This is a genomic window from Fodinibius sp. GM108 (assembly GCF_058386985.1).
In genome coordinates, this window is the sequence record NZ_JBYEIR010000004.1 from 230,687 (window position 1) to 288,357 (window position 57,671).

At 43.2% G+C, this 57,671-nt stretch carries 55 protein-coding genes (2 of these 55 running past the window's edge); 28 read left to right on the forward strand and 27 right to left on the reverse strand.

Annotated elements, in window-relative coordinates:
• Positions 1-538, reverse strand: the 5' portion of a protein-coding gene (locus ACT3ID_RS09020) for a class I SAM-dependent methyltransferase (protein WP_491541689.1). Its footprint begins 110 nt before the window's first position; the window shows 538 of its 648 coding nt (coding positions 1-538); its start codon is at positions 536-538; its stop codon lies off the left edge, out of view.
• Between the two features lie 159 nt (positions 539-697).
• A complete protein-coding gene (locus ACT3ID_RS09025; protein WP_491541690.1) occupies positions 698-1,993 on the reverse strand; it encodes a M20/M25/M40 family metallo-hydrolase in 1,296 nt (431 codons plus the stop codon).
• 524 nt (positions 1,994-2,517) lie between these two features.
• Here ACT3ID_RS09025 and ACT3ID_RS09030 point away from each other — a divergent pair.
• The 3 genes from ACT3ID_RS09030 (at position 2,518) to ACT3ID_RS09040 (ending at position 6,254) form a co-directional block, all read left to right on the forward strand.
• Entirely contained in the window at positions 2,518-3,942 is a 1,425-nt protein-coding gene (locus tag ACT3ID_RS09030) for an amidohydrolase family protein (protein ID WP_491541691.1), read from the forward strand.
• A 63-nt stretch (positions 3,943-4,005) separates the two neighbouring features.
• A complete protein-coding gene (locus tag ACT3ID_RS09035; protein ID WP_491541692.1) occupies positions 4,006-4,173 on the forward strand; it encodes a hypothetical protein in 168 nt (55 codons plus the stop codon).
• A gap of 608 nt (positions 4,174-4,781) precedes the next feature.
• Complete coding sequence (locus tag ACT3ID_RS09040) at positions 4,782-6,254, forward strand: tetratricopeptide repeat protein (protein WP_491541693.1); 1,473 nt, start codon at positions 4,782-4,784, stop codon at positions 6,252-6,254.
• 66 nt (positions 6,255-6,320) lie between these two features.
• Here the strand turns inward: ACT3ID_RS09040 and ACT3ID_RS09045 are convergent, their stop codons facing one another.
• Together ACT3ID_RS09045 and ACT3ID_RS09050 are read right to left on the reverse strand one after the other, a co-directional pair.
• A complete protein-coding gene (locus tag ACT3ID_RS09045; protein ID WP_491541694.1) occupies positions 6,321-6,581 on the reverse strand; it encodes a hypothetical protein in 261 nt (86 codons plus the stop codon).
• An 89-nt stretch (positions 6,582-6,670) separates the two neighbouring features.
• Positions 6,671-6,898, reverse strand: coding sequence for a hypothetical protein (locus ACT3ID_RS09050; protein ID WP_491541695.1), 228 nt, complete (start codon positions 6,896-6,898; stop codon positions 6,671-6,673).
• Positions 6,899-6,996: 98 nt separating this feature from the next.
• On the opposite strand from ACT3ID_RS09050, the gene hutH reads away from it, so the two are divergent.
• Entirely contained in the window at positions 6,997-8,496 is a 1,500-nt protein-coding gene (hutH, locus tag ACT3ID_RS09055) for a histidine ammonia-lyase (protein WP_491541696.1), read from the forward strand.
• Positions 8,497-8,503: 7 nt separating this feature from the next.
• On the opposite strand, the gene ACT3ID_RS09060 is transcribed toward hutH, so the two are convergent.
• Entirely contained in the window at positions 8,504-9,769 is a 1,266-nt protein-coding gene (locus tag ACT3ID_RS09060; RefSeq protein WP_491541697.1) for an outer membrane beta-barrel protein, read from the reverse strand.
• A 331-nt stretch (positions 9,770-10,100) separates the two neighbouring features.
• Positions 10,101-10,493, reverse strand: a complete 393-nt coding sequence (locus ACT3ID_RS09065) for a hypothetical protein (protein WP_491541698.1) — start codon at positions 10,491-10,493, stop codon at positions 10,101-10,103.
• 176 nt (positions 10,494-10,669) lie between these two features.
• Here ACT3ID_RS09065 and hutI point away from each other — a divergent pair, with 176 nt between their 5' ends.
• Positions 10,670-11,890 (forward strand): imidazolonepropionase, encoded by a 1,221-nt coding sequence (hutI, locus tag ACT3ID_RS09070; protein WP_491541699.1) that lies wholly within the window; start codon positions 10,670-10,672, stop codon positions 11,888-11,890.
• A 344-nt stretch (positions 11,891-12,234) separates the two neighbouring features.
• A complete protein-coding gene (locus ACT3ID_RS09075) occupies positions 12,235-12,630 on the forward strand; it encodes a VOC family protein (protein WP_491541700.1) in 396 nt (131 codons plus the stop codon).
• 61 nt (positions 12,631-12,691) lie between these two features.
• Here ACT3ID_RS09075 and ACT3ID_RS09080 read toward each other — a convergent pair whose 3' ends face one another.
• From ACT3ID_RS09080 to ACT3ID_RS09095, 4 genes are all read right to left on the reverse strand, one after another.
• Entirely contained in the window at positions 12,692-13,228 is a 537-nt protein-coding gene (locus ACT3ID_RS09080; RefSeq protein WP_491541701.1) for a flavin reductase family protein, read from the reverse strand.
• Between the two features lie 20 nt (positions 13,229-13,248).
• Positions 13,249-13,839 (reverse strand): NADPH-dependent FMN reductase, encoded by a 591-nt coding sequence (locus ACT3ID_RS09085; RefSeq protein WP_491541702.1) that lies wholly within the window; start codon positions 13,837-13,839, stop codon positions 13,249-13,251.
• 25 nt (positions 13,840-13,864) lie between these two features.
• The gene (gene sfnG, locus ACT3ID_RS09090) at positions 13,865-14,941 is read right to left on the reverse strand and encodes a dimethylsulfone monooxygenase SfnG (protein WP_491541703.1); all 1,077 of its coding nucleotides are present in this window, start codon (positions 14,939-14,941) and stop codon (positions 13,865-13,867) included.
• Between the two features lie 361 nt (positions 14,942-15,302).
• Positions 15,303-16,400, reverse strand: a complete 1,098-nt coding sequence (locus tag ACT3ID_RS09095; protein WP_491541704.1) for an AI-2E family transporter — start codon at positions 16,398-16,400, stop codon at positions 15,303-15,305.
• A 221-nt stretch (positions 16,401-16,621) separates the two neighbouring features.
• Here ACT3ID_RS09095 and ACT3ID_RS09100 point away from each other — a divergent pair, with 221 nt between their 5' ends.
• The gene (locus ACT3ID_RS09100; RefSeq protein WP_491541705.1) at positions 16,622-17,554 is read left to right on the forward strand and encodes a formimidoylglutamase; all 933 of its coding nucleotides are present in this window, start codon (positions 16,622-16,624) and stop codon (positions 17,552-17,554) included.
• A 170-nt stretch (positions 17,555-17,724) separates the two neighbouring features.
• Positions 17,725-18,165, forward strand: a complete 441-nt coding sequence (locus ACT3ID_RS09105) for a DUF2267 domain-containing protein (protein WP_491541706.1) — start codon at positions 17,725-17,727, stop codon at positions 18,163-18,165.
• Positions 18,166-18,259: 94 nt separating this feature from the next.
• Here the strand turns inward: ACT3ID_RS09105 and ACT3ID_RS09110 are convergent, their stop codons facing one another.
• Positions 18,260-19,417: an Mrp/NBP35 family ATP-binding protein gene (locus ACT3ID_RS09110; RefSeq protein WP_491541707.1), complete on the reverse strand. Its 1,158-nt coding sequence runs from the start codon at positions 19,415-19,417 to the stop codon at positions 18,260-18,262.
• A gap of 299 nt (positions 19,418-19,716) precedes the next feature.
• Between ACT3ID_RS09110 and gcvT the strand changes: the two genes are divergently transcribed.
• The 11 genes from gcvT (at position 19,717) to ACT3ID_RS09165 (ending at position 31,348) form a co-directional block, all read left to right on the forward strand.
• The gene (gcvT, locus tag ACT3ID_RS09115) at positions 19,717-20,817 is read left to right on the forward strand and encodes a glycine cleavage system aminomethyltransferase GcvT (protein ID WP_491541708.1); all 1,101 of its coding nucleotides are present in this window, start codon (positions 19,717-19,719) and stop codon (positions 20,815-20,817) included.
• A 226-nt stretch (positions 20,818-21,043) separates the two neighbouring features.
• The gene (locus ACT3ID_RS09120; protein ID WP_491541709.1) at positions 21,044-21,790 is read left to right on the forward strand and encodes a 2-phosphosulfolactate phosphatase; all 747 of its coding nucleotides are present in this window, start codon (positions 21,044-21,046) and stop codon (positions 21,788-21,790) included.
• On the forward strand, positions 21,768-24,308 hold the full coding sequence (locus ACT3ID_RS09125; RefSeq protein WP_491541710.1) for a DNA translocase FtsK: 2,541 nt from the start codon (positions 21,768-21,770) through the stop codon (positions 24,306-24,308). The genes ACT3ID_RS09120 and ACT3ID_RS09125 overlap by 23 nt, the downstream gene beginning before the upstream one ends.
• Positions 24,283-24,918, forward strand: coding sequence for a LolA family protein (locus tag ACT3ID_RS09130; protein WP_491541711.1), 636 nt, complete (start codon positions 24,283-24,285; stop codon positions 24,916-24,918). Before ACT3ID_RS09125 ends, ACT3ID_RS09130 begins: the two co-directional genes overlap by 26 nt.
• Before the next feature lie 23 nt (positions 24,919-24,941).
• Complete coding sequence (locus ACT3ID_RS09135; RefSeq protein ID WP_491541712.1) at positions 24,942-25,973, forward strand: lysylphosphatidylglycerol synthase transmembrane domain-containing protein; 1,032 nt, start codon at positions 24,942-24,944, stop codon at positions 25,971-25,973.
• A gap of 270 nt (positions 25,974-26,243) precedes the next feature.
• Positions 26,244-27,947 (forward strand): TonB-dependent receptor, encoded by a 1,704-nt coding sequence (locus ACT3ID_RS09140; protein WP_491541713.1) that lies wholly within the window; start codon positions 26,244-26,246, stop codon positions 27,945-27,947.
• Between the two features lie 5 nt (positions 27,948-27,952).
• Complete coding sequence (locus ACT3ID_RS09145) at positions 27,953-28,144, forward strand: HU family DNA-binding protein (protein ID WP_491541714.1); 192 nt, start codon at positions 27,953-27,955, stop codon at positions 28,142-28,144.
• 7 nt (positions 28,145-28,151) lie between these two features.
• Complete coding sequence (locus ACT3ID_RS09150; protein WP_491541715.1) at positions 28,152-29,336, forward strand: SPOR domain-containing protein; 1,185 nt, start codon at positions 28,152-28,154, stop codon at positions 29,334-29,336.
• Between the two features lie 18 nt (positions 29,337-29,354).
• A complete protein-coding gene (locus ACT3ID_RS09155; protein WP_491541716.1) occupies positions 29,355-30,089 on the forward strand; it encodes a MotA/TolQ/ExbB proton channel family protein in 735 nt (244 codons plus the stop codon).
• 4 nt (positions 30,090-30,093) lie between these two features.
• The gene (locus tag ACT3ID_RS09160; protein WP_491541717.1) at positions 30,094-30,504 is read left to right on the forward strand and encodes an ExbD/TolR family protein; all 411 of its coding nucleotides are present in this window, start codon (positions 30,094-30,096) and stop codon (positions 30,502-30,504) included.
• A gap of 22 nt (positions 30,505-30,526) precedes the next feature.
• Entirely contained in the window at positions 30,527-31,348 is an 822-nt protein-coding gene (locus tag ACT3ID_RS09165) for an energy transducer TonB family protein (RefSeq protein ID WP_491541718.1), read from the forward strand.
• Between the two features lie 22 nt (positions 31,349-31,370).
• Here ACT3ID_RS09165 and ACT3ID_RS09170 read toward each other — a convergent pair whose 3' ends face one another.
• From ACT3ID_RS09170 to ACT3ID_RS09180, 3 genes are read right to left on the reverse strand one after another with little or no spacing between them, the layout of a single operon-like run.
• Positions 31,371-32,552: a hypothetical protein gene (locus tag ACT3ID_RS09170; RefSeq protein ID WP_491541719.1), complete on the reverse strand. Its 1,182-nt coding sequence runs from the start codon at positions 32,550-32,552 to the stop codon at positions 31,371-31,373.
• Positions 32,549-34,336 (reverse strand): adenylate/guanylate cyclase domain-containing protein, encoded by a 1,788-nt coding sequence (locus ACT3ID_RS09175; RefSeq protein ID WP_491541720.1) that lies wholly within the window; start codon positions 34,334-34,336, stop codon positions 32,549-32,551. Before ACT3ID_RS09175 ends, ACT3ID_RS09170 begins: the two co-directional genes overlap by 4 nt.
• Before the next feature lie 4 nt (positions 34,337-34,340).
• Complete coding sequence (locus tag ACT3ID_RS09180) at positions 34,341-35,039, reverse strand: hypothetical protein (RefSeq protein WP_491541721.1); 699 nt, start codon at positions 35,037-35,039, stop codon at positions 34,341-34,343.
• 175 nt (positions 35,040-35,214) lie between these two features.
• On the opposite strand from ACT3ID_RS09180, the gene ACT3ID_RS09185 reads away from it, so the two are divergent.
• Positions 35,215-37,248: a S9 family peptidase gene (locus ACT3ID_RS09185; RefSeq protein ID WP_491541722.1), complete on the forward strand. Its 2,034-nt coding sequence runs from the start codon at positions 35,215-35,217 to the stop codon at positions 37,246-37,248.
• Between the two features lie 249 nt (positions 37,249-37,497).
• Here ACT3ID_RS09185 and ACT3ID_RS09190 read toward each other — a convergent pair whose 3' ends face one another.
• Positions 37,498-37,686 carry a helix-turn-helix domain-containing protein gene (locus tag ACT3ID_RS09190; RefSeq protein ID WP_491541723.1) on the reverse strand — a complete coding sequence of 63 codons (189 nt, stop codon included), beginning with the start codon at positions 37,684-37,686 and terminating at the stop codon, positions 37,498-37,500.
• Between the two features lie 83 nt (positions 37,687-37,769).
• Between ACT3ID_RS09190 and ACT3ID_RS09195 the strand changes: the two genes are divergently transcribed.
• The 3 genes from ACT3ID_RS09195 (at position 37,770) to ACT3ID_RS09205 (ending at position 40,525) form a co-directional block, all read left to right on the forward strand.
• On the forward strand, positions 37,770-38,390 hold the full coding sequence (locus ACT3ID_RS09195) for a LexA family transcriptional regulator (protein WP_491541724.1): 621 nt from the start codon (positions 37,770-37,772) through the stop codon (positions 38,388-38,390).
• 140 nt (positions 38,391-38,530) lie between these two features.
• Positions 38,531-39,838 (forward strand): choice-of-anchor B family protein, encoded by a 1,308-nt coding sequence (locus tag ACT3ID_RS09200; RefSeq protein WP_491541725.1) that lies wholly within the window; start codon positions 38,531-38,533, stop codon positions 39,836-39,838.
• A 66-nt stretch (positions 39,839-39,904) separates the two neighbouring features.
• Positions 39,905-40,525, forward strand: coding sequence for a hypothetical protein (locus ACT3ID_RS09205; protein WP_491541726.1), 621 nt, complete (start codon positions 39,905-39,907; stop codon positions 40,523-40,525).
• A gap of 63 nt (positions 40,526-40,588) precedes the next feature.
• Here the strand turns inward: ACT3ID_RS09205 and ACT3ID_RS09210 are convergent, their stop codons facing one another.
• Together ACT3ID_RS09210 and ACT3ID_RS09215 are read right to left on the reverse strand one after the other, a co-directional pair.
• The gene (locus ACT3ID_RS09210; protein ID WP_491541727.1) at positions 40,589-41,164 is read right to left on the reverse strand and encodes a plastocyanin/azurin family copper-binding protein; all 576 of its coding nucleotides are present in this window, start codon (positions 41,162-41,164) and stop codon (positions 40,589-40,591) included.
• Positions 41,165-41,406: 242 nt separating this feature from the next.
• A complete protein-coding gene (locus tag ACT3ID_RS09215) occupies positions 41,407-42,372 on the reverse strand; it encodes a DUF4097 family beta strand repeat-containing protein (protein ID WP_491541728.1) in 966 nt (321 codons plus the stop codon).
• Positions 42,373-42,546: 174 nt separating this feature from the next.
• On the opposite strand from ACT3ID_RS09215, the gene ACT3ID_RS09220 reads away from it, so the two are divergent.
• From ACT3ID_RS09220 to ACT3ID_RS09235, 4 genes are all read left to right on the forward strand, one after another.
• Positions 42,547-43,398, forward strand: a complete 852-nt coding sequence (locus ACT3ID_RS09220; RefSeq protein ID WP_491541729.1) for a proline dehydrogenase family protein — start codon at positions 42,547-42,549, stop codon at positions 43,396-43,398.
• 249 nt (positions 43,399-43,647) lie between these two features.
• Positions 43,648-45,801 carry a hypothetical protein gene (locus tag ACT3ID_RS09225; protein ID WP_491541730.1) on the forward strand — a complete coding sequence of 718 codons (2,154 nt, stop codon included), beginning with the start codon at positions 43,648-43,650 and terminating at the stop codon, positions 45,799-45,801.
• Between the two features lie 61 nt (positions 45,802-45,862).
• Positions 45,863-46,291: a YciI family protein gene (locus tag ACT3ID_RS09230; protein WP_491541731.1), complete on the forward strand. Its 429-nt coding sequence runs from the start codon at positions 45,863-45,865 to the stop codon at positions 46,289-46,291.
• Positions 46,292-46,328: 37 nt separating this feature from the next.
• Complete coding sequence (locus ACT3ID_RS09235; protein ID WP_491541732.1) at positions 46,329-46,880, forward strand: DUF3267 domain-containing protein; 552 nt, start codon at positions 46,329-46,331, stop codon at positions 46,878-46,880.
• On the opposite strand, the gene ACT3ID_RS09240 is transcribed toward ACT3ID_RS09235, so the two are convergent.
• The 10 genes from ACT3ID_RS09240 to ACT3ID_RS09285 form a co-directional block, all read right to left on the reverse strand.
• Positions 46,881-47,765, reverse strand: a complete 885-nt coding sequence (locus ACT3ID_RS09240) for a hypothetical protein (RefSeq protein WP_491541733.1) — start codon at positions 47,763-47,765, stop codon at positions 46,881-46,883. It abuts the gene before it with no gap.
• 32 nt (positions 47,766-47,797) lie between these two features.
• A complete protein-coding gene (locus tag ACT3ID_RS09245; RefSeq protein ID WP_491541734.1) occupies positions 47,798-50,125 on the reverse strand; it encodes a TonB-dependent receptor in 2,328 nt (775 codons plus the stop codon).
• Between the two features lie 373 nt (positions 50,126-50,498).
• Entirely contained in the window at positions 50,499-51,164 is a 666-nt protein-coding gene (locus ACT3ID_RS09250; protein WP_491541735.1) for a carboxypeptidase-like regulatory domain-containing protein, read from the reverse strand.
• 17 nt (positions 51,165-51,181) lie between these two features.
• Complete coding sequence (locus tag ACT3ID_RS09255; protein WP_491541736.1) at positions 51,182-51,736, reverse strand: hypothetical protein; 555 nt, start codon at positions 51,734-51,736, stop codon at positions 51,182-51,184.
• Between the two features lie 83 nt (positions 51,737-51,819).
• Complete coding sequence (locus ACT3ID_RS09260) at positions 51,820-52,983, reverse strand: hypothetical protein (RefSeq protein WP_491541737.1); 1,164 nt, start codon at positions 52,981-52,983, stop codon at positions 51,820-51,822.
• A gap of 63 nt (positions 52,984-53,046) precedes the next feature.
• Positions 53,047-54,207, reverse strand: coding sequence for a hypothetical protein (locus ACT3ID_RS09265; RefSeq protein WP_491541738.1), 1,161 nt, complete (start codon positions 54,205-54,207; stop codon positions 53,047-53,049).
• Between the two features lie 105 nt (positions 54,208-54,312).
• The gene (locus ACT3ID_RS09270; protein WP_491541739.1) at positions 54,313-54,450 is read right to left on the reverse strand and encodes a hypothetical protein; all 138 of its coding nucleotides are present in this window, start codon (positions 54,448-54,450) and stop codon (positions 54,313-54,315) included.
• A 5-nt stretch (positions 54,451-54,455) separates the two neighbouring features.
• A complete protein-coding gene (locus ACT3ID_RS09275; protein ID WP_491541740.1) occupies positions 54,456-55,841 on the reverse strand; it encodes a CsgG/HfaB family protein in 1,386 nt (461 codons plus the stop codon).
• Positions 55,834-56,274, reverse strand: a complete 441-nt coding sequence (locus ACT3ID_RS09280) for a curli production assembly/transport component CsgF (protein ID WP_491541741.1) — start codon at positions 56,272-56,274, stop codon at positions 55,834-55,836. Before ACT3ID_RS09280 ends, ACT3ID_RS09275 begins: the two co-directional genes overlap by 8 nt.
• A gap of 1 nt (position 56,275) precedes the next feature.
• Positions 56,276-57,061 carry a CsgE family curli-type amyloid fiber assembly protein gene (locus ACT3ID_RS09285; protein WP_491541742.1) on the reverse strand — a complete coding sequence of 262 codons (786 nt, stop codon included), beginning with the start codon at positions 57,059-57,061 and terminating at the stop codon, positions 56,276-56,278.
• A 331-nt stretch (positions 57,062-57,392) separates the two neighbouring features.
• Between ACT3ID_RS09285 and ACT3ID_RS09290 the strand changes: the two genes are divergently transcribed.
• Positions 57,393-57,671 carry the beginning of a nitroreductase family protein gene (locus ACT3ID_RS09290; protein ID WP_491541743.1) on the forward strand. The gene runs 390 nt beyond the window's last position, so the window shows 279 of its 669 coding nt (coding positions 1-279); the start codon lies at positions 57,393-57,395; the stop codon falls past the right edge of the window.

Consider the following 57,671-nt stretch of genomic DNA (forward strand, 5'->3'; position numbering starts at 1 on the left):
TTATATCTTTTTTGTAGTGCCAGTCGGCAAAAAATTCTTTATCGGCTTGGGCCATTTTGGTCATAATTCCCAGATAGCCGCCGGGCTTCAGGATTTCCCACAACCGGTCGATCTCTTTCCGTGGCTGATGTAAGTGTTCAAACGTTTCGGTGGAGGTGATAAAATCATACTCCTCTTCAAAAACGCCGGGATCAAAAGCGTAAAAAGAATCGTACAGGTTTACAGTATGTCCTTTTTCCTCAAACATTACGCTTAAGGTCGGACCCGGTCCTGAACCGAAATCGAGTCCCTTGCTGTTGGGTTCCAGCAGGGATTCCAGCGGATCAAAAAGCTGACTCAAAAAGGCCCGGTAATCGGGATCGTCCGGATCATTTTCGTGTTCGTCGTAACGCTTCTTCTCCTCCTCGGGAGAAGGCAAATCAGTCGGATCGGAGGAGATAAGTCTACATATCCTGCATAGATAATGTGTGCCATATTCATCGTTATGGAATAGCGAAATGTCTGTACTATTGCACAGCGGACAAATGATACGGCTCATAAAACACTAGAAATTTTTGGTCAAAAACTATTCTCATACCTCTAAATAAAAGTTCCCCTCCCGGGAGGGACAGGGCTGGGTTTAACAGCGGTAACAAAGCGAAAATTTTGAGTTTCCCATTACCTTTCTCCTAAGCTTTATTAACTCAGTTATTTTACCTTATTGCCTCTGCGTCAGCCTGTAGATTAACAAGGCAGCACGTTTTGTAAGATCCTTATAGGTGTCCAGGTTAATCGTTTCTTCGGGACCATGAGCCCCTCGTCCCATAGCACCCAAACCATCAAGTCCGTCCACGTAGTCGGCAACGAAGGAGATATCAGCGGCTCCGCGTTTTGCCGGGTCATAAGCCTTGACTTCTCCCAACTCCATATCCTGACTTACCTGATTTAAGACTTCAAGAATTTCCATATTTCCCTCCGTTGGTTCCATTGGGGGATATCCATCCTCGGAGAAGGAGATTTCCGCTGAAGTTTGAGGAAGATTTTCTTCTGCTATATCTCTCATCTTTTGGAATACTCGGTCGCCTTGCTCCTGTGTCAGGAATCGGATCCCTCCGTGAGCAATCGTTTTCTTGGGAACAATATTCGTTTTTCCGCTAACCGAACCCTGGATATTTTCCTCATCATATTCGACTTCGTTACCACTTAAGATCACTCCTACGTTGTAGGTTACATTTTCTTCTCGCAATTCTTCATAAAAGCTATTCAGGATGCGTGAGGTTTCATAAGCAGAACCTGCTCCGGTACTTTCGCTGAATATGCCCGATGAGTGAGCTTGCTTTCCCGTGACTTCAAGTTTCCATGAATAGGAAGCGCGGCGGGCTACTGTAGCGTAATCAAAACCGGAAGCTGTTTCGAAGCCAAGTGCTATGTCACTTCGTTTTGCAGCTTCAACGAGATCTTTCCGGCTTTTTGAAATCGGGCTCCCTGCCTTTTCTTCATCACCGGTCAGAGCTACAATGATTTGCGCATCGGGAATAGCACCGGCCTCTTTTAATGCTTTCAGAGCGTAAAGAATCATCACGTTGCCAGCTTTCATATCGTTAACCCCGGGCCCGGTGGCAACAGAGTCATTCAGCACCTCGTATTCCTGAAAAGGACTGTTCGTTTCAAATACCGTATCCAAATGTCCTATAAGCATTAAGCTTTTTCCTGTTGATCCTATTTGCTCGGCAAAGAAATGTCCGGCGCGGTTTACTTCATCCTGAGGTATCCAGCTTGTTTCAAAGCCCAGATTGTCATAGGCTTCCCTGTATCTTTCTCCCACTTTACGGACTCCCTCGAAATTCATGGTCCCACTGTTAATATTTACGTTGGTTTCCAGGAACTGCAGCGCTTCTTCGTGATTGGCCTCCACGTTGTTAAGAATTTCTTTTTCCGTATCCGAAAGTTCCTGTGCAAGTCCGGCGGCAGTCCAAAGCAATAATAAGAGGAAAGTAATTGAGTATTTCTTCATGTCTACATCAAATAAATGTTCAAATTTATCTTGCTGCAGTTAAGGTAGGAAATCAGATGCCCAATTGCTTATGCCCCCGGTATCTGAAGGTCTGATTGAATTAGGGGTCGGGATTTTGTATTTCTAGGTATAAACTAGAAATCTTTGCTAAACAACATGTCATGCTGAACCCGTTTCAGGATCTGTTGCAATGAAAAGTTAGATGCTACTAAAGATATTTTCTGCAACAGACCCGATCCGCCAGCCAGCGGACAAGGTGACACGAGTTTTGTTATGATTTCAACAAATAAAAAGTATTTGCCGATTAACCATACACAACAACAAGTACTCAGTCATCCCGCACCCCGACCGCGTCCGACTCCCGGCGGATGCGGGATTTCGTATTGCAGAGAACGTTGATTAAGGGTCTCGTACTACTTATCAAAGTTACCTGCTGTACGAGATCCTGAATCAAGTACAGGATGACTACGAGGCTTTTATTAGTGTTTAACAACTGGTAAAGACGTTAATTAAATTGAACTATTATGACTTTTTGGAATTCTATTTGTGCCACAACAACCTCTCTTTTTATTGCGGGCTTATTACTTTTTACAACTGCCTGTTCACACACCGATTCTGCTGAATCAGTCAAGGTAGTAAGTGGTGCCACTCTTTTTGATGGAACCGGTTCGGAGCCGATACAAAACAGCATAATTGTTATTAAAGATAAAGTGATTGAGTGCGTGGGAGCCGAAGAAGATTGCGACATCCCGGCGGAGGCCGAAACAGTTGATGCAAGTGGAAAATACATCACACCGGGATTGATCGATGCGCATGTTCATTTCTTCCAGACCGGCTTTTTCGATAGCCGTCCCGATGCATTGGATTTGCGAGATACCTATCCCTTTTCGAAAGTAGCTGCTTACCAGAAACAAAATCCCCAGCGCTATTATGATTCGTACTTGTGCTCGGGGATAACGGGTGTTTATGATGTGGGCGGATTCACGTGGTCGATCGATTTTCAGGAAGAGGCAGAAGAGAATCCCCAAGCCCCGCATGTAGCTGCCGCGGGACCATTAATTACCCCCGCTCCCGGAGCTCCCTTTGACTTGCCGTCGGATCGTGCGCTGGTAAATCTGGATTCTGAAGAGACAGGAATCCGGACCGTACAATATTTGTCTGCATTAGGCAGTACTGGAATTAAGCTGTGGCAGATTCGCGCGGATGACGAAGAATATATGCAGCGCGTAGAAGCAGTAGCCCGGGAAACTCGAGAAGAGGAAAATCAGCTTATTGCCCACGCCACCACTCTGAAGCAGGCCAAAGCAGCATTGCGAAATGGCACTAAACTGCTGGTTCACAGCGTAAGCGATCAGGAGGTGGATGAAGAATTTATCGAGCTGGCGAAAGAAAATGAGACTATTTACAATCCCACGCTGATTGTCAGCAGCGGATATATGAAAGCGTACCGCGCGGCGGCCGATGTTGCTCCTTTTGAGATCAATGATCCCAATGGTTGTGTGGATGACAAAACCCGAGAACTATTGGGATCGGCAGATCAATTCGAAGATCATGAGCGATTTTCAGAATCATTTATAGATCGCCTGGAGTCTTTTGATCCCAAAGTCGACCGGACCAGCGAAACGGATATGCAAAATCTCAAAACGTTGTATGAGGCCGGCATTCCCATTGCTGTTGGAACGGATGCCGGGAATCCGGGGACGCTGCACGGGCCCTCGATTTATGAGGAGATGGAAGCGATGCAGCAGGCGGGAATTGCTCCGGAAGATCTTATCGTGATGGCTACTCAAAATGGTGCGAAAGCGATGCAGCGTTTTGATGATTTTGGCACTTTGGAAGCTGGCAAATTTGCTAATTTGATACTGCTTGATGAAAATCCGGCCGATGATATTGCTAATATACGCTCTATCGACCAAACAATGATTAAAGGGAATTTAATCAATAATTAGCTCGGGCTACCTTTCCAAAGTTATTAAGGAGTAGATATGAAAATTTAGCTCGTAATATTACCAATGACAGAACTGAGCCGAACAGATATTATCACATCGATAAAAGGGGAGATAACAGAGAAAAATTATTCTATACTAAAAACTAAAGACAACTATGAATACTTCCTGGCAAAATTTCGGCAACACTGCCTGCATGTTTTTGAAACCTATGCCTTTTTGCCTGATGAGTAATCATTTTCACATGGTGGTAAGTGTCAGGTCTGTTGAAGAGCAGAAAAGACAGTATAAATCTCGAAACTTGAACTCAAAGATATTACGTTCTTCTTCAAAAATCGTGCTCATTTTTTAGCTCATATTCCCAATCTATTAATAAGCAGGAGAACAGAGTTGGCAGTTTATTCCAGAAAAATTTTAAACGAAAGGAAATAGATTCGGAAGAGTATTTTCGAAAAATGGTAATTTATATTCATCTTAATCCTCTGAAACATGGGTTTGCTACTAAAGCTCAGGATTATCCTTATTTCTCATATGCTATATATAAAGATTTTGAAGATCCATTTTTGAATCGGACCAAAACTTTAGACGTTTTTGTAGGACTTGAAAATTTTATGGTTGCCCATGAGGAAGAATCAAATAGATATTAGCTAGTAATAACCTTTCCAAGGTTATTAGGAACAGGTAATATTGAGACCTAGTTTATAGTACCTTTGGAAAGGTTGACCAACTGAAAAATCCACCACAAAAAAGTTAGCAATAAATCTTTCCAAAACTACTAAGGAACTGGTGTGAAAATTTAACTCCGATACCTTTGGAAAGGTTTAAGACTAAAAAACATTGTTATGAAAACTCATACCAAATATCTGGCTGTTTTTATTGCATTTCTAATTCTCCCACAGTTGGGCAGTGCTCAAGATCAGCTGCTGGGAGAGATTAGTTTTCCCAATTCCGGAGCTGAAGAAGCCCAGGGTGATTTTATAGAGGGCGTCCTTTTTCTCCACAATTTTGAGTACGAAGATGCCGCTCGAGCTTTCCGAAGGGCTCAGGAGAAAGATCCCGATTTTGCCATGGCCTACTGGGGCGAAGCAATGACACATAATCATCCCATCTGGATGCAGCAGGACCGCGATGCGGCGATGGAGGTTTTAAATCGTCTGGGTGAAACCGTAGAAGAGCGACAGGCAAAAGCCCCCACGCAGCGCGAAAAAGATTACCTGATGGCGCTGGAAGTGCTGTATGGTAATACGCCGGAATCAGAGGGGAAGTCGAAGGAGGAGCGGGATGATCTGTATATGGAGAAGATGGAAGAGCTGCATGAGAAGTATCCCGATGATAATGAAATTACCGTTTTCTACGGACTGTCGATTTTGGGTACGGCGCATGAGGGAAGGGATTACGGCATCTACATGAAGGCGGCAGCCGAACTGTTTGATGTCTGGAATGAGAACAAAAAGCATCCCGGTGCAGCGCATTATCTCATCCACTCATTCGACGATCCCGACCACGCCCCGCTGGGACTGCCGATGGCAAAAGTCTATGCTGAAATTGCACCGGCCGCGGCTCACGCCCAGCATATGACATCCCACATTTTTTTGGCGCTGGGGATGTGGGAGGATGTAATCGACGCTAATATCGTGGCCCGCGACGTGCAGACATCCCGACAAAAAGAACTGGGCGAACGTCCAACAGTTTGCGGACACTATACTTGGTGGCTGCAGTATGGATATCTGCAGAATGGAGAGCCCCAACAGGCCGCCGATGTGCTGAACAGATGCAGTAATCGCGTAGAAGCCGGGACGAATGCCAGCGAGCGATGGCACTTTGCCATCATGCGTGCGCACCAGGTTGTGGATACCGAAAACTGGCAGCAGGCTCAAAAATGGACGGCCGATTTCGATACAGGTGAACGAGGCAGCTTTCACTATTTTTATGCTTCTGCATTAGCAGCTATAAAGTCCGGTCAAATTGAAAAAGCACGGACGCTTCTAGATCGAATGAAGAAAATCGAGGAGAATCCTGATCGGGATATTCAGATTAAGCAGATTCAAAGCCTGCTGTTTATAGAAGAAGGTAAAACCAACGAAGGTCGTACGCTGCTCGAAGAAGCCGTGGCGGAAGAAGCTGAACTTCCCGTTGATTTTGGTCCGCCGACCATTGTGAAACCTTCCCGCGAGCTGCTGGGAGATCTGCTTTTGGAGCTTGGAAATTATGATGAGGCGCTTGAAGCTTACGAAGAACAGCTGGAGCGTACGCCCGAGCGACGAAGATCACTGCTTGGAAAAGAACAGGCGCAAGAGATGATTGCTTCTAATTAACCTTTCCAAAGTTACTACGTGGCAATCTCCCAGGTCGAATCTATTTTAACTTTGGAAAGGTTGGCATTACGATTCTCTGGCCCGCACTCGTCGATTGTCGTTTGAAATGGTGTCAATCAATTTGTAGTAGGGATCAATTCCCGCAGGGGTTGTTTTTTCATCGACAGTAATAGTGATTTCATTTAGAATATCGGTGAATTTTCGCTTTTCAAGATATAATACTTTTTCATTTCCATCTTCATCTATTCCGAAAACGCCAACCTCAATCCAATCGTTAAGCGGGAGAGATTCCACCGGACGCCTGCGTCCTTCTATTTCTACGGCCAAACTATCTCCGGCCTCATTTTTATAAATTCGTTGCCGGTATCACTGGTTTGGTAAACTTAGAAGCTTGCAAGGTCAGATTCACCTCATATTTACCGTTCTCCAATTTTTTTGTAGCTTGCTTCTTCCACGCGGGTTGTCGTACAGCGTGATTGTTTCAAACATATCTTTGATAAGATATTGCAGTGAGTCAGGTGTAGCAGTTTCAGGTGTTCCAGCAGTTCAAGCGAGGTAATATAAGGCGGTTCCTGAAACGCTACCTCATCGATATAGTTATTCAGAGCTGTATTCAGATTTTCTTCGCCGAAAGGACTGGGCAAAATTTCCGTTGGTCCGGGGAAATTGTATAAGCAATTGGGTAGAAACAACAATTCTACTATTTTCAGAAAAACAAAACATCCATAAAATTATCAGCTCATTGCATATTTCAGTTTCAAACTTATACAGTGATTTAAAAGAGAGTATTAGCACGCTTAAATCAGATAGATCTTCTATCCGAAATTCCAGGTCTGTGGTCGAAAATGCGCTTGATCTCGACGAGCCGATGTATGGCATCAATACCGGTTTTGGAGCTCTGGCTAACAAACGTGTGAGCGATGAAAAACTGAAGCAGTTGCAGCGGAACCTTATCTTATCACACTCCGTGGGAGTCGGCGATTTAATTCCCAAAGATATTTCACGGCTGATGCTACAGCTTAAAATTCATGCTTTGGGACTGGGTAACTCCGGAATATCGGAAGAGACCTTTGGCCGGCTGATCTATTTTTTAGACAATGATTTAATTCCTGCCATGCCTGAAAAAGGAAGCGTTGGGGCATCCGGTGACTTGGCACCGCTTGCTCACATGTCACTTCCGCTCCTGGGTTATGGCTTATTTTGGAATACCGATGGCACCGATACTATTTCTGCAGAAAAGGTGTTGGAAAAACACGACCTGGAACCTATAGAACTGCAGCCCAAAGATGGACTTTCGCTGATTAATGGGACTCAGCAGATGGGAGCTTATGGAGCGTACGTACTGGAAAAGTCAATCAGCCTGATGAAAACGGCCGATCTGATTGCGGCCATGAGTTTGGAAGCATTGCAGGGCAGTATCAAACCTTTTGATGAGCGCATTCATGAAATTCGCCCGCACAAAGGACAAAAGGAAGTGAGCCGCAACGTCCGTGAATTATTGGTGGACAGCGAAATTTTGGAGTCGCATCGGCATTGCGGAAAGGTACAGGATCCCTATTGCCTTCGGTGCGTGCCGCAGGTCCATGGTGCAAGCCGTGATGGATTGCGATATAGCCGACAAGTTATTGAAACAGAGATGAATTCGGTCACGGATAATCCGCTGGTTTTCAAAAATGGAGATATTATTAGTGGAGGCAATTTTCATGGCCAGCCGTTAGCGCTGGCACTGGATCATGCAAAAATTGCACTGGCCGAGTTTGCCAGTATTTCGGAGCGACGGACCTACCTGTTATTGGAGGGGCATGACGGGCTTCCCGAACTACTGATGGAGGAGACCGGGATCAATTCAGGCTTTATGATTCCCCAATACACAGCAGCATCGCTGGTTTCTGAAAACAAGGTACTTTGCCATCCTTCGTCAGTCGACTCTATCCCTACGAGTCTGGGACAGGAAGATCATGTGAGCATGGGTAGTATCAGTGCGATGAAGTTACTCGAAGTGTATCAAAATGTGGAGCAGGTATTGGCGATTGAATTATTCACCGCGGCCCAGGCGCTGGATTTTCGAAAGCCGCTAAAACCGGGCACGGGCGTAGAAATTGCTCATGAATTCGTGCGCGATGCCATTCCCCATGCTACTACTGATCATTATTTTAAGGATGATATTAACAAGGCAGTGGAACTGGTACAGAACCGCAGTATGGTACATGAAGTGGAGGGGAATCTGGTCTCCCTTTCTTAGTCCAGGATTATTTAAGAATATTTACCAGAGGCCTGTCCTCCAGAACTTCAAGGTCTTCAAAATCAGGTTGTAAATTAATCGGACGTGGAAAAGTGATTACATAGGCATCGCTATGAATTTGTGTCATTATTTCCCGGATATTTTGAGCCGATGTATAATCACTGAACACCCCAATCAACACCTCATAGAACTGCTTTCTTTCTATGACAAAAATATTCTCTTCCGAATCCGCAAACGTTGACTTCAAGCTCTGAAAGGCTTGTTTTCTAACGGTATGGGCGTTATCGGGGTTATAGCTGGCAAAAATTTGAACGTAGTGACCGCTTGGCAGCACTTCAGCAAATCCCGTTTCGTTATTCATATCAACTCCGGTTACTTTTTCGCGATAATCGGCGAAAGATTTCTTGAGTTCTTCAGTTCGCTTATCCATCTCTTTCAGCTGATTTCGTAAAGAATCTATTTCAGCTGATTTTTCTGTGAGTGTCTGCTCAAGCTCTTCTTGCTCTTTCTGTTGTTGGGTAATCGCATTAATGCGCTGTTCCATAGTATCAATCTGCTTGGTCTGGGCCATGAATCGGTTATATTCAGATGGACTTATCTCTACCGGTGCAGCTCGCCAGGAGAGATGTTTGGCTTTCTTTTTTCCAAAGTTAATTCTAATGCCTCCTGTCAAGGAATTTATGAGATCTGATCCATACCCTTCTGTAATATTATCCGTAGCATTTGAAGCTAAATGATATTCGTAGTGTGTAAACAGATCTATAGCATTTGACAACTTATAAGTAATACCAAAGCCAGCGTTATAGCTGGAATTATGATCATAGAAGTCATCATCGGGTCCGTCGTAATTGTACATATCATAGCCGAATCCAGCAGTAACATATGGATTGAAGCGATCGGATATCTGATTGATAGAAAAAATCTGATTCAGGTTGAATATATTTTTGAGCGTAATCAGATTAAGCGAAGTTTCAAAAGGTATTGATCTGCCTCTTATATGTGAATACTGATATCCCCCCTCTAACGACCAGGCAGGAGTCAGGGCATACTGGACCCCGGCACCCAGCGTAAAGGTATTTTCGATATCAACGCTGAAGTTGCTCGACATGAAGTAATCATTTTGATTCATATCACCCAGACTGGCCCCGCCGTAAACAGAAAGGCTGACTTTCCTGAAATCTTCATTTTGATAACTTTGGGATAATACTGTTGAGGAAGCAAGCAGCATCAAAGTAAAACCGAGTACCCATATTGTACTAATTGATCTGAACATATTGTCCCCTCTCTTCTCTTTCTTAACTATTCTCTCTTTATTAAATAATTCCTTGTAAAAATAAGGTACTAAAAACTTACAGGGAATTGTAATAACAACACATTTGAATCTTCTAATAGTTAGTTAAGAAAAGCGAGAGCAGGAGAAATAATTAAGTATTAGACAGAGAACAGATCCTCTGAATAGGTATTTTAAAGAGTATACATTAATTCCAATGGAGGGCGGATAGAGTCAGATGAGCTTACAGTAGGGACATGCTCAGATCCAAGCTGAGATGACTTATATATATCCTAGCCTTTGATAGATCAAAAACAAATAATACATCAACAAGTTAATTCTGCTTATTGATGACTAATACTCCATTTCTGCCCTCTTCACCATATCGGGTTGTTGCACGTGAGGAAGATAAAAATTCAACTGATACTCTTTGATTTTGATCAAGCACTTGTAATATTTGACCGAAATCTCTTCCCATTTGAATGCCATCTATAACAAACAGAGGGCTCGTAGAGGTTTGAATTGAGCTTACAGAAGTATTCGTAACAGTATAGCCTTGAACATTTAATCTCGGAAGAGAGTTGATGTAATTAGCAAGTTGATCTACTTTCACATACGAATTTTCATCATCACCACCAGTGGTACTTGTACCGGATTTTGATGCAGAGCAACTAATTAAAGTGAGGGCAATGATGAATACAAGAGGAAGTGAAATTAAACGAGTCATGATTAATAGTAATTTTGATTAATAGATAACAGTCTCTCTCTTACACGAATATAAAATGATAAAGTTATAAAATCTTAAATAATTAATACTATAAATATTAGCAGGAATCAAATTGTGCTTTATTTTATCAGTTTTATAAATATATCTGAAAAGAATTTACTAACTAAGGTAAGATTATGCCCATATTAGCTAATATTGGTTATTTGGCAACATGTAAAGACGAAGGGAAACAGAGTGAGATCTATCCTATTAAAAATGCGGCAATTGCCTGGAAAGATGATACCATAGAATGGGTCGGGGCAGTACCTGATCTTCCCAAAGAATATGAAGAGGAAGAGAGAATAGATGCTGATGGTAAGATGGTTATTCCCGGTTTAATCGATTGCCATACCCATTTGGCCTTTGGCGGATGGCGGCCGGATGAGTTTGCCATGCGTGTGCAAGGTAAAAGCTACCTTGAGATTGCAGAAACAGGCGGAGGAATTTTATCCACAGTACAGGCTACCCGAAAAGCAACGGAAGATGAGCTTTTCAATAAGGCTTCTGGATTCCTAAAAGAAATGACCAGGCTGGGCATAACTACTGTTGAGTGTAAAAGCGGATATGGGCTATCGCTTAAGGATGAACTGAAAACGTTGCGGGTATATAGTAAACTGGCAGATGAGCAGCCATCACATATAGTCTCAACTTTTCTTGGGGCTCATACTATTCCGCCGGAATTTAAGGAGGACCGGGAGGGATATATAGATCTGATCATTGATGAGATGATACCGGTAGTAGCCGCTAAAGAATTAGCTGAATTTTGTGATATCTTTACTGAAGAATCGGCTTTTTCGATAGAGGAGTCGCGGCGGATATTGCTTGCGGCGAAAGAGGCGGGACTCACACCAAAGATACATGCCGACCAGCTTACTTCATGCGGAGGGGCAGAGTTGGCAGCTGAGGTTAACGCTGCCAGCGCCGATCATCTTGAAAAGATTTCTGAGGCGGGTATTGAGGCAATGGCGGAGGCTGGAGTGGTGGGGGTTACGCTGCCGCTGGCTTCGCTGTACACGCAGGAGGAGCCGCTCGATTGTCGTAAGCTAACAGAGCGTGGGGTGGATGTGGCAGTGGCTACGGATTTCAATCCCGGTTCGGCACCGAGTTATGATCTTCTCCTGGCAATGATGCTGGCATGCAACCAGGGCCGGATGAGCCCGTCTGCGGTTTTAAAAGGGGCAACCATCTACGCCGCCAAAGCAATAGGACGTAATCATAAACTTGGGTCTGTTGAAGAGGGAAAATCAGCTGATTTTGCGATTATTGATGCTCCTGATCCTGATTTTTGGATGTATCACTATCGCGGTGCACAGTGCATAAAGTCGTTTGTGAAGGGAGAAGAAGTTTATTCTGAATAGTCAGTTTATTGTTTTTACCTATTGGAGATTTTAGCGCCTTGCCCGCAGGGAGAGGCAGGAGAGGATCAAAACAAAAGACGGGAAAGTTTAAAAGTAAGTGCAACAAGCAACCCAAAAATATAGTAGCACTACGTCGTTTCTGTGAATATTAGAGGTATAGCTAAAAAAGTTGCAGTTTAAATCGATTAGGAAGAACTCCCTCTCTCTGTTTTATTCTGTCATAATGTTAAAAATCTCGCAGGTTATATTTTTGATTTATATTAACTTAGTTATGGCAGTTTTAGTCAGAAAAAAAGAGATTAAAGCTGCTGTATTTCCACCCTAAAATAAAGAGGAGAGTTATTATGTCACCAAAGACAATGAAAAAAATGAAAAATGCTATTTCCTGGTTCGAAATTCCGGCAAAAAAACTGGATCGCGCAAAGAAGTTTTATGAGTCTATCCTGGAAGTCGAAATGGATGATTTAGCGATGGATCAATTCAAGATGTCAATGTTTCCTGTAGAAGAAGGTGGTATCGGTGGAGCACTTTGCGAGGACAAGGAGTACTACCAACCCAGCCGCGAAGGTACATTGATTTATATTACTGCGAACCCAGATCTGCAAGCCGTGTTGGACAGAATTGAAAGTAATGGGGGAAAAATCATACAGGAGAAAACCAAGATCACCGATGAATATGGATATATGGCGCTATTCGAAGATACTGAAGGTAATCGTATAGGCCTGCATTCAGATAAGTGAGTTCATTGATAGTTTCCTGACAGGGATAAAATTCTGTCAGGATTAAATTAACAGAAGTTCTTTAACCAGCTCGTTTTATTTCTGATTTTTTATCAGGTACGATTTCTCCCACTGATCTATAGGATCGATTATAGTACAGGAGGCTCGCATTCGTATTTTGTTGGTCGACTTCTAGTACCTCACCAATAAAAATTGAGTGGTCACCGGCCTTAATTTGATCATAAGAACGGCACTGAATAACCGTTGGAATATCCTTTAAAACAGGACTGCCATATCTATTGCGATGATGGTCAACGGCGCGAAACTGTTCTTTACCGGTTTGTCCGGAAGTAGCAAAATGATTACAGAGAGTACGCTGATCGGGTTGCGGAAGATGAATGGCAAAATGCGTGGCCCGCGAAAGTAGGGGATGCATTTGTGCCTCACGTTCTATATTGAACGAGATAAGCGGTGGGTTGAGTGAAAGACTGGTAAAAGATCCGATGGTGATGCCACGCTTCTCTTTGCCGATGGCAGCAGTTGCAATAGCAACCGGAAAAGGAAGGTGGCGCATGGCTTCTTTTAAAGCCGCGGCATGCTCTTCTTTAGATGTCGTCATATTAGTGGAGTGTCTGTTAATTAAAATTGAGGTCCGAGCTGTGACAGGTAGCTACCTTCATCGATAGCAAAGGATAATTCTGCGGTAGCTTTACCGAGAGTTTCCAGACGATGGACGACTCCCTCGTCTGGGATCTGATCTCCTTCAAATTGCGAGCTGTTAACGTATACGCCACCTCCCACTTGATAAGCTCCAAAAAAAGAAACGATTGGACCTAATTCCTGAGCAACTGTCAAAAAATGATGATCAGTTGCGCCGGTGGCGATCAATCCTATAGGACGATTCTCCAGCGGTGCTTTATCTGACTGCCATTTACCGCGGGGAATAAGGTCGAGCAGATTTTTGAGAAGGCCGGAATAGCTTCCCCGATAGACAGGTGTGCCTATCAGGAAAGCATCGCTATTGATAATCAAATCCAGCGCCTTGGCCGTATCACCTGAATATTCATCCAGCTTACGTCCGTCTGCGGTGGCGATATCGTATTCGCCCAGATGAAGGGTTTTGGCTTTTACATCAAATTCGTTCTCGGCTGCCTGTAGAGCTGTTTCAACAGCTGTTCTGGTTTTTGAGGGATTTGAGATGCTGCCTGAAATTCCTAAAAGCTGACTCATAATGTTTTGTAATTAAATGTGGATTTTAAGCAACTTCGGATTTTTCCAGGAGTTTAGCCTGCTTAACAGCGGGAATAATTTCCTTGCCGAATTTTGGTAACTCATCAGTAAAATGCAGAAATCCTGTGAGAACAAGATCTACTCCGATAGCATCGAGTTGACGTATGCGCTCAATGATCTGCTCATTGGTACCAATTAATCCGGTTTTAAAACCGTCGTTATATTGTACCAAGTCATTGAAATCGGAATCAGCCCACATGCCTTCACTCTCGGGAGCAGATTGACCGGCTTCTTTAACCTGTTCCTTAAAGCCTTCTACGGCTTCATTCGTTGCATTCTCAATGATATTTTCGAGTTCTTGCTTAGCTTCGGCCTCGGTATCGCGGGCAATTACAAATGAGTTGACACCAATCTTCGGAGGTTCGGTCCCGAACTCCTCGGCATACTTTCTAACTTGTAGAATCTGGCCTTGGATCTTTTCCAGACTGCCGCCATTCAAAAAGAGCCAGTCCGAGACCCGTGCGGCCATCTTAAGAGCTCGTGGTGAATTTCCGCCCTGGAATATAGCGGGAGGTGTGACGGGTTTGGGTTCCAGGGGCGCTTCGTCGATCTGATAAAAGCGACCGTCAAAGGAAAAGGTTTCTTCGCTCCATAGCCCTTTTAACACCTGAATAAATTCTTCACTTCGCTCGTAACGTTCATCGTGTGCCAGCCACGGTTCACCGAAGCGAGTAAATTCATCCTTAAACCAGCCGCTCACTACATTCAAGTGAAAGCGACCGTTGCTGATCCGATCAGCTGTAGCTACAAAGTTGGCAATGGGACCGGGTTTCCACTGTCCGGGATGTACGGCGCCAATGAGTCGCAACTTTTCGGTATTGGCAGCCAGAGCATTGGCAATGCTGAGAGCTTCGAGCTGCTTTTCTGCGTTATAGCTGCCGAAAAAGCGGGCTTGGGCAAGCGCATAATCAAAACCAACCTTCTCTGCAGTTTGTGCTAATTCTTTGTTGTATTCGTAACTCCAGTCGGTATTCATGGGCCAGTCGGTGATTACAAGACCACCGCTAACATTAGGGACCCAATATGCAAATTGTGTATCCATTGTGGTTTTCGTTTTTTATTTGTGTTGTAGTTAGTGGCACATTCGGTTATCTGGATGATGCAGAATGTGCCAAATAAAAAAGCCCACTCACCTGCTTGGTGAGTGGGCTTTGATTTTCCGCCAGGAAAAATTATGTAGTGCTAAAAAATCATGTGGCCTCTGCTCCCGTACAGGTGTACGCTTGTTGTTCGGACATCATTCGGTCCGCCATACAACAACACATACATAGGAAGCAGAAAAAGTTCATAAAGTATTTTGGCAAAAATTTTCTTTTAATTGAATTGCAAAGTTAAAGCACCACTGGCAGAATCCAAAAATTAATTTTCTTTTGTTTCAAAAACAGTTTTTGTCTGCATCATCTTTATTCTCCGGTAAAAAGGTTTTTTATTTTTTCTGAAGTTTTGCTGCCATTCTTCTTATCTCGTGTGTCACCGATAAGGTACGCGTAAGGCTCCAGCGAATCGATATGACTGAAAATAATTTTGACGATTCCCAACATTGGGATGGCCAGGATCATACCTGCCACACCCCATATTTGTTCACCCACAATAATAATGACGACAGTAAAAAAGGGATGAATATCTACCTCTGCGCCCACAACAAGAGGTTCCAAGATATAGCTTTCAATGAATTGTACTATTGCAAAAACAATAAACACACTCATATACATCCAGGTATCACCACCCTGTGCCAGTGCCATAAGCATTAATATAGCAAAGCCGATAATATTACCGACATAAGGAATTATGCTCAGAAGAGCTACGATTACAGATAAAAATATAGCATTATCTAAACCGATGATGGTTAATCCAATAGAATATAATGTTGCAAGAATGAGGATGAGAATTCCGCGTCCGACAAGATATTGCTGGGCAACCTGGCTGGATTCGTCGATGATTTGTTGCGTTTGTTCTTTTTCATCTTCTTGGACCACTTTGAGTACAAATTTGGGAAATCGTGATCGGTAGTATAACAATAAGAACATGTAAACAAGTACCAGCAGTGAACTGGCCATTATTCCTGTGAAAGAATTTAGAAAATTTACAACCATTCCTCCTAGTCCACCTGATCCCTCGGAGCCATCCTTTACAGCTTGCTCTTGTTCCTGAGGCGAAATCCCAAAGGTTTCTTGCACATACATTTGAACAGACCGTACCTGTTCATTTATCCGCTTCTCGATTTGCGGGATATCTTCTGTGAAACTTGCTACTTGCGTAGAAAGTAAAAATCCAATTCCGACAAAGAACAGAACAAGGACTATGATACATAAAAAAGCAGCAACTGCTTTGTTAACACCTCTTGCCTCGAGTTTTGCACTAAGTGGTGACATCAACATGGCAAGTATTCCGGCAAAAACGAGAGGAATTAAAAAGGAAGAAGCGAAATACAGCCCGCCAAATACCAGGAAAAAGAGGAGTAGGATGAGATTGAATTTAACGAGTGGATGTAAATTCCTCATTGCATAATTTGTTAGGGAAATTGATGAACAGTTTAAATCAGCTAACAGTTGAATATTTTTTCTTTTACACTTTGGGAAGATGTTTAATGTTCCAATTGTTTATACTCTAAATAAATGGAGCAAAGCAAAACGAAAAACGGGCTGCTGATCGCAGTAAGTTTTTGTTATTTTCCGACACTTAGGAGACGTTAGTACATTTTCAATTTTAAAATCCTGATATCTTGTTACAGAACGTAGATATTTCGATTCCTGATACTTCAGAGGACGATCCGCGTATTGGAAGCCTTTTAGATCACTCACTGGAAAAAGAAAAGAAGCCCAAAGTTGTCATAATCGGCTTTCCATCGGATAAAGGAGTAGAAATAAATGGAGGACGCCCGGGCGCATCGGAGGCGCCGGAAGCAATTCGCCGACAACTTTATGGCATGACACCGAGCGCGGAATATTATGAGCTGCATATGAAATTTATCACTCATTGCCGTGATGTTGGAAATCTGCAGATCAGCGGAGAGGTTGAAAAAGATCAGGAAAAATTCGGTGAAGTTTTAGCAGAATATTTGCAGCAGGATGTAGTGCCTGTTATCCTGGGTGGCGGACATGAGACTGCATTTGCCCATTTTTCGGGCTATGCAGAAGCCGACCTGGACACTTCCATATTTAATCTTGATGCTCATACTGATGTGCGCCCGTTAAAAGATGGCCGGGCTCATTCCGGCTCTCCATTCCGGCAGGCGCTTGAGCATGAAAGTAATTGCGCTGAAACATATTTGGTTGCCGGTCTGCAGCCGCATTCGGTAGCTCAATCACATTTAGAATACATAAAAAGTAAGAATGGTTATTTTCTTTTTCGGGATGAAACCAACATCACCTCCATCTCCGGATTTTTCCATCAGCATGAGAGCGATCGGCTGATGGTGACATTTGATATGGATGCCGTGGATCAGTCTAAAGCTCCGGGCGTGAGTGCCCCTTGTGCTAACGGATTGCCGTCTGATTTATGGTTAACAGCGGCGTATCTGGCAGGCCGAAACGAGCGGGTGACGTCTTTTGATCTGGCTGAGGTTAATCCCAGATACGATCACGACGGACAAACTGCAAAGTTGGCTGCACTTACGATATGGCATTTTCTGCTGGGATTGAGCCAGCGAGAGTGAGGAACCGCAGAATGTTCAGCGGTTCGACATTCTTCTTAACCTTTACGACTTGCTGATCCTATTTTCTATCACATTTCTTTAGAGATTTTTTCTGCCTAATTGCAGAAATGCTTCAAAATTCAAAAGTGTTCTAACAAAACACTAAAAAGAAAATAAAATGAGGATCTGCAATGGCTGAGCTATCTATCTTTGCCAAGACAACACAAAAGTCGATGGAAATGATAAAACATGTACAGGAAGAAGCTCACCTGGAAGATGAGCATAACGCCTTTCAGGTAATGCGGGCAACCTTAAAGGCATTGAGAGATCGACTTCCTGTAAATGAAGTGGTAAATCTCGGAGCCCAGCTTCCGAACTTAATTGCCGGCTACTATTATGAGGGATGGAAACCAGCTGCTACACCGAAGAAGGATCGATCCCAACAAGAATTTCTGGATCGGATACGAGATTATCTCCCTGATATGAATGCACAGATTGATGCTGAGCATTCAGCAAGAAGCGTTTTCAAGGTATTACAGAAAGAAGTTTCTGAAGGAGAAATCGAGGATATTCTTAAAACGTTACCCGATGAACTTCGGGAGTTGTTTCCGGAACATGAAGTCACTAGATAAATGATTAGAACCGCAGAATAATGAACAAGGAATAATGAATGACGAAGTGATTCACTTCTACATTCGACATTCCTTGTTCTGTGGTTCGATGTTCCTACGGACGAATTTTGATATCTATTTTCTCTGTAGGCGCCTCCTCCTGGTTGCGAATGGCCAACTGTTGAATAACGTTATTCGATAATTCAACAAATGCTTCTGCCGATTTTGTTTTCAGATCACCAAGTACAATAGGCTTTCCCTCATCGCCACTTTCACGGACTTTTTGCTCCAGCGGTATTTCACCCAGAAAATTCGTACCCATGCGCTCTGCCAGATTGCGGGCACCGTGCTTACCGAAGATGTAATACTTCTTATCTGGCATATCTTCGGGAATGAAATAAGCCATATTTTCAACCATTCCAAGTACGGGCACATTTACCTTTTTAAACATGGCTACGCCTTTGCGGGCATCATCAAGAGCTACATTTTGTGGGGTTGATACAATTATAGCCCCAGTCAGCGGTACGGTTTGTACCAGCGTTAACTGGATATCACCGGTACCCGGAGGTAAATCGAGTACCATATAGTCAAGTTCGCCCCACTCTACTTCGTTCATAAACTGTTTTACCGCGCTTGTCACCATAGGACCGCGCCAGATCATCGCCTGGTCGGGATCAACAAGCAAGCCCATCGACAGAAAACGAATGCCGTATTTTTCCATGGGGATAAGCTTTTTCTGTGTCGTAATATTGGGACGCTGATGGGTATCCATCATTGTAGGAATGCTGGGGCCATAAATGTCCGTATCAAGCAGACCAACTTTAGCACCGGTGCGTGCCAGTCCGCAGGCCAGATTTACTGCAACAGTAGATTTGCCGACACCTCCTTTACCCGAGGCTACTGCAATAATATTTTTGACTCCGGATAATATTTCTTCGTCATCATCTTGTTGTTCCTGCTGTTTCTTTTTCCGATGACCTTGTCCCGGAAACTCACCTTTGTCTTCGTTATTACGAAACTTTGAAATATTGACCGCCGTCGTTATATCCAGCACGGCATCCTTGTCGACAAACTTGCGGATCGCCTCTTCACACTTTTCCTTGAGCTTGGCTTCTAATTTTGCATCCTTTTCAGGCAGGTCAATCGTAAAGGTGATAAATTTGTCCTGCACGATCAGATCTTCAATCATGTCCAGCGTCACCAGATCCTTTTCCATTTTGGGATGCATCACATGGGTAAGGGCGGTGCGTACTTGCTGCTTATTAATGGCCATTATTTAAATGATATCTTCGGTTGAGGCTATTTTTTTCAGTCTTGTAAGATAAGGATTTCAATACAGATGCTAAACGCTTATTACCAAAAAAGAATTCAGCAAGTATAAGACGAATTACGCTTATGGGGTTGGTTTCTAAAGAAATGAACCGGCTATCTGGGCCAACCAGATTCATCAGTTAAATCTGCGTTTTATTCTTCATTCTATTTTTAAATGCGTATTTTAGGCTCCTTATTTTCAGGATGCAGGAGGCAGGATATTAGTAACAAAGAAATATAATCATACAATCACCATAAATAATGCTTAAACGAACTCCTTTCTACGAACTTCACGAGCAGGCCGGAGCAAAGCTTATTGATTTTGGCGGATTCGAGATGCCCGTGCAATACGACAGTATCCGCAAAGAGCATAACGCTGTGCGGAATTCGGTAGGTATGTTTGATGTATCTCACATGGGCGAATTTTTTGCAAGTGGTCCCGAAGCACTGGACCTGATTCAGTATGTGACAGTAAATGATGCCTCGAAGCTTGAACCCGGAAAGGCGCAGTATACCGTGATGTGCTATGAAGATGGCGGTATTGTAGATGATCTGATTGTATACATGCTGGATGAGGATGAGTATATGCTTGTGGTTAATGCATCGAATATAGAGAAGGATTTTGCGTGGATTGATGAGCAGAATAATTATAATGCCGAGCTGACTAATAAATCGAACGATTACTGTTTGTTAGCCGTGCAGGGACCAGAATCCGTAAAAACGTTACAGAAACTTACTGAAACCGATCTGGGCGATATTGGATTTTATCGCTTTACATTCGGCGACCTGGCCGGTTTTGATGACATCATTTTATCAGGGACAGGATATACAGGTGAAAAGGGCTTTGAAATTTATTTTGACAAAAATGAAGCAGATCCCGCTGAAATATGGAATGCTGTTATGAAAGCCGGCGAAGAGTTTGATATTGAGCCATGCGGACTGGGCGCTCGCGATACGCTGCGCCTGGAAATGGGATTCGCCCTTTACGGCAATGACATCACAAAAGAAACCAATCCGCTGGAGGCGCGCCTCGGCTGGCTTACAAAACTGGACAAGGGGGAGTTTATCGGACGTGATGCTCTTAAGAAGGTGAAGGAAAATGGCCTTAGTCGAAAACTTGCGGGCTTCACCATCGATGATAAACGATCCATTCCCCGGAAGGGATATACGATTTTGGATGAAGATGACAACCAGATCGGAACAGTTACCAGCGGATCGCGTTCTATAACGTTAGGCAAGAATATCGGGATGGGTTATATTTCCATTGATTATGCCGAAGAAGGAAGTGAGGTGTATATCGAAATACGAAACAAAAAGGCTAAAGCAGTAGTTGAAAATCCTCCATTCATAGAAAATAAATAGTTTGTGAAATCTATTTAGCAGTTGCAAATAGAAAAGATGTTCTAATTAATAATGAAAGTTTACAACACCCTTAAATCTTCTCTAAAGAGGGATTTAGAAGCTTTTTTTGAACTAAAGAGTTCTTCCGAAAGCTTTCGGAGAGGGGAGAGGGGTGGGTCAAAGTAGTTTAGAAATAACATTTTGCTGATGATATGGCGGGTAATAATACTAAGAGAGGGGTAAGGTTATGGTAGACACACTGGATGTTTTTGCATCAGCGTATTCTTTTAAGGAAGAAGATCTCCGGGGGAAACCGGTTGTTATAATTGACGTTCTGCGGGCCAGTTCCACCATGGTTACGGCTTTGCATAATAATGCAAAAGGTATTATTCCGGTCGAGGATATGGATGATGCCAGCAAAATTTCACATAATCTGGATGAAGAAAGTTTTTTGCTTAGCGGCGAGAAAGATGGGATAAAGATTGAAGGCTATGATCTCGGTAATTCACCACTGGAATACAATCGGGATACTATTGAGGATAAAACCATCATTTTAAACACGACCAATGGTACCAAGGCCATAAAACGATGTAACCTGGCAAAAGAAATTATTGTAGGATCTTTTCTGAATCTGGATGTTATTATTGATCATTTGAAGTCGATAGATGAAGAGGTAGTGCTGGTTTGTGCGGGATGGAGAGGCCGGCTTGCCCTTGAGGATATGCTTTGTGCTGGTAATATTATTTACGAACTTAGTGGCGGTCAACTGCCAAACAAGACTCGTGACGGGGCAAAAGTGGCTTTTGGTCTTTATGAAAAATTTGGTGATGATATAGAAAGCTGCATCAAATCGTCGAATTATGCCGTACGACTTCAAGGTATTGTCGACGAAGAGGATTTATCATATTGTTGTCAACGCAGTATAATGCAGGTACTGCCGGTTTTAAATGAAGGAATCATTACAGATCTAAATGGCAAAGCAAAACAGTTCTGACAATTTTTTTGGAGGTATCTCAGAATCCCGAAAGATGGAAATACTCGGGATTTTAGTAATGGCTATCGGGGGCCTTATCGGGCTGAGCATAGTCACCTACGATCCCGCTGATTATACTCTTATCCAATCGCTTTCTACAGAAGCGGCTGCCCAGCGTATACAAAACGGACTGGGGCAGGTCGGTGGATATATTGCTCATTTCTTTGTGTATATGCTATTTGGCTATATTAGCATCATCATACCACTCATTTTCCTGGGATACGGCTGGTTCATTTTCCGAAACCAAAAGGTTGATCTACTGTTGTGGCCAACGATTTATGGAATTTGGAGCATGGTGCTATTGTCTACTATCCTCGGGTGGTTCAATATTAATTACGAGTGGATGCCTTCAGTCTGGAGTGGATCAGCCGGCATACAAACGGCGAGCCTGTTACAGATTTATACCGCCAAGATCGGCTCAATGGTGATTTTATCCGTGTTGTTAATAACAACACTGCTGGCACTTCTGGATCGCGACTTGCAGTACACGGTAGAATGGTTTAAAGATTCAGTGGCGGGCATTAAAGATTCATATGAGGATTGGAAACAGCGGCGCCAGGAAAAGAAAGAAGCCAGGCGTCAGCAAAGAGAAGCAGAACGGCGCCGACAAAAAGAGCAGGAAAAACAGCAGCAAGAACAACAACAGATCGACAGGCAGCGCCAAGCTGAGCAGCAGATGCGTCAAACACAACAAACTACCGGCAAACCTACAGCTGATCGGCAGGAGCAGGCGGATGAAAACCCGCGATCCATTGACGAAATCGTTGAGCAGTCGCAGCAGCAGGATCGTGAACGGATACGTCAGCAGCAGGAAGAGATTCAATCATTGGATCAGCGCCCACGTGCAGACATTGAAAAGAAGAAAATAGCCGAAGAGGCGGATGATGACGTGGATATTTCGGTCTATGTGGGTGAAGGCGACGAGCAGGCGGGAGATAAAGAACTTGATAAGCAAAATCAGGACAAGGCAAAAGAAGTACCGAAGGTTAAGTACAAGTTTCCTACGATTGATCTGCTGGATTCTCCCCCCAATGAGGGCAACGAGGTTGATCTGGAAGAGATCAAAGATAACAAGCGCATCATCCTTGATAAACTGAAGCGCCATAAAATCGAAATTCGCAGCATTAATGCGATTGTAGGTCCTACCGTTACGCTCTATGAGCTCGATCCTGCGCCGGATGTGAAAATCAGCAAGATAGAAAGCTATGCCAACGACCTGAAGATGGCGACGGCCGCCAAAGGGCTGCGTATTATGGCGCCTATTCCCGGAAGGTCGGCCGTGGGTATCGAGGTGCCTAATGGCAAGCGCGAAACGGTTTATCTGAAATCGGTGCTGAATACGAAGAAATTTGTGGAAAGTGATTACGAGTTGCCGATAGCTTTCGGTAAGACGATCGAAAACGATGTTTTTATGGTGGATCTCTCGCTGATGCCGCACTTACTGATTGCCGGAGCTACGGGGTCAGGTAAAACGGTTGGGCTAAATACTATTATTACATGTCTGCTGTATAAATGCCATCCAGACGATCTTAAGTTTGTACTAATTGACCCCAAAAAAATTGAGCTTTCGCTATTTCAGAAAATTGAACAGCAATTTCTGGCAACGATGCCAGGCGCAGAAGAGCCGATTGTGACCGATACCAGTCGCGCACAAGAGACGCTGGAAAGCCTTACCAAAGAGATGGACGAGCGCTATGATCTGCTCAAAGAAGGGATGGTTCGCGATATCCGGGCGTATAATGAGAAATTTGACAGTGGTGAACTTGATGAAGAGGAAGGACATCGCCACCTGCCGTATATTGTTGTCATTATCGACGAGCTGGCCGATCTTATGATGACCGCCGGTAAGCAGATTGAAGAGCCGATTGCCCGGCTTGCTCAGCTGGCACGGGCTGTGGGCATTCATCTGGTGGTAGCAACCCAGCGTCCTTCGGTAAATGTTGTTACCGGAACGATTAAGGCTAATTTCCCCGCACGTATCGCCTACCAGGTAGCTTCAAAAGTAGATTCGCGAACAATTCTTGATACGGGCGGTGCCGATCAGCTTATCGGAAATGGTGATATGCTGTTTACCAACGGCGGTGGTATGACGCGAATCCAGAACGCTTTTGTATCAACTGAAGAGGTTGAAAAAATTACTGATTTCATCGGAAATCAAAGAGGATATAATAATAAGTACGAATTACCTGTTTTAGAAGATGAGTCTTCATCGGGCGGCGACATCCCGGATCCGCTGGATGATATAGACGAGCTCTTTGAATCTGCAGCTAAAGTTATTGTCCTGCATCAACAGGGATCGGTATCGCTGCTGCAGCGTAAACTTAAAATCGGATACAATCGCGCCGGAAGAATTATTGATCAGCTTTATAATGCAGGCATTGTCGGTCCTTATCAAGGAAGTACGGCGCGCGATGTGCTTGTGGAGGATGAAGAAGAACTAGAAGAAGTGTTAGATGAACTGGAAGAATTTGAACGATAAAGTGGTGCGTTTTTTATTTCTGGCAATATTTTGTTTTGGATTTACAATCTCTTCTTATGCCCAGGAAAACCCATTCAATTCGCTAAAACAGAAATTTGAGCAAGGGGATATCTTTTATGCTGATTTCCATCATCAGTCTATAGATTCCTATACCGAAGATACGGTTGCCAGCAGTGGAAAGATTTGGGTCGCGGAACGGCGATATAAAGTAGAAGCTGATGACCAGATGGTGGTAGTCGATGGTGAAACATCAAAAGTGTACGATGAAAGTAGAAATCGGGTAATAATCAGTAAATATGAACCCGAAGAAGATGACTTTGCTCCATCCAGAATTTTAAACGGAGTAGATTCTACGTTTACAGTTGCAACCGAAGAGCAGCGGAGTGATCAAATCTATATCCGGCTTACTTCTGATGATTCATTTGCCATCTATAAAGAAGTGGAAATTTATCTTTCTAACGCACTGGTGCCACAAAAAATTCGGGCGGTAGATCCGGTGGATAATGAAATTACAACGACCTTTCAACAGGGTAAATTTATAGATTCGGGGGAAGGTATGTTCCAACTCGACTACCCCGACAGTGCAGAAATTGTTGATATGCGCAACTAGCTCAATGCTATACAAAACAAATAATGTTTAAACGATTTTTAAAAATTGGACTCGCACTGTCGTTAGGCGGAGTATTTCTTTGGTTGGCTTTTCGTAATGTACGCCTGCAAGAGGTTTTCGAGTATTCAAAACGTATTCAGTTTGGGTGGATAATTCCCTTTGCCATTTCCGCATTGTTCAGTCACATTTTTCGGGCGGAGCGATGGCGTTTGCTTATTGAACATGACAAAAAGGAACTGGACAGGCTGACCCTGTTTTCGGGAGTGTTGGTTGGATATGTCATGAACCTGGTAGGCCCCCGGTTTGGTGAGGTGTCGCGTCCGTTTTACGTAGCAAAAAAAGAAGATTTAAGCACCTCGAAATTAATGGGCACCATTGTGCTCGAACGTATTATTGATGTAGCTGTGATGGCTTTCCTGATGTTGGTAGTATCAGTTTATGTGATTGCTGATTTAAATTTATTGCGCAGAATCTTTGGAGATGAAACCATTGAGTTGTTAACAAGTCAGCCAAATCTGTTAACATATGCATGGGCAGCACTGTTTGTGTTGCTGATAGTATTTGTCGGATATCTGGCTCTCAAACTGTTGTTGTACCTGGGAACAAAATTTGAGGTGCTCCAGGAGTGGATCGACCGTGCCAAAGAGGCTCTTATTATGTTTAAGGATGGTATACTTTCAGCGAGAAAGGTAGAGCGGTGGTGGCTTTTCATCGGATATACGGTACTCATTTGGCTTTGCTATACATTAATGACATACATTCCGTTTTGGATGTTCGATATGCAAGAAGCGTTTGATTTAACTATGCTGGATGCATTGGTAATTACAGTGATCTCAGCCATCGGTATTGCCATACCGTCTCCGGGTGGTGTAGGGACATATCATTATTTCGTAAAACAATCGCTGTTGGTTTTATATGCTGTCCCGGCGGTCACAGGTATTGCTTACGCCACGATAACACATGCCAGCATGGTGGTTTTCGTATCTTCTATTACACCTATATTTCTTTTTATTGATAAGTTGAGATCAACGAAAGCCGGTAAGCCGGTATTATAATTTGTTGATTGCACAACGGATCAGGGTCTTGTTGCAAGCATTAATGGCTGGTAGCCCGAGCGTTAACGCATGGGTTACCCATTTCGGTTTACAATAAGAAACAGCTGCAAAAATCCACAGCTTATAACAATTCAAAGGTTTCTTTTCCGTTATTCGAAACAGATGTACATAAATTGGGTATATATGTAGTATATTTTAGCATTATTCGTTGCTAAAAAATTAGTACCTTTAACACCTGATTTCTCTAGCACCAGGATCATCAAAATTCGTATGAATCGTTTTCTATACTTAATCTTTTCTCTATTTATTCTTGCTGTAATGTTTAGCCCCTCTATGGCCCAGGATCAGCAAGAAACTGAAAATTCAATGCTGCCCGAAATCGATCCTCAGGATATTGAGATTCGCAGCCAATTCCAGGCACGATTTCCCGGATTGAGACGGCAACCAATTCTCGGTTTCGATCCAAATCCGCGGGTGTATCAAATTGATCCGGACAGAACTCCATTTATGGAGACTGATGATCAGGTTATTGCCGACCTACCTGTTAGCGAACTCACGCGTCCCGATCCTCCTCCCTATACTCCTTTACCTTATTCTTCCGATATCAATGCTTTTAGCCGTCTTGGATTCGGAAGTTACATCAGTCCCGAAGCACAATTCTGGGGGGTAAAACGATTGAGTTCGACAAGCTACATCGGTGGAGATCTGGATTACTCCTCTTCTGACGGGCATCTTGACAATCAGGAAAGCAGTTTTCGCTTTTTTGATGCAAATGCCGAGTTCGCAACAAAGCTGAATGAGCAGTCGCAACTTGCTTTCGACGGTGGGTTTGAAAGCAGTTTTAACGATATGTTTAATCTTCCGCAGACCAATATTCCCAATAGTGCCGGCAAAGAATATAGCAGGTTTAATCTGGGTGCAGACTTTCAGCGATTCAAAAATACCATTACCGGCTGGAAAGTAGATGCCAACATTAGGTATTATGATGCAAGCCTTAATTCGGCAGATGTTTTGTCAGGAACCAGTGAGGAACGTGTGTACGGTGGATCTGTTGCCAAACGATGGGCTGGCGGTAATGTTAATGAAACGTTTGCGATAAAGGCCGGGGCTAAAGGCGGAAACTATACAAATCCCCAGTATTCAGACGAGTGGTTGACAGCACAAGGTGGCGTTGAGTATGAGCGACTTTTCAATTATAGCACAAAAGTAAAAGCCGATGCCAGTGTCTATTACGGAACAGACAATTTTGAAAGTAAAATCTACCTTGGACCTTCAGTTACCATTGAGCATCCCCTGCTCGATATTCTAACGCTGACTGTAAAGGGGAGTGCCGAACCGTATGTGAAAACAGTCGAGCAACTGCATACCAACAATCGGTTTTTAAATGTTGATAACGAACTTCGACACTCCTATCGCATCAAAGGGCAGGGAGAAGCAAGCCTCGAATATGCAAATCATGGCAGATTAAATATGGGAGTTCAGTACGAAAATACGTCTGATCAACCGATATTTGCCAGAGAACTGAGATTTTCCGGTACACAGCAACTATTTTATGAAACCAATTATGTAGATACCTATAACGCCCGGGCATATGCAAGTGTAGTTCACCAGATTATTCCCGATCGTTTTACAGTCAACGGCAAAGTATATCTGCAATCACCGCAGATACAGAATGAGGATAGACGGATTCCTTTTGAAGAAAAAATCGGGGTTAACTCAGGTATTTCTGTGAGCCCGATCGATCAGATTACTTTCGAAGCTTGGGCTGATTATGTAGGTTCACGAAGGACGTATCAATCAAATGAAAAGCTGGACGGATTTTTCCTCATAGGTGGTCAGGCAGATGTTGAGATCACTGATCGTTTTGGAGCGTATGTTAAACTGGTGAATTTATTAGATCAGGATTATGAAGTCTGGCAAGGATACAATGAACGTCCATTTCAGGCATATGGGGGAATAACAGTAAAACTATAAAGGTGATGAATAAAGATTTTTTAAAAGCTTTTTCTGAAGTTGTCAGAGAAGAGGTTGCACAAAAAAATAAAGTAGAGCTTGAAGGGGTCGGGCATTTTAAATTTGAACATAAGAAACAGTTTCAAAAACAGTACGACAATGGTCGCGTTGTGATGATGCCTCCCAAAGATACCATCACATTTGTTCCGGAAAACTAGTGGGGTTATGATTATCGACAAAGAACAGCTGATATCACTTCTTGAAGAAAAAACAGATCTCGAACGCGATAAAGTAGAAGATCAGCTTACCCAGTTGGTTAAACGAATCCAACAGGCAGCTGAAAAGAATAAAACGTTTGAGATTGAAGGGTTCGGTACCTTTAGTATGCAGGGTGATAATCTTCAATTTGAGCCTAACGATACGCTTGAGACAGAGATTAATAACAAATATGCAGGCATGAAGCCTATAGAGCTGATCGGTGCCTTTAAAGAGCCGGAAGGCGATGAAGTGCCTGTTATCGATGAAAATATAGAAGGAATTAACGACAAAGCCTGGGCATTTGATAAAGAATCTGTCTCCGAAGATGAAAGCGAGGAAATCAACGAACCGGTTGCGGAAAGCATCTCTGATGAAGAACAGAAAGAGGAGATAACAGAAGAATTGCCTGCAGAGCCTGATGATAAGCAGGAATCTGATACCTCTGAAGATGAGTCCAAAAAAGTATTGGAGGAGATGGTCAACAGCATGGAAGACCAGCCGACAGGTCCGGAAGTTACTATTGAAGAGGAGAAATCCGATCCCGAAGAAAGCCGTTCGGATGAGGCAGAGGATGATCCCGAAAAAGAAGGCGATCTGGTTGGCAAAATGTTGATTGCTGCTGTAGTGGTCATAGCTATCGGATTGAGCGGATGGATGGCATACGATACAGGACTGATAGGTGGCAGTGATGAAGCGGATAGTTATTCGCAGGCTGGTCCATCTGTTGCACAGCAAAATGAGCAGTCACAAATGGCTGACGAGCAAGATGGTTCGTCGCAAAATTCAGAAGCGAATATTAGTTCGGAACCTGAACAAGAAATGTCAGTAGGAACACAAGAAGATCCCCCACCTGAAGCAACCGAAGAAGAAGCGGGGTTTGGTTTGAAGGGCAAAGTAAACGAAAATATCAGCAGCGGCTATACTATTGTCGTACACTCACTGCGAAGATTAGACGAGGCGGAAAGCAGGAAAGAAAATTTGCAGGAAGCCGGCTATCGCGCATTAATCAGTAAGGCTAATGTACAGGGAACTACCTATTTTCGTGTAGGATTGGGACAGTTTGAAACTGTTGAAGATGCTCTGCAAGCCGTAAGCGATATACCAGAATCATTTCAGAAAGATCAAGGTCATTTTATCAAACGAATTCAATAACTCAACCGTAATAAGATTATGCAAGCGTTACTCTTCTTTTTGATTCAATCACAGCCCGATACTGCAGCAGAAGATACCCTAAGTCTGGCAACCGAACAGGAAAGTATGTCGATGCTGGAGCTTTTGGCGGAAGGTGGGGTGCTGATGATCCCGCTGTTTTTACTTTCAATTGTAGCTATTTATGTGATTGCGGAGCGGTGGCGATCTCTGAACAACTCTCGTATAGAGATTGAGGGATTTTTGCGTACCGTTGAGGGCATGCTCAAAGATGGCGATCGCGAGCGGGCTCTTACCTATTGTGATGGCATCGATAAGCCACTTGCCCGTATTCTTAAAGCTGGAATACGACGGCTGGGACGGCCAATTCGTGACATTGAGGATGCCATACAGAATGCAGGCAAAAAGGAAATTTTCCATCTTGAAAAACGTATGAACTGGTTGGCCACGATTGCAGGTGTCGCTCCACTGGTAGGATTCACCGGTACAGTTACCGGGATGATTGAGGCTTTTATGGATATTCAGGCACTGCAGGGAAATGTTAACCCAAGCGTGTTGGCCGGTGGTATCTGGGAGGCATTGATAACCACCGCTACAGGACTGATTGTAGGTATTATCGCTTATGGATTTTACAACTTCCTGCAGGGTAAAATTAATCGCATGATCCATGAGTTGGAAAACGCATCTGCCGACTTTATTGATATGCTCAATAAACCGTCGTACAAGAAAGATAAAGAACACCAAAGAGTAGGTTAAGACCATGGACTTTAGACGAGATGATGAACGTAGAGAGCCGTTGACGATGTTTTCGCAGTCGTCATTGACGGACATTGTACTGCTGTTGCTTATCTTCTTTTTGCTGACATCGTCATTTGTGACAAATTTTGGCATTAAAGTGAATATCCCCAAAGCAGAAAGCGGTGCACAGACCGAAGCACAGCATATAACTGTGGCAGTGACAAAAGACGGTGAGTTTTATGTAGATGGGGAGATTACCAGCCGGGCACAACTGGCGTCTGCTCTGCGAGAAGCCAAAAACAACAAACCCCGGGGCACACTCGTTTTACGGGCAGATAAGGACGCTCTGATAGATGATGCCGTCCGTGTTATGAACATTGCCAAGGCACTGGAGCTGAATATCATGATGGCAACTGAACAGACATCAAGATAATTTTTGTTAAGAAAGATTACCTATGAAGGCACCGGAATTAGAAAATGAAGATCGCTTTGCCCTTGCTGTTTCGGGTGGACTGCATCTGGTGCTGGTTGTAATTTTTCTGTTATATACCTTTTCTATCGAAGCCAACGTACGCCCATCTTTTATAGAAGTTGAGTTCGGTGAATTCCAGACCGGGACTCCGGCTGAATATGCCGAAGAACAGGCTGAAGAGGTAGCTACACGCCCTGACCCCTCCGAGACAGAACCTGAAGAGCCCGAACCCGAGCCACCAGAACCTGTGGAAGAGCAACAGGCTACGACTGAAGAAACGGTCAAGCCTGTGGATGTTCCCGATGAAGTGGAAGAGGTTGAAGAAGAGGAAGTTGAAACGCCTGAAACCGATAAAGTGGACCCGCAGGAAGAAACAGCTAACGAGGAGCAACAAGAAGTAATTGTTCCGCCCAAGACCGAAGAGGATGAAGTACAGCAAGAAGGTGCTGAAACCAGCGGCGATGTGCAGGGGAATACCGGTGAACTGAATGCCGATCAGGGTACTGGCAACCAGCAGGAAAAGTCTGCTCCATATGAGCTGAACTGGGAGGGCGATGTAGATCGCGATCCGATGGTGCAGCCACTACCCGAAAACACAACAGACGAAGAGGCTACGATTACGATACGATTCGAAGTGAGGCCGGATGGTTCTATTGGACGAATTATTCCTCTCAAGAAAATGAATCCGGAACTCGAGCGTGAAGTGATGAATACACTTCGCAGCTGGCAATTCTCGCGTCTGCCTTCGGGTGTTCCTCAGCAATCACAATGGGGTGTTATTACTTTCCGATTTGTGCTTGAGTAAAGGAAGATCTATACAAAAGCTGTCAGTAAGCTACACTTAGTTGTATAGCCAGCACATCATCATTCAGGCCGGGGCCTGAGTCAGCTGAATATAAATAGGAAGTTTTCAGGGTTATATTTCGGTGCAGTTTATACCCCAAGAGCATCTCCAGCCGCTGCCGGCCATAAGTCCAGGATTGTCCGCTGCCATAAGGGCCCGAGCTGATATCGCCTGAAATTAGTTGTTCATATCTGATTCCAGAATATCCACCTACAAAAAAGGGAAAGTTGATAACAGCCTCCGCAGAAATATGATTTACAGATGCTTCTAAGGTTTCTCCAACAGGAGATTGCTGAACAACATAGGGAGCATTCCATTGGCTCCAGTTATATTCCAAAACAAACGTGTAGTAGTGGTATGAAATTTCTAGATCTGTGCCAATCGCAAGCTGTTGATATGAATCTGCATTCGAATAGGATTCAGAATTTATAGCATTTCGTTTCATAAACGGACCCGTACTAAAGGAAAGTCCGAATTGCCCCCAAATCTTTGGTTGAAATACTAAGCGGCCGACAAACGAGGGGGTATTGTATTGTGCAATTTCAAAATAACTGGAAACCGGGCTTAGGGTAGCTGTTAAATTATAGCGCAGCCACTCCGACTCCCCAACCTGATTGCTAATACTGATCCCCTGTGAATACATACGTTGATACACCATGGAGAGGCCGGTAACGTCCTCTCCATAACTAACACTGTTGTCCAGAATGCCGAGTTCTTTGCTAACTGGCAACCCTGCAGAATGAGATAGGGGAAAATGCACGAAAGGGTTATCAGATGAGAGAATACGTTCGGAATAAATACCGTATGGGGTTACAAAACGACCGGCCGTAATGGTAAAATCAGACTCTTCTTTTGGTATCCAATTAAGATTAATTACTGAAAAGAAAGGAGGACCTAATTCTTGACCGTTGTAGTAATCTGATTGCAGGGCTGATGATATGAACCAGTTATCAGCAATATTGGCATTTGCAAAAAGTCGGATATAGGGCGTATAAAGCATCCATTTGTCAGTAGGAGTTTGATTGACATAGGGCGAAGAATCTGAATCACCTTTCCTGAGCTCAAAATCTGCAAGTCCGCCGAGCTGTATTTGTGCTTTTGCCGGAAGAGTGACAGTCAAAAAAAAGAATAAAAAGAGATATAGCGATCTATGCCGAAGGTTCATAGTGTCTCCTTTTTTGTGAAGTGATACTCCTCTTCCCAATTTACTTCATAGATTTGAACAGGATTTGCAATTCCTTTGACTTTTATTTTTTCCAGTTTGTCAGTGGGAATCCGCCGCTCAAGATTCAGATACACTGAATTCGTTATTAATATCTGGCTATGTCCCGCAGCCGAACATAATCGAGCACCGAGGTTCACAGTATTTCCCAGTACGGTATAATCCATGCGGTTTTTACTCCCCATGGCTCCCATAACCACTTCTCCACTGTTAATGCCGATACCTACAGACATATCTTCGTGTTTATCATCCAGAAGGTCTGACAGTTTAGTCTGTATTTTAACAGCTGCGTGCACAGCTTTTTGCTCTTTATCTTCGCCCTGGAACACCGCTACTAATTCGTCACCGACAAATTTATCTACGTCACCGTCAAACTCCTGTATGATTTCTGCCTGTAAGCTTAATAGATTATTAAGAATATCAATAACCTCCTCGGGAGTACGTTTTTCACTCCACGAGGTAAACCCTCGAATATCAGAAAAAAGTACGCTTATATTTCGTCTTTCTCCGCCCGGTTCAATTCGGGTGAGGTTACTTTTGATAGCGTCAAGGGTTGCTTCAGAAACAAATTTCAGCATATGCAGACGTTCCTGAAGGCCTTGTACAAGATCATTAAAAGCTTGAGTTAGTTGTCCGATTTCATCGTTGCTGGTTATAGGCACCTGTTTGCTAAAATCTTCTTTTTCAACGCGCCGGACCCCCTCAACCAGCTGATCGATCGGCTTTGTGATGCGTCGGGTAAGCCAGATACTGATTAAAATTGCACCAATGACAGAAAGTATGCCGATTCCGAAAATTAATAACTGCAGGTTTTGTAGCGGTACCAGCGCCTCAGTCAAGGATTTGGCTACAGCATAATAGCCGTTGATACCCTGCGAGGGATGCTCTGTTTCGAACATTGGTGCTATATAAACCATCCATGTTTCATCATTCAACATAACTTCGGTAGAGGTAGCTTCTCCACTACCAAGTACTTCAAAAGTTGCAGAATGAATACTCTTTGAAAGTACCTTTTTATTTGAAGTAGATAAGCCATCAAAAGAATAGGTCAATAGTTGATTGTCAACATAATAAAGCACTTCAAGACCTATATCGCGGGAAAGCTGCTTTGTTTCCTGTTGACGCATCGGGAATCCGTAGGAAAGTGTTCCCTCCAGGCGATCTCCGGCCCATATGGGGATTGTAATCACATTAAAGTAGCGTTCTTCTTGTTTCCATATGTAAGATTGGGAGGGCATCTCCCCTAGTAAGGCTCTGTTCATTCCGGGTCTATCGGCTATGGAATATTGTGGCAGGCTTTCCGAAGCCATCTGCCCTAAAGGTTTTCCTTGTGAATCGGTGATTAGAAGTAACCCGGCAGAATCGGGATTGGTATAAAACTCAGACGGGACAAGCGAGTCGGGAATAACCGGATCAAAGTCAAGCAGGTAGAGAAGTTCTTCTCTGATGGTTTGATTGACAGTAGCTGTGTCACCGGTGGAGATTGCCGCTTTCAACTTGGGAGTGTCAGCTAAGAGGATAGCAGTTTGCCGCAATTGCCGGAAACGAATATCCTGGATACGCTCAAAAACTCTCCCCGCCTCAACAAAGTTGGTGTTTATGTTAGCACGGATACGAGATTCTACAATCTGGCTGGAGCTTATGAGTAGAATGAGCACAGAGACTAACACCAGCCCCACAAACCCAATCAATAACTTCCAACGCAAGCTAAAAAACTTGTTCTTCATAACTTCAGGAGTTCAGGGTTATGGTACCGATATTTAAGTTTTCCCCTGTACTAACTTCAATCGGTATGGATTGCTCCTTGTATCCCAGTGCATAGAATTTAAGTTCATAACTACCTTCGGGGATTTCAGAAAATTCGAATGAGTTGCCGCTTTTTGCCTTTTTCCATGTTAATACTTCAGAGGGCATAACATAGATAACGGCATGCATATTTGAGTGTATATCGCAAAACACATCCACAACACCAGGTTTTTCGAAAGTAATTTTTATGTTATCTCCTTTCGGTCGCCTTCCGGCATCAAATTTTTTAGTGCTTGAGAGGCTGAACACATTGTGATAAACCGGATCAGAATTTTGAATACTTATAGTTGCATTCTGCGGAATAGCCAAAAGTGAGGGGTTAAATTCTATATTCCTTTGATCCAGAATAGCGGACGATTCAGATGGTGAAGCATCTACCTCTTCGGTGCTGACGAGCCAAATTAAAACCGAATCCTCAGGAGAATTGGAAGTACTTTTTCTTCCTTCTGAAGACCTTCCATAACGATTTCCGGCACCCCCTAACTGTACTGGTGATTGCTGAACCCCAAGTATAACCGTCCCTTGGATACTTCCTGTAGAAAATTCTTTTTTCCTGTCAGGTTGAGACAAGGAGAGGTAGCAGAACATCCCGAAAGCCAATATGATGGATATTTTTCCCTTCATAAAGGGAAAATGTATTCAAAAGTGGGAACTAATCATAATTGCCTAATATCGACGCTGAAAAGTTTAACAGGTGTATATTCAGAGGAATAAAGTGTTAAAAAGACGTAAATTGGACTAGCGTCTTGGAATCAACTGTTTATTTTTAAGGCACCGAATATTAATAAACCAATTGCTCATGCTACGACGTCTCTCCCTTTGTATACTTCTTTTTCTACTTAGTATGTTCACCTTTGTAAGTCGTGCCGACGCACAATCAGATATCTTTACACTGGAAGATGTGTTTGACATCGAGTACGCCTCCGATCCACAAATTTCTCCGGATGGATCGAAGATTGTTTACCAGCGGAATTTTTCTGACATCATGAAAGACCGCAACCACTCGAATTTGTGGATTATAAACACAGACGGCAGCCGTCACCGTCCGCTGACATCCGGCAATAACAATAACTTTTCGCCACGATGGTCGCCCAGCGGAGATCGTCTGCTTTACGGCTCGACAAAAAGTGGATCTACAGAGCTTCATATGCGCTGGATGGATACCGGGGAAAGTGCTAAAATCACTAATTTAACAGAATCTCCGAGCGATATTACCTGGTCACCTGACGGGGAGTATATTGCCTTTACCATGTTTGTCCCCCAAGTTGAAAAGCCGATGGTGTCTCTACCCGGTAAGCCCGAGGGAGCAGAATGGTCTGAGCCCGCAAATGTCATTGATGATTTACAATATCGAAGAGATGGATCTTCAGGCTTTGTTAAAGATGGGTATCGTCATGTTTTTGTGATTCCCGCTGAAGGTGGAACGCCTCGTCAGATCACGAGAGGAGATTACAACCACGGTTCGCCCGAGTGGACATCAGACAGTGAGCATCTGATTATTTCCACTAACCGAAAGGAAGACTGGGAATATGATGCGCGCGATACAGAGCTGTATAAAATTTTAGTTGATGATGGTTCGATGACGCAGCTCACCGACAGAGAAGGCCCCGATAGCAGTCCTGCCCTATCACCTGACGGCAGTAAAATTGCTTATCTCGGCTATGATGACAATATGGATAGTTATCAGCTTACAAACGTATACGTGATGAATAGTGATGGATCCGAAAAGCAAGAACTGACCGGTGATTTTGATCGCAGCGTTGGTAATGTGCAGTGGGCAGAAAACGGAGATGGACTTTATTTCGAATATGATGATGAAGGAAATGGAAAGATTGGTTACATATCTTTGAATGGTGAGGTAGAAAAATTGGCTGACAATAGAGGGGGTACCACTATTGGACGTCCTTACGGGAGTGGTTCATATACGGTAGCCCCAAATGGTACTTTCGCCTATACCTATGCTACGCCAGAACGACCGGCTGATATTGCTGTAAGTAGCAGAGGCAATGAAGTAGAACGACTCACCGAAATAAATGAAGATCTTTTCGGACATAAAACGCTGGGAAAGGTTGAAGAGATTTGGTTCGAATCATCATATGACGGGCAGGAGATCCAGGGCTGGATCGTGAAGCCACCGAATTTTGATCCCGATAAAAAATACCCGCTTATCCTGGAGATACATGGAGGTCCGCATACAAACTATGGCGATCGTTTTTCTGCCGAAATACAGTTGATGGCAGCGGAAGGATATGTAGTGGTGTATATCAATCCGCGGGGAAGTACGAGCTACGGGAAAGAATTTGGCAATTATATCCACCACAATTATCCCAGCGAAGATCACGATGATTTAATGTCCGGCGTAGATGCGGTGATTGATAAGGGATATGTGGATGCTGACAGACTTTATATCACCGGGGGCAGTGGCGGTGGTGTGCTCACTGCATGGGCTATCGGAAAGACCGACCGCTTTAATGCAGCGGTGGTAGCTAAGCCGGTAATCAACTGGTATAGCTTTGCGCTGACATCCGACGGTGCCTCCACCTATTATAAATACTGGTTCCCCGGCTTTCCATGGGAGAACCTTGAGCATTATATGGAGCGATCTCCCATATCGCACGTTGGCAATGTGAATACACCTACCATGTTACTTACCGGCGAAGAAGACTATCGGACGCCGATGTCAGAGACGGAACAGTTTTACACAGCACTGCAACTACAGAAGGTAGAATCGGTAATGGTACGAATACCAAAAACGAGCCACGGCATTGCCAGCCGGCCCAGTAACTTAATGAGCAAAGTTGCTCATATATTGGAGTGGTTTGAAAAATACTAATCCCCGTTTGCAGAACATATCTCCGGCTTATTGGCCGGGGATATTTATTAACAATTTATTGACCGGTTTGGGTAGTAATTGGACCGATTCCCGATATTTCCAAGAGATCTGCTTTAGAAAATACTTCAGGAGATCAAGGTACAGATGAAGATACCGTACTTATTATCACTTGTCTAAGTATAACCAGAACTAGAAATGATTAATAGCTTTCGGTAACTGTAGATGATTTTTAAATGAACCTAAACGTTTTTAAGAAAGCTTTTCGTCCAGTTCTTTTATAGCCTCAATCAGGGGTTCAACGCTACCTCTTTTTAACCGATTATTTACTGCCTGCGGGGTAATGCCCAGGTGTTCAGCAACCATTTTTTGATTAACATCTGCGTCAATCATCATTTTGATTACTTCCTTCTCGGCCTCGTTGCGATTTCTTTTTTGCATTTTACGTAGGATTAAATATGTTGATTTATAAATTATAGAAATTCACATATTGTGAATTTATGAAATACAAGTATTAATCGAAAGTGAGCAAAATAATAGAACGTATCAAAGAGGCGTATCACTTAACCACCGATTCAGAAGTTGCTGATTTTCTGGATATAAATCCCAGCACTTTGAGCATGCAGAAAAACAGGGGCCGCTTAGACTTGGGACGGATCATCAAGAAATGTAGCGATTTAAACAAGAACTGGCTGCTTGAGGGTCAGGGCCCCATGATGAAAAATGAATTGGTATCTGAAACCGAACAAATACCTATATATTCTGCAGTATACGTAGATAAAAATAATGAACCTGATTTTGAACGCAGTATCGAAGATGGAAAAATGATGCTGGCTTCTGAACATTTGAGCGAATTTTCTCCGGATTATCTGATAGGATATACCGTTCCTGAAAATTTGATGGCTCCTACTGTGCAAAAGCATGATATAGTATTTTTCAACACGAACAATCCACAACCCAACAATGAAGATATATGTTTGATTAGTTGCAATGATGATATAATATGCAGGAGAATCCGGGAAGAAAGAGATAAATATATCATTAGCTGTGATAATGGCGAGCAGGATACTTTAAAGATATCCAAAAATAGTGAAAGCCATAACATAATTGGTAAAATGGTCTGGGTTTTCCGGCGAATGCAATAATTAAGCGGATTGTTGTTCTCTTTGATAAGCTAGTTTGAATAGTGAATTAATGTTATTATTCAACAGTTAAGTTCTTTTTGGATCAAAGTTAACAGAAAGCAGGTATATTCGTTGTTATTAGCACTAATCAAATAAGTGATATGAAGATTCGTCCACATTTTCTGTATCTGCTTATTCTATTCTTATTATTAGGATGTGGCGATAATCCAACCTTGTCAGATGACGATAATTTAGATATTCCTGAGAATTATAAATGTACAGATGGAGTGTCAGATGATATGTATTCTTGCGATAATATCGATCTAGTAGCTCATGTATCGGTAGCGGAGCTGCCGACAGAGCCACTGGATGATGGAAGAGCTTTGAATGATATCTGGGGCTGGACAGATCCACAAACAGAAATCGAATACGCATTGGTTGGCTTGGTTGACGGTGTTGCCTTTGTAGATATTTCTGATCCTACAGAGCCGGCAGTAGTGGGGAAATTAAAAGAGACAGCTTCTGCATCCAGATCAAATCGAAAAGAGAGTGGGGCAAATCTTGCTCATGAGACAAAATCCGGTTGGCGTGATTTCAAAGTGTATCAGAATCACCTTTTTGTAGTCAGTGATGGACAGGATCATGGATTACAGGTCTTTGATTTGACTCAGCTGCGAGATATAGAAAATCCACCTGAAATATTTAGCGAAGATGTTTTGTACGAAGATTTCGACAATGCTCACAATATCGCCATCAATGAGCAAAGTGGTTATGCATATGTAGTGGGATCGAATACATATGGCGGCGGGCTTCACATGTTGGATATAAAGAATCCGGCCGATCCCGTATTTGTAGGTTTTCACAGCGATTCTTCGGTGGGATATAACCGGACGGGCTATGTTCATGACACGCAGTGTGTTAACTATCATGGTCCCGACGCCGATTATCAGGGTGAGGAAATATGCATCAATTCTAGTGGAGACTATCTGGTAGTCGCCAATGTTTCAGACAAGCAAAATACATCAACTATTTCGAAGTCTACATATAATGATGTAGGATATATTCATCAGGGATGGCTGACAGAAGATCATCGTTATTTTCTGCAGGATGATGAATTGGATGAATTCGAAGGTATAAATACCCGTACTTTTGTTTGGGATGTTCAGGATCTTGATGATCCCCGAATGATCGGCATATATGAATCTGCGTTGGCATCCACCGATCACAATCAATTTGTAAAAGGCGATTACGTGTATCAGGCGAATTATACTGGTGGCTTGCGTATCCTGGATTTAGAAAATATTGCCGATGGTACATTAGAAGAGGTGGCTCACTTTGATACATTTCGTACAAGAAATGAAGCTGGTTTTAAAGGTGCCTGGAGTAACTATCCATACTTTGATAGCGGAGTTGTTGTTGTCAGCGATATCAACCGAGGATTGTATGTTTTGAATCCCCATTTAGAGTAATATCATTGACATCATCTCCAGAATTCGTATGTTTTCTGCGAATAAGCATTAACTAGTGGAAATGGTATGAATATTTTATTGAAAGTTGGGGCAAGTCTTTTAGGTTTCCTATTTATTGCTGCAGTAGTAGCGGAGGCTCAATCAAAGCAGTTGTCAGAGCATAATCAGATCAAAGCAGCAGTAAGCCCTGCGCCGGAAAATATGCAGGACCAAGCAACCGTAAAAGGGTATGACGAAAATGAAAATCTGGTAACGTTGAGAGAAGGGGAAAATAATCTAATATGTATAGCTGATGATCCAGCGCAAAAGAATTTTCATGTAGCTTGTTATCACAGAGGTTTGGAACCGTTTATGAAGCGCGGACGGGAGTTAAAAGCGGAGGGACTATCCCGAAAAGAAATTGACAGCCGCAGACAAAAGAAGATAGAGGCGGGCGAAATTGAGTTGCCTCAAAAACCTATGGCATTGTACTCTTTAACAGGTTCGGCTGATGCTTTCGATTATACAACCGGACAAGTAGTTGATGCAACTCCCCTGTACGTCGTTTATATCCCCTATGCAACCGAAGAGTCCACCGGTCTGTCGAGAAAACCGGCCAGTAAGGGGGCTCCGTGGATTATGGAACCAGGTACCCCATGGGCGCATATTATGATTATGACCGGGAGGGACTTGGGAGTTCAGAGGTAGGAGAGGGCGATGAAATAGAAAGGCGACCGAGAGTTCAGTCGCCCTTCATCATAGAAATAAGAGTTATCCTTTAACAGTCAAAGTGCCTTCCATACCTCCAGCATAATGACCCGGAAAGGTACATATGAATTCATAGTCTCCCGGCTCTTCGGGAGCTGTAAATGTAACCTCTGTTGTTTCGCCTCCTGCTGCCAAGCCTGTTTGAGCTATAACCTGATCAGACATATCAGCGGGTATATAGTCATTATCTTTAGCTCGGGCCGCAGCGTTTGCAAAAGTTTGTGCATCTGCTTCCATAGTTAGCAATACCCAATTGTGGGCCATGGCCGAAGCAGGCATCTCGCTACGTGTAGTCAAAACTATGCGAATTTCTTCGCCGGGTGCTACCGTTATATTATCAACTTCCTGGAGGTTATCCTGACCGTAGCTATCACCCAGTGTCACCCCTTCGGCTTCTTGTTCCATTACAAACTTCATTTCATCAATACCGATCATTTCAATAGTGCGAACTTCGCCCTCAGCCGCTTCAGTTTCTTGAGTATCTGGTGTATCGGCCTGCTCTTGATCACTTTCTCCACCGCCGCATCCTACCATGAAAAGGATGAGAGTCAGAGAAGCTATTATATTTAAAAATTTCATAGTTAAATACTTTTGATTTTAATTGGATTTTGTGGCTATTAAACAAAGCAGGGTTAAATAAAATTCAACTGCCAGATAAGTAAGAATACAAAATAATCCGATTAAAAAGCGAATTCTTTTGACTTTTTGAATCCTCTTGGAGTAAATATAGTTAAATTGGCCAATACATATAGCCTCAAAATCCAGGAAGATCAGGATGAAAGAGCATTCTTTATCTTACAACTTATAAATAAGATGAATCATTATCGATTATTAAAAGATACTGAAACCGTTCCGCCGGATGTGCGGGCAGATATCATAGGGCCGCCGCCATTGAGCTTACCTTGTACTTCATCACGATCTACACTTCCGGAGAAATTTTGCAGATTGGTGCTGACATAACTTCCCTTGAGATTTAGATCGACTCCCAATTGGCCGGGTATATTGATATTTACATTTCCACCGCTGGTTTTTAGATCAACATATTGCTCAATGGCATTTAAATCTGCAGAAATACCGCCACCGCTTGTGGATGCTTCTACTGTGCCGTTAATATCTGCTAATTTAATATGACCGCCGCTGGTTCTTACTTTTACAGTACCTTCAGAATTACGGACATCTATATGTCCACCACTCGTCCGTGCGTTTAAATCTCCCAGCACATCAGCAATATCGATATGCCCACCGGAAGTTCGGGCTTCGATCGTTCCTTCAAGATTTGATAGTTCCAGATGTCCGCCACTGGTTTTAATTTTTTGATTACCGGATAACGCATGGGCTTCTATATGACCACCACTGGTTCTCAGGTCAGAACTCATTTCGCGCGGCGTGTAAACCACAAAGGATATGGAGAGGTTGTTATCACGGCTCCAAAAATTCCTGTTTCTATTAGGACTTTTAGCGATTGCTTTTACCGAACTACCCGATTGGGAAATATCTATATCCCAGTCGTCTAAATTTATGTCTTCGGGTAACAAGTTTTGTCCATTTTTTCGGACATACATTTCAACTCTGACCGAATTTGTCGAAGATCCTTTGACGGTGATATGTCCGCCAGAGGTTGCCACATCCAGAGAACCGGGGGTATTTACGTCAAAAGTTTCAACCTGGTATGGTTCGTCTTGTGCAAGTGCAAACGACATGGCAGATTTCATCACAATAAAAGTGAACAAAAATGCCCCGACCACAGCTAATGCAATTTTCATGAAGTAGGAATTTCGAGCAGTCATAATTTTCTCCTTTAAAGTAAATTGGGTTTTTGATTGGAGAGTCAAACGAGCAATACGACTGTTTACTTAAAGAGTTTCAGTTAAGGTTTAAAATTACGTTAATGCCAGTAGTAGAGAAGTAGTCAATTCATTATTTTCTGGCACTTTCGAAACTTGATACTAACACTCTTATTTATGAAGCTACCCTTTTTTCTTGCAAAACGTTTTGTTGCCGGTGAATCTTTTGAAGATACTATACCTAAAGTTAAGCAGCTGAATGAAAAGGAGATTAAAGTAACTCTTGATCTGCTTGGCGAAAATGTTAAAGATCGAGCAACGGCCGACAAAACTGTTGATGCCTACATCAATCTGCTGGATGGTATTAATGAATCGGGATTAGATAGCACGATATCGATTAAGCTTACAATGATGGGGCTCGACATCGATCATGACTACTGCCGAGATAATCTTTTCAAGCTGCTAGAAGCGGCTCGGAGTAACAATCAGTTTGTGCGGATAGACATGGAGGGATCAGACTACACCCAGATTACCATCGACCTTTTTAAAGAGGCTTTTCAGGAGTTTGGCAGACACGTGGGTATTGTGATTCAGGCGTATTTGCATCGCACGAAAAAAGATATCGATGAGCTGGCAGAGTTGGGAGCTGACGTTCGCTTGTGCAAGGGTGCTTATAATGAGCCAGAAGATATTGCACTGCAAAATATGGATGATATCCGTGATGCCTTCAAAAGTTATGCAAAAGTACTGCTCGAGAAAACACCCTATCCGAGGATTGCAACACACGATGATCGGTTAATAAACTGGACTCAGAGATATACTGATGAACAGGGAATTGATAAATCCCGGTTTGAGTTTCAGATGCTGTATGGACTTCGGCAGACGACTATGGAAAATTTTGCAGCTAACGGCTATAACGCGCGCATCTATGTGCCTTATGGGACGATGTGGTTCCCCTATTTTAAGCGCCGCCTGATGGAGCGTAAAGAAAATATTTGGTTTGTACTGACGACACTTTTTCAGAAATAATGCTTGGAAAACAATCCGCATCTTCAACACAAGTGTAATCAGCGGCATCACCCATGTCTAAGCCTCTCTAGTTGTTTTAAGCGTCTACCCCAACGTTCCGAGCATTCACGCTTGAAAAGAAAATATTATCCAAGCGTGGACGCTTGGATGAGCATTGACAGAGCAGAGGGGGGACACTTGGCAGAGCAGAGGCTATAATCTTTTGGCAACCCAGACAATGTGGGATGGTTTGGTTTAAAAAATATTTAGATGTTATTTTACACCATGTTTGATTTCAAGCGCAGAATTTTATTTCTGACTATTCCAATTCTTTTCGGAGTTGTACTGCTTTTTATCCCACTGCTGGATGATTTCCATATCGAATCAGCCATGCTGGTTTCACTGTTGGGCTGTTTCTGGGCCGGAATCAGTGCTTGTAAGCGTCAGAAAAAGAGCGATTTCTTTGCTGCACTGCGAATATCAGGTTTTCTTTTTATAGTGGGATTACCACTGCTCGTAAAGGCAATAGTGACAAGTTGTTTTAGTATTGATGGTCTGGCTTTTTGGTTGCTCTTTCCACTGCCCAGCGTCTTTTTCGGCTTTGCCATAGGGCGGTTATTAAGAATATGGGATATACCGTATCGCCGGCTGATTACTACTATAGTATTACTAGCTGTAGCTCTGGGAATATTCTTATATGAGCTGTTGACCTATCCACAAGTGTATTTTTTTAATCACGTGTGGGGTGGCTGGCCGGGGCCGATTTATGATGAGATAGTTCAAGTTAACGAAGCCACTGTTTTTTTTCGTGCGCTTACTGTGTTATGGGCTATTTTACTTTGGAACATTCCGACTATTAACAGCGACAATTTTTCAAAGTGGATAGTCGGTTTTTCGGCTATCGCTATTTTGTTGAGCTATACGCAAATGACAGAGTTTGGGGTGATATCACCTCGTTCGCATTTGCAGAATGTACTTGGAGGGCATAAAGCGACTGAAAATTTTGATCTGTATTACGATCATCAATTGTATAGCGATTACGAAATTGATTTATTGGCAAAGGAGCACGAATTCTATTTCGATCAGATTGCAGATCAGCTGGAATTATCGGGGCGTGATACGACCCAAAAAATCGAGAGCTATTTATACGGGCACCCGTGGCAGAAGAAAGAATTGGTGGGAGCAAAGTTTACCAGCTTTGTCCCCGTCTGGCTGGAGCAAGATCAGTTGCATATCGCCAAACAGCAGATCGATCACAGCCTGAAACACGAGCTGGTGCACGTGCTGACTAAAGAGTTTGGTAATAAGCTGTTCAATGCCAGCTGGAGCGTTGGATTGATTGAGGGTATAGCCGTAGCCATTGACGGCGGATCTTCACGGACTTCAACGGTGGATCAGATCGTGGTATCGGAAAAACCCTATCCCACGGCTGAAGAGTTGAAACATGCCTTTTCGCCCCGGGGATTTTACGGCGGGCGATCGGGAGTGAATTATACCACCAGCGGCTCGTTTGTACGATTTCTTATGAAAAACTATCCCATTTCAAATTTAAAGGACGCATTTCGTACAGGGGATTTAAGCGAAGCTTATGAGACGGATTGGGAAACGTTAACCCAAGAGTGGTATCAAGCTTTGGATACTGTTGAAACAGATACCGTGGATCGACAAATAGCACGCCGCATCTTCAGCAGACCGTCACTGTTTGAAAAGGAATGTCCGCACATAGTTTCGGATTTTGGTTTTGCAGAAGATCGGTATCAGTTTTTTCTTGCCAGTCGAGATACCACACGTGCTTTAGAGGTATTGGACCGTGTTGTGGCTTTATCTGACAGCGTACCGCCGATAAAAGCCGAATGGAGCTATAGAAATCTATTGGCCGGAAATCCCCAAAAAGTACAGCAGGCAGCTCATCTGCGAGATAGCACAGTAGATTTGCAACTACTTTATGCGGATGCGTTTGCCATGACTAATACTATGGAGCGGGCTCGGCCGCACCTTAGCAGAGCAGAGATGCTGTTTGAGGAGAATCCCGATTCGCTGCTAAAGCCAGCGCTGATGACCCGCCAGGATGACCATCAATGGTCAATCTATCGGCAGATGACCTATCATAATAATTTGCCGGATTCTCTAGCTTTTTCGGAAGCCAATCACCGCACAAAAGTTCGGAGTATCAAAAAGGCTATTGATTATGAGCGTTGGTCGCTTGTTGAAAGCTATACACAGCAACTAATTAATGATTCGTTGAAAGCAAAATATTTTGATGACTACCTGCAGTTGATACATCATTTGGCATTCCAGGGGAAGTTAGTGTTGTTTGATCAGTTAATAGAAAAGTTACGGGGAATATCTCTCCGAGAACGATATCGTGAACGGTTACAGGAGCAAGAGGATTGGGTTTTATTTTTGAAGTCAAACGGGGGATAAAATAGTATCAGAAATTACGTACTTTAGTTATGGCAATGTCACTTAAATCATGTTTACAGTTATGAAAAAAATATTACTGACTGGCCTCTTTTTGATATTAGCGGTAACCACTTTCGCGCAGGACGGGGATTCGGTAGAAGTTCAAGAACCTGAAACTTTTGAAATGCAAGATGGTGACACCACATATGTAATGCAGAAATATTTTATGGTTTTCCTGAAGGCAGGTCCCAGTCGAAGTCAAAGTGAAGAAGAGGCGCAGGAGATCCAGAAGAAACATATGGCACATTTGATAAAACTTGCAGAAGATGGAAAAACCAGCATCACCGGACCTATGGCGGAAGGAGGAGATATTCGGGGAATCGTGATATTTAATACGGCGACCAAAGAAGAAGCTAGGCGTTTGGCAGAACAGGATCCTGCCGTTAAAGTTGGTAGATTGACGGTAGAAGTACATCCATGGCGGACAGCCAAAGGGTCGAGGTTGAAATAGGGTATTAACTTTGTATCGAATTTAATTAGTAGTTTATATGTCGCGTAAATTTACCTTTAGCTTTGCAGCAGCCAATGCTTATGCTGTAGCACTAGTTATTCCTATCGTAGCCATTTTTATTTTTCCTTATGTATGGATTTATGGATGGGAAACCTTTGGCGTGGATATTTTTCATTTTTTTATTGATATACCGTTCCTGATCGTAAGCATTATAGTGGGAACTATTGCACACGAATATATCCATGCAGTTAGCTGGTGGTGGCTGGACGATATTCCCTGGGACAAGATACATTTCGGTTTTAAGTGGAAAACCTTAACGCCTTACGTTCACTGTCCCGAGCCTATTGAGGTGAGTAACTACCGTTGGAGCGTAGCAATGCCGGGAATTATATTGGGAGTTATTCCTTATTTGTTGGCACTACTTTTACAAAATGGCTGGTTGCTTGGTTTTGGACTATTTTTTGCCATCGCCGCTGCTGGAGATATACTTATTTTGTGGTTGCTGCGTGGTGTAGAATCCGGACTAAAAGTACAAGATCATCCCGAACTTGTTGGTTGCAAAGTAGCGGAGGAAACCAACAGTGATTAACTATTGAATCTCAAATGAATATTCTCCGGTATGATAAGCTCCTAAAAAACCAAGTCCATTTTCAATATCGGGAGATTTTGTAGGATCGGTGGGTCCTGCCTCTTTGTTAACGCTCTCCCATTCAGGACCAAAATGAAAATACTGTACCCTTACCTCTTTAGAATCCAATTGTCGACATGAAACAGACGGATTGAGATAACGAGGATCCCGTCCCTCAATGGAGCCCGGAGGTGGAAAGACTTCAATCAAGAGCTGGTGTGGACTTAAAGTTAAAAACATTTCATCTGAATCATCAGCATGTCTTAGTTGATCAACAAATCCTACTTCAGCCCATTGGTATTTGCCCGCGTACTTGAACCCGATATCCATTCGAATGCTTTCTGGTTCAGGTACATTTTTGTAAGTAAATGTCATTTCTTGTCTGCATGGTACTTCAAAATCCTCTGGTAACTCTTGATCGCCTATAGATAATTCTACTTCGGTTACAGAGGGAGTAGTAGCAGTGCTTGTTGCGGTTTCGCCATCTGGTCCTTCGACAGTGAGTTTATAGGTATTATCTGGTTTCAATTGTTGTTCGACAATAAAGTTATGGGTATAGTTGCCCGAAAAGTTAACAACAGTATCTCTTAAGACGGTGCTCGTGCCTTCCTGTAAATCTTCGAATGTGACCTTTGCGTCTATATTTTTTGCCGAGTCTGACAAGAACGGAATCGTGACATCTTTAACCCTGATGTAGTTGGGTATTGTGTCAAGTTCCAGGGCTCCATAGATTGAATATGTCGAAGAATTTTCCTCAAATGGACTAATATTTCGATCTTCACATCCTGCTAAGAGGATCAATGTTAAAGCTAGAAACAGGAAATTATTATGTAACTCAATTTTCATAGCAAGTATTCAACATTAAAATTGATCCATATTTATTTGTTAATCTTTGCACTAATCGAAGCATACGGTAGCAGGGGTGTTTGATCGACTTGATCAAATGTATTGATGTCAAAATAAAATACATTTCTCACATCGTAAGCGTTGATAGCTCCGACTTCGGTCTTCAGGGATATACTGGATGAAAAATCGAACGTACGGCTTAGGGATATATCAAGCCGATGAAAACTTGGAAGCCTTCCGTCAAAAGGCTCAGAGTATAGCGATTTAGCAGTTCCTCTGTCTTTTATTACATCTTGATCCGGAAGGTTTTCTAAAGCAAAATCAAGAGCAAAAAGGCGGGTAAAAGGATTACCGCTATTGAACCGCCAGTTAGCGTTGGCCGTGAAGCCTGCAACATTGTAGCTGGCAACTGCATTGAACTGATGACGCAGATCATGAGACGGATTATACCGGAAGATAGTTTCTTCGCGCCAAGCAGCTACTTCACTGGTAGGTACTTCATACGTTATTTTCGACCACCCGTATCCGACGGACATGTAAAAGGGGTATTGGTTAAATTCAAGTTGCAGATCTGCTCCATAAATGACTCCATCTGCTGTTGTCGTGCGAATAGTATTCCCGGGTTCCTGGGTCCATTTGGAGACCAGAAAGTTCGACAACTTCTTACCGTACCCTTCGATGCTCGCTTCAATGGACTCTCCAAATTGGCGGTTATAGCCTAGAATGCCGTGCCATGCTTCCGGCATGGGTTCGTCCAGATCGACTGGTTTATAAACGTAAAACACAGTTCCGGCATCACGCTCGTCAGTTATGCCTTCCATCATTTGGATATATCTGCCGCCGGACAAGGTCACTTCATGTCGTTCGCTGCCGCCGGGGTGCCAGCTGGCGCGCAGCCGTGGCTCCAGGGTTACGGCCATATCAGCGTGCCGGTTTTGAGAGGTTAAACCGGGGGTGATGGTCAGATCATCAGATGGTTCCCAAGCCATGGAGATATATCCGCTTAAGACTGATTCAAACTCATCCAGTGATGCATCCAGTCCGGGATATCGTACCTCCTCATCTCGCAGCTCCGGGAACGGTTCATACAGCGTAGCACTATAAAAATTCAGATTCCATCTGAATCCATATTCAAAGTCCATGCCCCAGGCATTCCCTCCGTTGTCTAGCTGCAGAAATCCTTTGTTGAGATCGGAGTTACGACCTAAGTCATCGATTCCGCGCTCCGAGCTGGTAAACCCTGAATATCCCATAGTGATATCAATTGTATTGTCGAGCTGTTCCCCATAGCCCAGGCAACGGAGCCCCACGGCCTTGTTGCTCCATTGGAGTCGCACGTCCCGGTCGGGATTTATTTGGCCCTCGTCATGGGTATAAAGTCCGGTTATGTTACAGCTTAGTCCGGACCAGTTCATCGAATATCGGGCTATGGCATCACCAAATAACAGCGGCACCTGTTCCCCCGTTAGCGTGGGAGCGGTTTGGTCAATGGCGGAGCGACGACCGACGAATAGGATTGAGCTTCTGTCTTCTACAATAGGCCCCTCTGCCTGAATCGAAGTAAGATAAGGACTCGCAGATGCGCTGCTTTCAAACTTTTTCAAGTTTCCTTGTTTTAGATTAACATCCAGGATGGAGGAGGCAGCTCCTGCATATTCGGCTCCAAACCCCCCGGCATAAAAATCAACATTATTTATAACTTCCTGGGGAAAGGCCGAGTAGAGGTTGGAAATATGAAAAGGTTTAACAATAGGCATATTATCAAGCAGAACAATATTTTGTGAGGGAGTACCGCCCCGAATATAAAACTCTCCTCCTTTATCCCCTGAAGTCACTACCCCGGGCTGGGTTTGCAGATAGCTGCTTAGGTCACCGCCCCCGCCCGGAGCGGGAACAAGGTTGATATCTCTCGCAGTGATCGTCTGGCGACCGGCCTCGCGGCGGACGGCTCCACTTCTGACGCCAACGGTCAATTCATCAATTTCTACTGTTTCTGTCTGCAGGGAGGCCTCGTGGATATGTGTTTCGCCAGCTTCCAGAGTAATGGTTTCCCGATATTGTTGATACCCAATATAGCTTATATGAAGCTGATAAGTTTGGGCAGCAATATTTGAGAATTCTTTGAGACCATCTCTGTCAGATGCGCCGGCATGGAGGGTGTCACCCTCAGGACCGGTGAGCAAAATATTCGAATTTATAATTGGTCCTCCGTCATCGGCAGATGTAACAATCACACGAAGAGTAGAACTGTTTTGTTGAGCAAAGAGAGGGCCGGCAGTTAGTAATGTAATAAGGACCGTTGCAATACCAATTATAGGTGATATACGCAAAACCTTGAATTCATGTGAGAGTGAGGGCATAAATAAATCTTAGAATGATGAATAAGAAACTTGACTAAAATAATAGATAATCGAAGAATATTGGGAGATTTATGTTAGTTGCATCTGAAGAATTCTAATTATGAAAAATTAAATTCGTTATTGAAAATTATTTTTAGAACCTGTTGATGTAATTTACTTGTTGTAACAAAGATTATCAGAGTCTTATTCTTCTGGCGGAGGTTGTTTTTTGCATAGTGGCTATTAGATACTTGTTATTTGTGCTAATAGCGACCTTTTTCAATGCAAATAAAGGATGGTTAGCGTCTTAATATTTTTAAGTTATCGTATCTATTATATGTACTGTCGAAATGAGCATTCCTTCAGGTTGGATGTGAAGCAGTTAGAATCATTTCTAATGATTATCATCACCGTCAGTATCACTTTTTTCTTTTAGCCATAGGCCCGAAACTATCACGGAATCAACGACATGGTGACGAACAAATTTTTCAAAAGCACCAAAATTTTGTTCTCCCGGGTCAAGCTGCTCATCTCTTACTTCATAATAGTAGATTTCTCCATCGGTATGGATATCAAAGTAGATCTCAATCTCGGCAATTGAATTCGATGAGCTTGTGTTATTCATTCTGAACTCAACATCTACAAAAGAACTATCTGAAGATCCCCGCTGAATCCAGGATGTGACTTCTGCCTCCAAAATATCTTTACTCACCGTTTGTTCATTCTCGGGTTCGAGCGTTATTGTAGCCGAAGAGATACGATCTTCATTTACTTTGAGGGTTACCGAGGTTGATTTGAATTCTGATTTTCTAACTTTGATCTGATAGCTTCCTGTAGGAATATCGTCAATTGTAAAGTTCCCTTCTTCGTCAGTAAGCAGTACTTCGGTGGGAGGATTGGTTTCAATACTGGCCCCAGGGATTGTCTCATTGTTTTCGCTGTTGATAACCGTGCCGTTTATCCCTCCATAAAATTCAGGATCGACAACATCGGTTGTACAACCTATCAATACAAGATATCCTGTAAGCAGGATAGATGATATTATTGTTGAATTTTTCATAAGGTTCATTCCTGAATTCAGTTGTTTTTGATAGTAATAGGTACTGTTCGGCCGGTCTGTTGAATCGACAGCGGAATGGAATTTACGCCTTGTTGAGTCATCTCAAATCCGTAGTTGGTATGTCGGGCATCGAACTGTAATCCTAAACCCGAAACATTTACAAAATTAGATAGCCCGCTGCCGTACTGATCCATATTAAATTCGTTATGTGATCCTTCGATATTCAGAATTGACATTAGATCTGTACCGGTTTGGGTAAGGCTGGTTTTATTGTAATTCCCCTGAATATTCATTATTCCCGTAAGGCCATATCCGTACTGCGAAAGAATGCTTACATTGTCTGATCCCATTACATTTATAGTGGCCGTTTTGTTGAAACCTGCCAGCTCATAATCACTGTCAAGAAATGTGCCTCCCCAATAGTTAGAGACAAACCCTTTGCTAAAATTCTTAACCGCCTCATTATGATTTATCGATGCTTGTTTTGGGTACACTTCTTTTTCGCTGATTTGCCCTAGCGCTGTTGAAATGGATATCGCGCTTATAATGAGCAGTGATGTTATTATCTTCATAACCTGTTCCCTCTCAATTATTGGTTGTAGTTTTCATTGGTTAAAAGAAGGCATCCCATTCAAGGGACACCTCCAAAAGTATATTATTGTATAATAGTCGATTCATTACTGTTTCCTGTAATGGATGCGAATGCACTGTTACTGTCACTGAACTGACCGATTTTCAGTGTGTTGTAATTGCCTTCAACACGAGCTCCATCAACAGCATATAATCCGGATCCAATAGTATTATCAGAACCATACTGAACGAGTCCTACTTCATTGTAAGACCCATCAATGCCGGCGGAAATCAGGTTATCGTCTTTCGCCTGCAGGCCCACAAACACGTTTGAATCATTGCCACCACCATTAGTGAACCCAGAGCCGGTACCTCGTGCGTTCAGGAACAGATCATTACCGGAACCATTTTGAGCGGTAAGCATCAGGTTGTCATCGCCCCACAGTTCCATTACCGATTTATTGCCTGTTCCTTCTTGCACCTGGATGCCAATGTTGCGTGATCCGTCAGTCATGCGCTGAACGATTTTACTGTCATCACCTTCTATGAAAGCAAAGTTAGTATTGGCGTTACCCGACTGTTCCAGATCAACTTCGTTGCCATCTCCGTAGATGTTTACGCCGTTTCCACTCCAGGCACTACCGTTATAGACATTGGAGAGAAATCCCCATGTACCTACGGGAGCACCGTGTGGAGCTGCCGATGGCATACCGGTGGAATAACTGCCACCTATTTGGTTGCCATGGCCATCTTGTTCAGTAGATATCATGTTATAGCTTCCCGCAACAGAGCCGGTAAACAGGTTGTTAACTCCGGTTTGCTCTATATCAGCAATGTTGGAATTATTGTCACCGCCATTAGAAGGACGGCCCCACAATCCCGGTCCGGTACCGCGGGCATTCAGATATACGAAGTTGCTATAGCCGATTTGGTCGGCGCTATAGTGGTTGTTATCACCCCAAAGTTCAATACGTTGGCTGTTTTTAGCCCCGTACTGCATTTGGGTAACCGTATTTCCATCTCCAACATTGTACAAGCTGGCGCTTTGTTTTAATCCAGCCTGTTCAACTGTTGAAGTATTGTTGTCTCCCTCTTGCTTGACATCAGCATCAGAATTCCAGGATAATACCTGGGTAATGGTAGAAACATTATTATCTCCATCCTGATCTAATGTCACTTCATTACTTTGGGCAAAAACAACTCCCGTAGTAATGAGAAGCGTAAGGAGCACTGTGATTAGTTTTTTCATAATGCTAGAATTTTGATTTTGAGAAGCATCCACACTGAAGGGATGCTCCTCAAATAATTGTTTTTATTGCAGGATAGTAGATGTGTTACCGTCCCCAACAATGCCGGCATTAACGAGATTGTCGTTACCCAGCTGAAGGATGTCCAGCGTGTTGTAGCTGCCTTCAATTCGAGCTCCGTCAACAGCATAGAGTCCAGAACCAACCGCGTTGCCAGATCCAATTTGTCCGACCAGCAATTGGTTATGAGATCCGTCGATGCCGGCGGAAATCATGTTGTTGTGGCCTACTTGAACTCCAACGAACAAGTTATCATCATTGCCACCACCATTAGTGAATCCAGATCCGGTTCCACGAACATTCATGAAGATGTCGTTATTATCGCCCATTTGAGCGGTTACCATCGTATTGTGATCGCCCCAGAGTTCCAGAACAGATTTGTTGTCGGAACCTAAGATACCTTGCACAGCTGTATTGCTGTTGCCATTCGTCATACGCTGGACGATTTTGTTGTCGTCACCTTCTGCAAATGCCATATTGGTGTTGTAGCTACCAGTCTGCGTAATATCCACTTCATTGTAATCACCGTAAATATTTACACCGTTTGCGCTCCAGGCATCACCAAAGATAAGGCTGGAAATGAAGCCTCCAACTCCTGTCCCGTTAGTAGATAGGACACCGCCCGGAACAGAGAATAATGATCCTCCGATTTGGTTATAGTCGCCGTCTTGTTTTGTGGATACCGTGTTGTGACTGCCGGTAATTCCACCTGTGAACATGTTGTGATCACCTGATTGCTTGATGTCAGCAGAATTGTGATTATTATCACCACCATTGCTGGCACGGCCAAATAAACCAGGTCCGGTACCACGAGCGTTGAGGTAAACAAAGTTATCACTTCCCCATTGCTCGGCACTGTACTGGTTGTCATCGCCCCAGAGCTCAATGCGCTGGTTGTTATCACTTCCGACTTGCTTTTGGTAGACTGAATTATCGTCTCCTACATTGTATAAGCTGGCATCATTATCCATGCCTACTTGCGTAATGGTAGAAGAGTTATAATCGCCTTCTTGTTTAACGTCGGCTTCTGAATTGTTTGCCAGTGCTTGTTGGATAGTAGAGGAATTACCGTCTCCATCTTGATCAAGCGTGGCTTCGTTATTTTGGGCAAAAGAAATGCCCGCCGTAACGCAGATCATTACGATTAATGTTATTAGCTTTTTCATAGTATTACTCCTGTTTCATTTTTGATTTATAGTTGAGGTTGATCCTCGTTTCTCTCCGGCCAAAGGCCTTTGAAGTCAGGAGCAAAGAACGAAGCTGTAAAGGCCCTACCATTTTACTATATTATATAAGTGGTAAGGATTTACGGGGCGGCGCTGGGTATGCTCACTTACTGTTTCGGGATTATCCCCTGCAGTAAGCGTCCGGCGTTGCCCTTCGTTTTTACTCCATGTCCTTTGTTGCATAATTTCTATCTCAAAAATTTTGGACTGTATGTAAGTCCGGTTACAATATTCCATTGTTGATCAAAAATATTTCCCTGTTTAATTCCGTCGAGCCCCTTTTCATCCAATAGGTATCGATAGTCAAACCCTATGCGGAAACCGAAAGTGTCAGAAATCTTATAGTCCAGACCTGCCTGTGCATTGGCAGTGGGATAAGGTCCATTTTCGAACCATCCGTCATTATTTCTTAACGTGGGACTTTTTTCATAGATAATACCTCCGCCACCAACGCTCAGGTAGGGTGAAAGCGGGTAGTGTGGTGTAATATATTTTCTGATTTGCAGATCGAATCCGTAATATTCCTCCGAAAAAACATCAGCCGTACTGATTGTTGAACGCTGCCCATTGCCGACAATGGAAACTGAAGAGCTTAAAAAATACTCCAGCTGTAAAGATCCGCCACCCCAGTATTCCGTATTTGGATAATTGCCGATGTGGGTTCCATAAATAAAATTAGCTGAGGCATTAAGCCCTGATCGCAGGTTATAATTTTTCGTTAGTCCCCAGAAATCGATTTCAGTATTTGCTCTTTCAAGGCTGTTCTGATAAAATTCTTCGGTGTAACTGTTGAATAGCTCCCGATCGTGCGGTGCCCATATCCCTTCATTTACACCTTCGATAACCAATGTCTTTAAGGCTTCATCTATAGCTTCGGTTACTGCCAGCACTGGTGGCTCGTTAAAGCTGTAGCCAGCTTCGGCTTCGAGCAGTTTGTTTTCATCTACAAAGCGGAACACCCCACCATCCAGTTGTTGAGAAATAATTGATTTTGTGGTATGAACCGTATTAAGAATACGTCCCGTTTGAGTTGAAACAGCTCGTAAATAGATAGTAACCTGATTTTTTCGAAACTGTCCAGAACCTCCCATTCCGAGATAACGTACACCTGCACCTGCTGTTATCACATTTGTGTCATAACCGATTATGCCTCCTTCTAACAATACACCAGCAAAAAGAAGCGGAGGCAATCCATTGTTGTCACCATTTTGAGCGCGGGTTGAATTAATAATTTTACGCTCATTCATCAGATTGGAAATATTTTCGCGCTCAATCGGGATAAACCACCCGGAATTTGTCATTGACTTTATCAGAATTGATGTGGCTCCCTGTGTTACAGCTGTAGACCAACTTGCCCCTTGCTCTGCAGATTTGTATTGCCCTGTCTGGTCGCTGAAACGATAAACAGCAGCAACAACTTTGTTGTCGGGAGGAGGCAGCTTTTTCAATGAACTGCTCGACTTGCTTTCAATGCCGGGTTGTACGCGTTCTGTTTGTAATGGCTGTACAGCCGAGCACCCTGCTGACCAAACCAAGAAGGCGATACACGATATTTGGATTATGATATTATTCATTGAAATTTGGAATCGTAATACTGGTTTCGTCTCCTGTGAGGACATTAAATATGCGCACTTCAACCCCGTCGATACCCGGCATTACATCAATTGTAAATTCACCGAACTCGAAATGATTATCTTTAGTCAAATCCATGTTTTCACCGAACTTATCACGAATGAGATTACGCGAAAGCTCAGATAAAACCTGTCGCTGCAGTGACTGCTCGAAATCATCTAGCGGATCTCGCTGGTAACCACTCCTTGCACTGCTATTGTAGAGATTTTGAGCATTGGCGGAGCTCATCAGCCATTGATAGTTCAACGAATTGCCGCCAAAAGCGGGATTTTTAGGTTTATAAACTAACTCTTGCCCCATCCCCGATTGAAATGAGCACAGGAACAATGCAAGTGTGAACGCAATGCTTGCTATAAAATGTGTCTCTTTAATCATGTCAGTAACCGTTTAATTCATCAGATAATTGAATTTTTTGATACAGATAGTGATGGCTTGTAACAATCGCCCGGTGGGCTTGCTGCTCAATAACAGGTCGACGAGGTTGCAGTCTGGATTGAAATATCAGCTGGTTATCAAGCTTTACAGCCACAATAGTTCCCATTCCCGGGGCTGGTTGTTCCGTAATAGTGAGTATAAAATTGGATAGTCCGGATGGCGCCTCCCAATTTTGATAGAAAACGTTGAAAAAATCCTGGCCAATTTTGCTGCGTGTCTCATCAATAACCAATCCGCCAAATTCCAGGCCCGGATCAATTGATTTGGGGGATGGTTTAGAAGCTTCTTCTTCCTTGACTCCTGTTAAGGCAGAAAATGCTTCTCGGAACGTGTCGAGTGAAACGTCAGAAGAGTCCGATGCTAATGCTTTCTCTTTGTTATCAGGTTTGGTTGCTAGTTCTTTTCCGGGAACGATGCCTGTAAACTTATCCGAATGTACTACAGAGGGAGGGATTAAAAGTTTCTGCCCGGGAAAAATGATATCCGGATTATCAATTTTATCATTATTGGCAGAAAATATCGGCTGCCAAAAACTCGCGCTACCTAACTTCATGGCTATGGCAGAAAGAAAATCCCCTTTTTTAACGGTATAGGTAAAAGTATCAGAACCAGGTTGGGCGAAACTGCTGCTGGATGAAAAAAATAAAGCAGCTATCAAGACAAAAGATATCTTGATTTTACCAATTGTGACGAATGATATTGGTTCTAGTCTCTCCCGATTTTCCATATTATTCCCGATGAATGTTATAAATATATCCCTGCTCTCTTTGCAGGAATACCGCCAATGTATGTTTTATCATTAACCTAACAACTAGCGTGCCAGACTTATTTTTACATAAAAACAGAAAGGTTTATTCCTTCATTGTCATAAGGAATTCATGGCTAATGTAGTATTAATTATTTGTTCGACGGTGAGAAGTCTCGGTACGTTGTAATAATTACACAGACAGATTTGTGAAAAATAATCCCACAGAAAAAGGAAATGTGTAATTTCGTATCATAATGGAACCATACACCAACAGTTACTTATTAATTAGAATTAAATAGTTGCAAAAGAAATGGCCCAAGGAGAATTTGTTCCCCATACCGATTATCAAGAATATCCCGTAGATGAGATGAGAGCGCGTGCAAAATCATTTTATGAAGATATGAAACGCCGCCGGACAGTCCGTGAATTTTCTGATCGCCCGGTGCCGAGGGAGATTATTGAAGATTGCATACGAACGGCTGGAACGGCTCCCAACGGTGCCAACCAACAACCGTGGCATTTTTCAGTAGTGAGTGATCCGGAGGTGAAGAAAGAAATTCGCGAAGCAGCCGAAAAAGAGGAACGTGAA

Bases quoted from the DNA above. Each gene is read 5' to 3' on its own strand.
- ACT3ID_RS09260 (WP_491541737.1), bottom strand. From the start codon at position 52,983: ATGAAAAAACTAATCACAGTGCTCCTTACGCTTCTCATTACTACGGGA.
- ACT3ID_RS09125 (WP_491541710.1), top strand. From the start codon at position 21,768: ATGGCAAAGCAAAACAGTTCTGACAATTTTTTTGGAGGTATCTCAGAA.
- ACT3ID_RS09170 (WP_491541719.1), bottom strand. From the start codon at position 32,552: ATGAACCTTCGGCATAGATCGCTATATCTCTTTTTATTCTTTTTTTTG.
- ACT3ID_RS09230 (WP_491541731.1), top strand. From the start codon at position 45,863: ATGAAAAAAATATTACTGACTGGCCTCTTTTTGATATTAGCGGTAACC.
- ACT3ID_RS09165 (WP_491541718.1), top strand. From the start codon at position 30,527: ATGAAGGCACCGGAATTAGAAAATGAAGATCGCTTTGCCCTTGCTGTT.
- gcvT (WP_491541708.1), top strand. From the start codon at position 19,717: ATGCTTAAACGAACTCCTTTCTACGAACTTCACGAGCAGGCCGGAGCA.
- ACT3ID_RS09025 (WP_491541690.1), bottom strand. From the start codon at position 1,993: ATGAAGAAATACTCAATTACTTTCCTCTTATTATTGCTTTGGACTGCC.
- ACT3ID_RS09035 (WP_491541692.1), top strand. From the start codon at position 4,006: ATGACAGAACTGAGCCGAACAGATATTATCACATCGATAAAAGGGGAG.
- ACT3ID_RS09200 (WP_491541725.1), top strand. From the start codon at position 38,531: ATGAAGATTCGTCCACATTTTCTGTATCTGCTTATTCTATTCTTATTA.
- ACT3ID_RS09095 (WP_491541704.1), bottom strand. From the start codon at position 16,400: ATGAGGAATTTACATCCACTCGTTAAATTCAATCTCATCCTACTCCTC.
- ACT3ID_RS09060 (WP_491541697.1), bottom strand. From the start codon at position 9,769: ATGTTCAGATCAATTAGTACAATATGGGTACTCGGTTTTACTTTGATG.
- ACT3ID_RS09175 (WP_491541720.1), bottom strand. From the start codon at position 34,336: ATGAAGAACAAGTTTTTTAGCTTGCGTTGGAAGTTATTGATTGGGTTT.
- ACT3ID_RS09030 (WP_491541691.1), top strand. From the start codon at position 2,518: ATGACTTTTTGGAATTCTATTTGTGCCACAACAACCTCTCTTTTTATT.
- ACT3ID_RS09185 (WP_491541722.1), top strand. From the start codon at position 35,215: ATGCTACGACGTCTCTCCCTTTGTATACTTCTTTTTCTACTTAGTATG.
- ACT3ID_RS09190 (WP_491541723.1), bottom strand. From the start codon at position 37,686: ATGCAAAAAAGAAATCGCAACGAGGCCGAGAAGGAAGTAATCAAAATG.
- ACT3ID_RS09235 (WP_491541732.1), top strand. From the start codon at position 46,329: ATGTCGCGTAAATTTACCTTTAGCTTTGCAGCAGCCAATGCTTATGCT.
- ACT3ID_RS09250 (WP_491541735.1), bottom strand. From the start codon at position 51,164: ATGAAAAATTCAACAATAATATCATCTATCCTGCTTACAGGATATCTT.
- ACT3ID_RS09270 (WP_491541739.1), bottom strand. From the start codon at position 54,450: ATGCAACAAAGGACATGGAGTAAAAACGAAGGGCAACGCCGGACGCTT.
- ACT3ID_RS09255 (WP_491541736.1), bottom strand. From the start codon at position 51,736: ATGAAGATAATAACATCACTGCTCATTATAAGCGCGATATCCATTTCA.
- ACT3ID_RS09145 (WP_491541714.1), top strand. From the start codon at position 27,953: ATGAATAAAGATTTTTTAAAAGCTTTTTCTGAAGTTGTCAGAGAAGAG.
- ACT3ID_RS09265 (WP_491541738.1), bottom strand. From the start codon at position 54,207: ATGAAAAAGCTAATAACATTAATCGTAATGATCTGCGTTACGGCGGGC.
- ACT3ID_RS09075 (WP_491541700.1), top strand. From the start codon at position 12,235: ATGTCACCAAAGACAATGAAAAAAATGAAAAATGCTATTTCCTGGTTC.
- ACT3ID_RS09215 (WP_491541728.1), bottom strand. From the start codon at position 42,372: ATGACTGCTCGAAATTCCTACTTCATGAAAATTGCATTAGCTGTGGTC.
- ACT3ID_RS09205 (WP_491541726.1), top strand. From the start codon at position 39,905: ATGAATATTTTATTGAAAGTTGGGGCAAGTCTTTTAGGTTTCCTATTT.
- sfnG (WP_491541703.1), bottom strand. From the start codon at position 14,941: ATGGATACACAATTTGCATATTGGGTCCCTAATGTTAGCGGTGGTCTT.
- ACT3ID_RS09120 (WP_491541709.1), top strand. From the start codon at position 21,044: ATGGTAGACACACTGGATGTTTTTGCATCAGCGTATTCTTTTAAGGAA.
- ACT3ID_RS09220 (WP_491541729.1), top strand. From the start codon at position 42,547: ATGAAGCTACCCTTTTTTCTTGCAAAACGTTTTGTTGCCGGTGAATCT.
- hutI (WP_491541699.1), top strand. From the start codon at position 10,670: ATGCCCATATTAGCTAATATTGGTTATTTGGCAACATGTAAAGACGAA.
- ACT3ID_RS09065 (WP_491541698.1), bottom strand. From the start codon at position 10,493: ATGACTCGTTTAATTTCACTTCCTCTTGTATTCATCATTGCCCTCACT.
- ACT3ID_RS09285 (WP_491541742.1), bottom strand. From the start codon at position 57,061: ATGGAAAATCGGGAGAGACTAGAACCAATATCATTCGTCACAATTGGT.
- ACT3ID_RS09210 (WP_491541727.1), bottom strand. From the start codon at position 41,164: ATGAAATTTTTAAATATAATAGCTTCTCTGACTCTCATCCTTTTCATG.
- ACT3ID_RS09130 (WP_491541711.1), top strand. From the start codon at position 24,283: ATGAACTGGAAGAATTTGAACGATAAAGTGGTGCGTTTTTTATTTCTG.
- ACT3ID_RS09160 (WP_491541717.1), top strand. From the start codon at position 30,094: ATGGACTTTAGACGAGATGATGAACGTAGAGAGCCGTTGACGATGTTT.
- ACT3ID_RS09180 (WP_491541721.1), bottom strand. From the start codon at position 35,039: ATGAAGGGAAAAATATCCATCATATTGGCTTTCGGGATGTTCTGCTAC.
- ACT3ID_RS09110 (WP_491541707.1), bottom strand. From the start codon at position 19,417: ATGGCCATTAATAAGCAGCAAGTACGCACCGCCCTTACCCATGTGATG.
- ACT3ID_RS09275 (WP_491541740.1), bottom strand. From the start codon at position 55,841: ATGAATAATATCATAATCCAAATATCGTGTATCGCCTTCTTGGTTTGG.
- ACT3ID_RS09225 (WP_491541730.1), top strand. From the start codon at position 43,648: ATGTTATTTTACACCATGTTTGATTTCAAGCGCAGAATTTTATTTCTG.
- ACT3ID_RS09080 (WP_491541701.1), bottom strand. From the start codon at position 13,228: ATGACGACATCTAAAGAAGAGCATGCCGCGGCTTTAAAAGAAGCCATG.
- ACT3ID_RS09085 (WP_491541702.1), bottom strand. From the start codon at position 13,839: ATGAGTCAGCTTTTAGGAATTTCAGGCAGCATCTCAAATCCCTCAAAA.
- ACT3ID_RS09150 (WP_491541715.1), top strand. From the start codon at position 28,152: ATGATTATCGACAAAGAACAGCTGATATCACTTCTTGAAGAAAAAACA.
- ACT3ID_RS09040 (WP_491541693.1), top strand. From the start codon at position 4,782: ATGAAAACTCATACCAAATATCTGGCTGTTTTTATTGCATTTCTAATT.
- ACT3ID_RS09240 (WP_491541733.1), bottom strand. From the start codon at position 47,765: ATGAAAATTGAGTTACATAATAATTTCCTGTTTCTAGCTTTAACATTG.
- ACT3ID_RS09135 (WP_491541712.1), top strand. From the start codon at position 24,942: ATGTTTAAACGATTTTTAAAAATTGGACTCGCACTGTCGTTAGGCGGA.
- ACT3ID_RS09280 (WP_491541741.1), bottom strand. From the start codon at position 56,274: ATGATTAAAGAGACACATTTTATAGCAAGCATTGCGTTCACACTTGCA.
- ACT3ID_RS09140 (WP_491541713.1), top strand. From the start codon at position 26,244: ATGAATCGTTTTCTATACTTAATCTTTTCTCTATTTATTCTTGCTGTA.
- ACT3ID_RS09245 (WP_491541734.1), bottom strand. From the start codon at position 50,125: ATGCCCTCACTCTCACATGAATTCAAGGTTTTGCGTATATCACCTATA.
- ACT3ID_RS09105 (WP_491541706.1), top strand. From the start codon at position 17,725: ATGGCTGAGCTATCTATCTTTGCCAAGACAACACAAAAGTCGATGGAA.
- ACT3ID_RS09155 (WP_491541716.1), top strand. From the start codon at position 29,355: ATGCAAGCGTTACTCTTCTTTTTGATTCAATCACAGCCCGATACTGCA.